This is a genomic window from Virgibacillus senegalensis, assembly GCF_000821245.2.
GTDB classification, from domain to species: domain Bacteria; phylum Bacillota; class Bacilli; order Bacillales; family Amphibacillaceae; genus Sediminibacillus; species Sediminibacillus senegalensis.
The window spans coordinates 1-56,289 of sequence record NZ_LN611423.1; the positions used below are offsets into that span (position 1 = coordinate 1).

Below are 56,289 nucleotides of genomic sequence, written 5' to 3' on the forward strand. Positions count from 1 at the left end.
GCCAGCGTTCGTCCTGAGCCAAGATCAAACTCTCCATAAAATGTGAGCTTGCTTGCTCGTTCAAAAAACTAGCTTGTATATCTTGCTTGACATACTGGTTGTTTTGTTCAGTTTTCAAAGATCAAATTTGTGTGTTGCCGTTAAAAACAGCGACTCACTTACTATAACATGCCGTTTTTGAAAAGTCAACAACTTTTTTCGGCTTGTTTTGTTGTTTTGCGCCTCTGTCGAAGCGACGTCTAATAATATACCATGCAGGCGAGAGAGCGTCAATACATTTTCTTAAAAAAATGATCGTTTTTTATAAATATGCCGTTTCCACCGCTCTCCCGCCCGTTATATTCCTGGTTATATGGTTCTATGACGCGATTCCTTCTATTAACTGGTTGCGGGTCGATACTTCCGATGATAAATCATTTTTCCTTTAGTTTCTTCCCGGATCGGTTCAATTATACCTTTTTCCGTTAAGTATTCCAGCATAGAACTTAAATCGAGTGCGTACGGTTCGATGGCTGGATGGATTTTCAGTTCCCCGAATGTCCACGCATCCGTTTTGCTGCTCATAATCTCCAATAAATGGGCAGCACATTTCTTCGCCCGTGTACTGATCGCAAATTCCAATGCCAAAAGCATCAGTTCTACTCGCTTTTTGATTTCTTCCGTACTATTGATCATTTCTTCATATAACTTATATACTTCTATGTCGATCCGCTTCACTTGATTCCAAACTACCACTTCCGGGTGATAGCCTTTTTCGATGATTGCAAGCCGTGCCAAATAATGAAGCGACCGGATCACCCTGCTATATGCGTCGAGGTACTGTTCTGTTTGGTAAAGGTCCTTCGACTCGCTGTAGCTGCGTGTCAGTTTAGCGAATTCCATCGCCATCTTCAATTCCCGTTTTTCCTGTGGGAAGCTGCTTAGTTCTTCCTTTAACCTGGCGACATACTCGTTGCGGTCAAAAACGATTCTTCCATTAATCACCCACTCGACAGCTCGTCGGTAGGTGCTCGTGTCGATCCAGTAAGTAAGCAGTTGTTCGTCGACGATATGCATCGCCGCTTTTTTATTGTCAAATTCGTAGTGTTTCACATACCAAGGCTGGTCCGCTTCATTGACAATCACCAGCAGAATAACATCAAAATTATCGGTAACCGGACTGACCGGTTTGTTCTTTTCTATAATCAAAACACCTAGTGTGTTTGCCTGGCTTGCTCGTTCCTGGTAAATCGGCCGTAAAATGTCTTTCATGATATTCCTCCATTAATGAGAATAGAAACTAATTCGATAAATATGTAAAAAACCCTTTTTCGGAAGACAAGTTTTCCATGGAATTTTATGCTATACTACCCTTTGTAGAGTTAAGGAGGGAAAGCGGTGGCTTTAAATTATAGCAACAAAATCAATAAAATCCGTACGTTTGCCTTAAGTCTGATTTTTATCGGATTCGGGGTCATGTACCTCGGCATCCTGACGAAAAAAATCGAATGGCTGATGGCGATCTTTTTCATACTCGGTTTATTATGTATCATATTTAGTACGGTCGTCTACTTCTGGATTGGGATGCTGTCTACAAGAGCACGCCAGATTGTCTGCCCGAGCTGCAACAAGCCGACCAAGATGCTTGGACGGGTGGATGCCTGCATGCATTGCAATCAGCCATTGACCATTGACAAGAATCTGGAAGGGAAAGAATTCGACGAAAAGTACAATTCGAAAGAATACCGCAAACAGTTAAAGAACCAAACAAACCACTCCGAATAAGAGTTACCCGGTCATCTAAAGTATTCTCTTGAAAGAGGGAAGACTCAAGACCGAGAGAAGAATCACTAAAACAAAAATCCAATCATACACATAAAAAAGAGGCTGTCCGGCAGGGCAGCCTCTTTTTCGTTTAGGCACAGGAAAACCCCTACCGGCATGGTAAGGGTGCTGCAGTATTAGTGCTGGGTGGTTTTTTTGCAGTTTTCGCAAGTTCCGTAGAGTTCCATTCGATGATGGCTTACATCAAACCCGGTCACTTTTTGTGCCAGTGACTCGACCTCGTCAAGACGCGGATAGTGGAAATCGACGATTTTGCCGCAGGAATCGCAAATAACATGGTAATGGTCGGATGTATTGCAATCGAACCTGCTGGAGGAATCCCCGTAGGTCAACTCCCGAACCAGTCCGATTTCGCGGAATACACGAAGGTTGTTATATACGGTGGCGACACTCATGTTCGGGAATTTCCCTTCCAGTGCCTTGTATATGTCATCAGCGGTTGGATGAATCTCTGCATTTAATAAATATTCTAATACCGCATGACGCTGTGGTGTAATTCTTACGCCTGAGTTTTTCAGCCGGCCGACAGCTTCTTGAAGTTGTGCTTCAGACACCGTCATGCACCTCACTTTCGCTAAGCTATATTCTTTATGATGGCTTCCGTAAAGTCATTCATTCCTGGTAGTTGTATTACTTGATTGTATGGATAGTTCATTCTATCAATATTATTAGTTTATAATTCTTATAAATAGTGTAACCGGATAAGAAACATTCTGTCAATAAAAGTATATTAGTCAGCGGGCAAAAGTATACTACACGTCCGCCTGCAGCGGCAATTCTTCTCCTCCTGCCTGCTGGTTGGCGAAGCGGGCCGCGACAAACAAAAAGTCGGACAGCCGGTTCAAGTAAGACAGGACAAGCGGACTTTCCAGCTCGTCTTCCAGGGCCACCGCCAGCCTTTCCGCCCTTCTCACCACTGTTCTTGCGGTATGCAGGGCTGCAGCTCCCGGCTTTCCTGATGGAAGAATGAAGTTTTTCAATGGTTCCAGGTGCTGGTCCCAATCGTCGATTTGCCTTTCCAGTTCATCGATATGACTTTCCTTCAACTTCCAGGTAACTTCTTTATCGGGAGGAGTGGCAAGCTCCGCACCGACATGAAATAAAATCGTCTGTATACGATGGAGGACCTGGAGAAAGTTTTCTTTGCCGGACCAGTTTTCTTCCGCAAGATGGCTTGCAGCGAGACCGATCATCGAATTGGCTTCATCACACGTACCGTATGCTTCCACCCTGATATCGTTTTTCGGCACTCGTTTCCCGTAAATCAGCGAGGTTTTTCCTTTATCCCCTGAGCGTGTGTAAATCCGCATCTAATACCCCCTGTCCAAATTGATGGTGTTGACGAGCACTGTTTCACCGCTTTCGTATTTTTCCAGGTTCTCTTCAAATATATCCATTGCCCTCGGCAAATATTCGGGGGAGGCACCGGAAACATGCGGTGTCATGGTCACTTTTTCATGATCCCAAAATGGATGATCCGCTGGCAGCGGCTCCTGTTCGAACACGTCGAGAATCGCATGGGCGATTTTGCCGCGGTCGAGCGCATGGATGATCGTCTCGCTGGCAACGGCATCTCCGCGTCCCATATTCAAAAAGATGGCGGATGGCCGCATTTTGTCAAAATGCTCCTCGCGGAAAAAGCCTCTTGTTTCCTTTGTACTCGGTAAAACCGATACAACGAAATCAGCAGTGGATAATATGGATGTCAGATCCTTCGGCTTGTACATTTCGTCAAAATAGCTTCTTTCGGTTCCACTGTGGGATACGCCGATCGTTTTCATGCGGAACGCCTTGGCCAGACGGGCCACCTCCTGCCCAATCGCCCCGGCGCCGACAATCACCATCGTTTTGTTGGAGATTTCCCGGAGGCCTGCGCGTTCGCCGCGAGCCCATTGATGACTGCGCTGGCTGTCAATGAACAGTTCCGTGTTCCGGCAAACTTGCAACAGCATGCCGATTGCATACTCAGCCATCGGTATTTTATGGATTCCCCGGGAATTGGTTACGATAATCCCCTTTTTCTTGATTGCTTGAAACGGCATTTCATCAATTCCGGCTGAAAGTACCATGATCCATTTCAACGAAGCAGCCTGATCGATCAGTTCATCGGTCAAATCCTCACCATAGGTAAGCAGGATGTCAGCCGATCCGATATATTGCTTCGCTTCCTCCATCTCGTTGCAAAAACGGAACTGATGAGATGGATAGGTGGCCGTAAAGTGATTTTGCATATCCTGGGGAATTTCTGCGGATGATACGATGTTCATAGCGTTCCCTCCTGCACCATTTACCTCTATGATATACCCTTTCCCTTTCCCGAATAAAGGAAAAAGCAGCCGGCAAACGGCAAAAAAATAGCGCAAGGCGGGTCCCTGCGCTTTCAAGGTCTTCTATATTATAGGGGAGGTTTCAGAATATACTACAGGATATGCCGCAACCTTCCCCCCTGTATAGCTTCTTTGCCTACCTTTAGAAAAAAATGCTGGCATCAGGACAGATTTTCAGGATTCAACCCTTTTAATGAATCAAGAACAAACTCGCCATCCTTCCGGATCAGGACATCATCAAAATAAATATTCCCGCCGCCATACTCAGGCCGCTGGATCAATACCATGTCCCAATGAACCGACGATTCATTGCCGTTCGGTGCTTCATCATACGCTTCGCCCGGAGTGAAGTGCAAGCTGCCGGCGATTTTTTCGTCAAACAGAATATCTCCCATCGGCTCGGTGATTTTCGGATTCAGTCCGAGAGCGAATTCGCCGATATAGCGCGCCCCTTCATCCGTATCGAGGATTTTGTTCAGCTCTTCTGTTTTGTCGGCAGTCGCTTCCACAATCTTTCCATCTTTAAAGGTCAGCGATACATGACGAAACGTGACGCCACGGTACGGGCACGGCGTGTTATAGGTGATCGTGCCGTTGACACTGTCCTTTACCGGAGCGGTGTATACTTCACCATCCGGAATATTCCGCTCCCCGTAACACATGACGGACGGAATGCCTTTGATGGAAAACGTCAAGTCGGTTCCTTCTCCGGTAATCCGCACCTTGTCGGTTTTGTCCATCAGTTCTTTCAACGGATATTGCGCCTCTTCCATTTGTTTGTAGTCGACCGTGCAGACGTCCAGCAAATAATCGAAATAGTCATCATACGTTTTGCCGGCTTTTTGCGCGGCACCTGGGGTCGGATAATTCAACAGCACCCATTTTTTGTTGTCGATCAGGTAATCGTTGGCAGGCTTGAGCACGCGTCCTGCCAATTCCCACTTTTCAGAAGGAACCGTGCTGAATTCCGCGTCGTTCTCTTCCCCGACGATTTGGATAAAGGCATCGATATCCTTGAACCGTTCCAAATCCCATTTGTTCTGCAGCGATAATTGTTCCTCGGCTGCCTCTTCGATTTGCAGTCTCCGAATTTCATCGTCCACCAATTCCGGATAGGGGAATGCCTGTAACTGATAAGCCTTTTTGACAAGCTCTTTGATCAATGGCTTGGAATTTGTATTTCCGGTAATCAAGACTTTCTCTCCTGGTTGGAGTGTCAATGAATGCGTGAGCAGTACTTCTGCCAGTTCTGTTAGTCTGGAATCTTTCATATTCTCGCTCCCCTTTTGTTTGGCGTCTTTAATGTTTTATTCGCTGTTCCGTTGGCATTTCCTGTTTTCCTCCCGAAAAACAGCCAGCAGTCTGAAACGCTATCCGTCGCAGGCAGGAGTAAAAACATAGCCTGCCGTAAAAGCTTCGTCCAGAAAAAGCACCCGCCCGCCGGACGAGTGCTCTGTTTCAGTTCAAGTTTTCTTTGATATAATTCAACGCTTCCTCTACATGCCCCTGCACCTTGACTTTGCGGTATTCCTTTTGCAGATTTCCTTTTTTGTCAATGATGAACGTGGAACGTTCGATCCCCATATACTCCTTGCCAAAATTCTTTTTCAGCTTCCATACGCCATAGGTCTCCGCCACTTTATGCTCTTCATCCACGAGCAGCTGGAACGGGAGGTCGTATTTTTCGCGAAACTTCTGATGGCTTGCTTCGGAGTCCGGGCTGACACCGAGAATGACTGCATCCAGCTCGGCAAAGCTTTCATGATTGTCGCGAAAGTCACATGCCTCTGTCGTGCAGCCAGGCGTATTGTCTTTTGGATAAAAATAAAGCACGACGTTTTTCCCTTGAAAATCCGACAGCTTGACAGTTTCCCCTGTATTCGCCTTGAGCGAAAAGTCAGGTGCCAATTTCCCAACTTCTGTAGTCATGTATATCTCCCCTTTTCCACGTTATTACAATCCGGATGCTTCTGGATCCGGCTAAACATGTCCATTTTCAGCATAGCCTAGGAAGGGGGAAGATACAACTAATTATCATCGTCCTTATCATCATTATCGTCTTCATGCTTATTGCTGCCAAACGCCCGCATAAAATAAGCAGTCGGCAGCAAGACGCCAATGGCTGCTTCAATCAGCGAAAGCGGTCTGGCGATACCGAGCGGTACAATATCTCCATAACCAACGGAAAGAATCGTTTCCCCGCTGAAATAAAGATAGGTCCGGAACGAATGCTCCGCCGGCTGGCTGCCGGCAGGATCGGCATATACCAGCACCGGGCCGTTCAAGGAAAGCATGTAATATAATAACGCAAAACCGAACGTAATGCCGGTAAGCACAATAAACAGTTTATAGAACAGCGCCTTGTTAAAATAACTTTTTTTAAACGACTTGTTTGTGAAGAAATAATAGAGATTTCCTGCCAAAAAAATAATAATTAATGCTAGGATGACTTGAGAAAACACTGCATCAACTCCTTCTCCGGGTCCGTAAGGATTCTATACCCCGCCTGAAAGGGAGTTATGCCTGCTAATTAGGAAGTCTTCCGGCAACCTCTACTGAAAAGGATGATGTTTTTTCAATGAGGTGATGTTCTCCTTCTGTTCTTTCTCTTCCAATGACGTCTGCCAGACTTTAAGAAAAAAAGCCGCCGGCAGAATATAGCCGATAAGCGCTTCGGTTAAGGCAAGCACCCGCCCAATACCGACCGGGATGATATCGCCATAGCCGACAGTCATCAAGGTGACGCCGCTGAAATAGAGGGCATGGGCCAACGCTTCCAACGGGGCGACCTTAGACAGGGAATCTCCCTCGATCAGTACGACCCCATTGAACGAGAGAACAAAATACAACAGAGCGAATCCCAGCATGACGGCTAAATACAGGACGATCATTGTATAAAAGATTTCAAACGAAAAGTAGCTGCGCTGGTAGGACTTGTGAGAAATAAATGAATAGAGACTGCCGGCAAGCAGCCAGACTATCAGTCCTGCAATGATCCAGGTCATCCGAACGCCCCCTTCCGTTAGCAGCTTCTGTCCTATTGTTTATTCCGATCACCTGCCGATTATGACAAACAGCCAGACGCAAGGCTTGGGGGTTGTTTTCGTTTATTGCTATAATAGAGAGGATTCTATCAACACATGGAGGTTTCGCGATGAACATTGAAAAGTCGAAACAATTACATACAGAAGCGAAGGAACATATCGTCGGCGGGGTCAATTCCCCTTCCCGTGCGTACAAAGGAGTCGGAGGCGGCACCCCGGTCTACATGGAACGCGGCCAGGGGGCTTACTTCTGGGACGTCGACGGCAACAAATACATCGATTATCTGGCCGCTTACGGTCCGATCATCACCGGTCATGCCCATCCCCACATTACCGAAGCAATTACCAGGGCAGCACAGAATGGTGTTTTATACGGAACACCTACCGCTTTGGAAAATAAATTCGCCAAAATGCTGAAGGAAGCAATCCCTTCATTGGAAAAGGTCCGCTTCGTCAATTCGGGTACCGAAGCAGTCATGACGACGATTCGCGTCGCCAGGGCTTACACGAACCGGAATAAAATCGTCAAGTTTGCAGGCAGTTACCACGGACATTCCGATCCGGTACTTGTACAGGCTGGGTCCGGACCTTCCACTCTTGGCACACCGGATTCAGCAGGAGTTCCAAAGGCGATTGCGCAGGACGTGATCACGGTTCCGTTCAATGACATTGATGCTTATAAAGAAGCAATCCGCCATTGGGGCGACGAAGTCGCAGCGGTCCTTGTCGAACCGATTGTCGGAAACTTCGGGATTGTCGAACCAAAACCAGGCTTCCTGGAAGAAGTCAACGAAGTCACCCATAATGCAGGAGCGCTCGTCATTTACGATGAAGTCATTACGGCGTTCCGGTTCACCTACGGAAGTGCCCAGCAGGTACTGGATGTGGAACCGGATATGACGGCGATGGGTAAAATCATCGGTGGCGGTCTGCCGATCGGCGCTTATGGCGGACGCAAGGATATCATGGAGCAGGTAGCTCCGCTAGGACCTGCTTACCAGGCAGGAACAATGGCGGGTAACCCGGCATCCATGTCGGCCGGAATTGCCTGTCTGGAAGTGCTTAGCCAACCTGGTATCTACCAGCAAATGGACATGCTGGGAGAAAAACTGGAACAGGGAATTCTCACGTATGCCCGTGAGTACAATATCCCGGTAACCATTAACCGGTTGATGGGGGCATTGACTGTCTTCTTTACCGATAAGCAGGTAGAAAATTACGAGGACGCCGAAAATACGGATGGCGACCTGTTTGCCAAGTTCTTTAAGTTGATGCTTGAGCAGGGAATCAACCTGGCACCTTCAAAATACGAAGCCTGGTTCCTGACCACCGAGCATACCGAAGAAGACATCGAGCAAACATTGGATGCGGTGAAGCATGCATTTGACCAGATGAGCACGAAATAGGTTTCAACTAAAAGCTTCCGGATTTCCGGAAGCTTTTTCCTATCTTTCCCTGACTAGGGATAAATTGCATTAAAAATGGACACAATTTATTTTTATGCAATATTTTGAATATTTAGTTGATTGTGGTCTGCCTCTTATGCTAAAATAAAGGTGAAAATTTTTATGATTTTCAATCATTCGTGCTTTTGTCAGTTTGTTTGACTTCCCTTCCAAAGCATGAAAGCCTTGGGTCTCTGCCACTCCGGCAGAGGCTCCTTTTTTCTTTTGCCCAAGACAACTTTCATTTTTCCTATGCCGGAGAATAGAATGGTGGTAGGTGTTCAAAAAACGAACGTAAAGATAACAAAATGCTTGCAGCTGCGCTATACTTTACCTAGACAGAGAAATTTGGGAGGAAGAAATCTATGAAACTCGGAGCACGCATGCTGAAAACCGGCCTGGCGGTCGCCATTTCTTTATATATCGCCACCCTTGTCGGGATCCCAACTCCGATTTTTGCCGGGATTGCAGCGGTCTTCGCGGTACAGCCGTCTATCTATCGCTCATTTCAATCCATCGTCGAACAAATTCAGGCCAATATCATCGGGGCAGTCACAGCGATCATCATCGTCCTGACCTTGGGAAACGATCCGTTCGTGATCGGTTTTACGACCATCCTCGTAATCGGAATGTGTATCAAATTGAACATGAACCAATCAACGATGATGCTTTCCGTTGTCGCTGTCATCGCCATCATGGAATCAACCGAGATGGAATTTATCACCTTCGCCATGATGCGTTTCTCTTCTTTGACGCTCGGGATTTTAGCGGCATTCGTCGTTAATTTGTTTTTCCTGCCGCCGAAGTACGAAACAAAGCTGTTTCAAAAAATCGACAGAACCACCTCCGATATTTTGCAGTGGCTGCGGGTCACGACCCGGCATTTATCAGACGAGCCGGCACTCAAAGGGGAAATCGAACGAATCCAGGATGAAATCCGCTACATCGATCAAACCTATATTTTTTATGCCGAGGAACGGACTTATCTTAAAAAGAATCAATACAGCAAGGCCAGGAAGCTGATTGTTTTCCGTCAGTTGATTGCCTGTACGAAGAAATCATTCGACGTACTGAAAGCCTTCAACCGGCTGGACGAAAAAATCGAAAGCATTCCGAAGAAATTCCAGGATGCGCTCGTACAGGAGCTCGATAAAGTCATTCACTCCCATGAAAAACTGATTTTAAGTTCGATGGGCCGGATACGCAAAGACCACAAAGAAACATTACGGCTGATCAGTGAGCCGGATCTCCTTCGACTTGTCGAAACCCTCATACATGTATACCAGGACGAGGATGGAGCAGACCGGCTGATTTTACTGCCCCTGGCATCCCAGCTGATGGAATACCATCATGAATTGAAGCACCTGCGCAGGCTATTGAAGAGTTATCAGCAATATCATCAGGATGAACAATTAACGATTGCTTCCGAAAACAAAAACAGAGGCAGGGACTAGAATCCCTGCCTCGTTTTTATGTCCCCAAATATTCCGTTGTCGAATCGTCCAGCTGCTGTACCTGATAAAGATTGTAGTAACTGCCTTTCAAATTCATCAGCTCATGGTGGGAGCCTTCTTCCTTGATTTCTCCGTTTTCAATCAAAACGATACGATCGGCGTGGGTTATGGTCGACAGCCGGTGGGCGACGATAAATGTCGTCCGGTTGGCTGCCAATTTTTCAAGCGCCTCCTGTATCAGGTGCTCGCTTTCTAAGTCTAGCGCAGAAGTCGCTTCATCCAATATCAGGATTGGCGGGTTTTTCAAAAATACCCTTGCAATGGCAATCCGCTGCTTCTGCCCACCGGAAAGCTTGACTCCCCGTTCGCCGACCATGGTGTTATATCCATCGGAAAGCCCCATAATGAATTCATGGGCATTTGCTGCCTTGGCTGCACGAATCACCTCTTCATCGCTTGCATAAGGATTTCCCATACGGATGTTCATGGAAATCGACTCACTGAACAAAATATTATCCTGTAATACCATGCCGATTTTGTCCCTAAGCGAGCGGGCTACGACATCACGGATATCGGTCCCGTCGATTTTGATGCTGCCTCCGGTAACATCGTAAAAACGCGGTATCAAACTGATCATCGTCGATTTTCCTCCGCCGCTCATCCCGACAAACGCAACGGTTTCTCCTTTTTTGACATCAAGAGAAACATCGTGCAGGACAAGTTCTTCTTCATCGGTATATCTGAATTGCACATGGTCGAATTCCACATGTCCATGTACTTCCTTCAACTTCTTGGCATCCGGTTTGTCGACAATATCATAATCTTCATCCATGAATTCAAACACCCGGTCCATCGACGCAATCGACTGCACAAGCACGGTTGAAGAGCTGATCAATCTGCGGAGCGGACTATATACCCGATCCATGTAACCAACAAAAGCGGCTATCGTACCGACGCTAAGATTGCCGGTTATCGCAAAATATCCGGCAAATCCGATAACCAGTAGCGGTGCCAAATCAGTGATCGTATTGGTCACCGCAAAAGTTTTCGCGTTCCAGGAAGTATGCTGGAGTGCTTTATCCAGGAAGTTAGCGTTTTGCTGGTCGAACTGTTCCTGTTCGTAATCTTCAAGCGCAAAGCTTCTCGTCACCGGCATACCCTGTACCCGTTCATGCAGATGCCCTTGTACTTGCGCTAGGGCCTGGGAACGGTCCCGGGTCAAGCTGCGAAGTCGGCCGTAAAACAGTTTGACTGCGAAGCCGTAAAAAGGAAACAATGCCACTGCTACAAGCGTGAGCCACACATTCATTGTCAGCATGATGGCAATCGCGATCAAAATCGTGATCATGTCCAGCCAAATATTCATTAATCCTGTCATGACGAAGTTCTTCGTCTGTTCGACATCATGAATAACCCGCGAAATAATTTCCCCTGTTTTCGTCTGCGAGTAAAAGCGCAAACTCAACCGCTGAATGTGGTCAAACAGCTTATCACGTATATCATACAAAATTTTGTTTCCTGTCCACTGGGCCAGATACTGCCGTAAATACTCAATCGGCGGCCGGGCCACCAGAAAGATGACAAATGCTCCACCCATGAGCCATAGCAATTCGGAAAGTTTCTCCGAATTGGTCAAATCGTCGGCACCGATGATGTTGTCGATGACATACTTTACAATCAATGGCATCAAAAGCGGGATTCCGAATTTCACAATCCCGATGAGCACCGTCCATATTATTCTCCATTTATATGGCCAGACAAATGCCATGTACCTTTTTATACTGTCCAAGGTGTTCACCTCTCTCACTGTTGCTCTATCTTGTATATCTTTAACCTGCATCCGCAGAATCAAACGCCTTTTGTCCGAATGGCTCCCGTCACACTCGCCCTTTAAGCTGCTTATACCTTTTAAGCGCGGAAGAGAGGCTGCCAGCATATCCTTATTTCTTATAGAAAACCTGTACTCATGCTGAAAGAATGCTTCATTTTCCCATCCCAAGGTTACGGTCTCGACAGATGCACAAAACGCTTCTTACGGAAACGCAAGAAAAACCTTGCCGCCCGAATCGGTGACAAGGATTTTTAAACTTATTCCTGTTTTTCAAACAAAGCCTATCGGTAGGTTAAATACCGTTCGTACCACTGATCGACGAACTCGGGCGAAAACGGGCCCTGTCTCTGCCTGATCCAATGCATGAGATATTCAACATGGTTCCACAAAATCCGGTCGACAACCTTTGGGTAATTCATTTCCCGTTTATGCTGCTCGTATTCGTCTTCATCCAGCAAGTTAAATGTCATATCCGGAAACACCTTGATATCCAGATCATAATCGATGTACTTCAACGCTTCTTCATCAAAGACGAACGGCGAGCTGATATTGCAGTAATAATAAATACCATCATTGCGCAGCATACCAATTACATTAAACCAATACTTGGAATGAAAATAACAGATTGCAGGCTCTCTGGTTACCCATGTCCGTCCGTCGCTTTCCGTGACCAGAGTTCGATCGTTAGCTCCTATCACTACGTTTTGCGTGCCCTTTAACACTGTACTGCTCTCCCAAACGCGATGGAGCTGGCCATTGTGCTTATAACTTTGTATTTGCATCTTCGTACCAGGTTGCGGGCCAGCCATCCTATCTTCCTTTCTTTTTTTAAAGAGTATTTTGTGGTTACTAATCCAATTATAACGATAATAATTTCTAAATGGAAATGATAGACTACAGGGCAGCGAAGTTTATCCATACAGGTAGGGCGAACTCTATGAAGGTTTCATGGAACGCAGTTAGATACGTATATTTCCGATCAAAAACAAAAGGAGCTCTCAACGGGTGAGAGAGCTCCTTTTGTATCTTTATTCGGGGGTCATACGTTATTTCTTACGAGCTTGAGATTTTTGGTTCTGCTGTCTCACTGTCTGAGCATCGGTTTCAGAAGCGAATTCTGTACCGAATTGACCAGCTTGACCGGCTTGAGCGCCGCGAGCAGATTTTTGATTTTGCTTTCTTACTTGCTGAGCGTCAGTTTCAGAAGCGAATTCTGTACCAAATTGGCCTGCTTGACCAGCTTGAGTAGCTTGGCCGCGAGCAGCTTTTTGGTTTTGCTTTCTTACTTGCTGAGCATCAGTTTCAGAAGCAAACTCTGTCCCAAATTGTTGACCTTGTGCAGACTTTTGATTTTGACGTCTTACTTCTTGAGCGTTAGTTTGGCTTGGGTTATTGTTTTTAGCCATCTCATATCACCTCCGCACCAATTAATTTCTCCAATAGGCGGGATGTTATCCAAGAGAAAGCGGCAAGAAACTTATCCAGTTGGTCCAAAAACTTCCATTCGGGAATAAAAACGTCTTAAACATCTTAAAATAAGCCAACGACCATTATCCGAGATGCTTCAGCATTTTTTGGTGGGAAACCGGAAATGGATACTGCTCCAATTCTGCCGGTTTAACAAACCTGCCGGAACCGTTTGTCAGACTGCCTCCAATAACCGTTGCTTCCATCACCAGAACATTCCAAATAAGATGGGAAAAAACATGCTTGATTTGATCAAGCTGACTTTCAATACTTATTTCAATGCCGTAAACCTGCCGGAACCACTGGGCAGCATGTTCCTCATCGGTTTCTGCAAGCGGAGCCATCGGAAATTGCCACAAATTGGCCAACAAACCGGTTTCCGGACGCTGTTCAATTAAGTAATTACCTTGTTCATCTTTTAATAAAAAAGCAAAGTAACTTACCCGCTTCTGTTTTTTCGCTTTTGTTTTCACCGGCAAATCCTGTTGGATGCCTTCAGTGAAAGCCCGGCAGTGTTCCTGGACAGGACAGAGCATGCATGATGGCGTAGTCGGAGTGCAGACAAGCGCCCCCAGTTCCATGAGACCCTGGTTGAATGCCGACGGATCTTGATGGGAAATAATAGCTTTTACGGCAGATTCAAATATTTTTCTTGTTTTCGGTTTGGCAATATCTTCGTCGATCAAGAGTATCCTTGACAAAACACGCATGACATTGCCGTCGACAGCCGGCTCAGGCTGGTCATAGGCAATGCTGAGAATCGCCCCTTTTGTATAGGGTCCGACACCTTTTAAGGCTCCTAGCTGCTTCGGATCTTCCGGAACCTTGCTCGCGTATGACGATGCGACTTCCCTTACAGCGTTTTGCAGGTTCCGGGCTCGGGAATAGTAACCTAGACCTTCCCACGTTTTCAGTACTTCCTGCTCGTCTGCTTCTGCCAAATGATTAAGCGTCGGGAATTTTTCCATAAAGCGTTGGAAGTAAGGGATGACGGTATCAACCTTGGTTTGCTGAAGCATAATTTCGGATACCCATACTTTGTAAGGGTCTTTATCTTCACGCCAGGGGAGCTGTCGTTGTTCCTGATAAAACCAGTCGATTAAATCTGCTTGAAATCCAGCTGAATCGAAATCCTGGGTGATTTCTGCGACTTGTTCGTTTTTCATTGTTTCTCATCCTTCGTGGTACAATATAATTAGCACGGGCAAGACCGTGAATAAGTAAGATTTAACAAAGAGATTGTTGCGAATAGGTGAAGCTTGCATCGTACAAAAGCAGGACAAGTAATCACTGCCGTCCGCAAACGGGGGCTAACCTGGTGTTATGAACACCCGGGTTTCAAATACTTGCCCTTCGTTACCAGTACAATCGATGGCTAAACACGAAAGCAGGGAACCTGCTTCATTAAGATCATTTCTGCAGCACCTACTAGCTGCTTATACTATGCATAACTAAAGGAGGGCCGTATTGGATGGATACTGGGACCCACATCGTTATGGGGGTTGCTCTCGGCGGCCTGGCCACGCTAGATCCGGCCGTACAACAAGATCCCACTTTATACAGTGCCGTCATGATTGGCACATTAGTCGGGTCACAAGCACCCGATTCCGACACCATACTAAAGCTGCGAAATAACGCTGTTTATATACGTCATCACAGAGGGGCTACTCATTCAATCCCTGCAGTCCTGTTTTGGGGAGTTGCCATTGCAGGCCTGATCCATGTGTTTGTCCCGGAAGTAAGCTTTCTGCATTTATGGATGTGGACCTTTTTGGCCGTCATCCTTCATGTTCTGGTCGATGTCTTTAATGCATACGGCACCCAGGCCTATCGACCGTTCACTCGGAGATGGGTCGCCTATGGATTTATTAATACATTCGATCCGTATATTTTTGTGATGCACATCATCGGCATTGTAGCCTGGATTTTAGGTGCAAACCCCGGTTATACGTGGCTGTTAATCTATTTTGTCATTTTTCTTTATTATATCAAACGGTATATCGACAAACGGGAAATCGTCAAGAAGGTCAAGCGGCATATTCCGGAAGTAGAACAAATTGTCACTTCCCCAACGATGAAACAAAACGTCTGGCGAATTGCCGTGACGGCAAAAGACCGCTACTATGTGGGAAGAGCCGAAAACGGCCATATCCACTTTATCGACGAATTCGAAAAAAAGCCGCTGCCGGAAGAGGAATTGACAGATATGGCACTAAAAGACAAAAATATTTCCGCATTTCTGTCTTTTTCCCCTGTGTACCGCTGGGAAATTAACTATTTTGATGACTTTACCGAAGTGCGGTTCATTGATTTACGTTATCGTTCCAATGGGCATTATTCGTTTGTGGCCGTCGTGCAAATCGACGACAACCATCGGATTATGACCTCTTACACCGGCTGGATTTTCTCGGAGAAAAAATTGCAGAGAAAACTGGTTATCGAGGATTCCCCTTCTCCGTTCAACTGATAAGACAAGAATAGGAAAAACGGAAGGCTGGGAGCCCTGTAACGGGCACCAGCCTTTATTTTTCTTCCTTATTGTTTTTGCGCTCGAACATGCGCTTATACTTTGGATTATTGGACAGAAATTCGTGCAGCCTCGGACCATACTGATCGATCCAGCGCAAGACGATCTGTTCAGTGACGTCTTTTCCCTGGTACTTTTCACCGGCCTTAGCCCGTGTGGTGTCAAAGTCCTCCCAGAGCAGTTCCACCCAAGTTCTTGCTTCGTCACTGCTCAATTGCTGATTTTTTTCGGCAAGTCGTTCCGCTAGCCGCTCAAACCGTTCCTGCATGTTACTCACCCTTTATAAAAGAGAATCGCGAACGTTGCACATCAACGATGCTTACGTATCGGTAATTATTGTACCACATAACCTGCTTGGTAACGTAGAAACTAGGAATGTGCAGTCTTTAGACAGCGCGAAATGGATTGTCGGGAGGGTAGGAAAATGCGGAATAAAAAATATGGTTTTCCTGATATGCGCATGGACAGCAAACCTCGTGCCAAGGGTCGTTACAGCCCTAAACGGGCGGATGGCTCGACCAACACCGAACCACAGGAACGCATGAAAAATTCTGCTAACCGCTAGGAGGAGACAGCTATGGCAAGGAAGCCGTTTGCCGAAAATCTCTACCAGGATCCTTTTCAATCTCCACGAGCAAATCCGAAACGGGCAAGCCAGCAAGTGAATGGCGAAACCCGCAAAAGCCAAAAAGATATCATCATGGACGTCCTCAAGAAAAAAGGCTGACATAGAACAGTCCCTGCCTATCCGGCAGGGACTGCCCCTTTCTAGGTTTAATCCAGTTTTTTTCCTAACATCGAAATCGGAATCGCTTCCTGTTTTTCCACCATTTCACCTAACAGGTTAATCCGGTTACCCCAGGCAAACCTGCCGTTGATATAGCTTATTTTGAATGTATGGCCCGGATCCTGTTGCAGTTCATACGTTTCCCCTGCAACATAATCCTCCGGGTTCATCATATATGCCATCGCCATTTGGATTTTCCGTTCATGAATGGCGAATTCACTCACATTTCCCAGTTGTTCTGCTTTTTGCGCCTTTTCCTTCAGTGTAGCCACTTCCTGTCGAAGTTCTTCCACGGTGTATTCGCTGTATCGCTTCTCCACTTTTGATAACCTCCCGGACAAAGTTGCCTTTTGGTAATTCTTGTTTCCATTTTACCGCAATGTCCGTTGATCACAAAATTTTAATTTTGTACCTCGCAACAAAGCTTTAGCAATCGTGCAGCCAGGTTTTTATTCTGCTTCTTCCACGTACTCTTCTATAAAACGGTCTATCTCTTCGAATCCAAAGCCCTTCCGGTATAGTGCAGCCTTCAGTTTTTGCTTCAGTTGCAGCCCTTCGTCTTTTTTGGCATACTTACGCAAAAGCTTCTCACCCTGGTAGACAACTGCCTGCCATTCGGCATCGTTATCCTCGTCAGTCTCTACTTCCGCGAGCACATCTTTGATGACATCGCCGGTAAATCCTTTTTGCATCAAGGTCTTCTGCACATTTTGCAGCTGCTCCCGAAACGACTTCCTGCCATCGTTTTTCATTTTCTTTTCCATCCATTTCAAGGCTTTTCCAAACTGATCCTCATACGTATAAAGCTTTATAGCTTCTTCCGTAATCGCGGCTGACACGCCTTTATCCAAAAGCTCTTTTTTGACAAGCAACGGCCCTTTGCTCGTCGTGTTCTTCCGGGTCCTGACAAGTGAAGCAGCAAACTCCCGGTCATCTAAAAAACCTTCTCTAACGAGGCGGTCAATGACTACCGGTATTTGTTCAGGCTCCACTTCTTTTTTGACTAAATAATCATGGATTTCCTTCTTCGACCGCATTCGATAGCTTAAAAAGTTTAAAGCAAGGGTAAAAGACTTATGGATGTTATCCTTTTCGATCAGTGCCGCAATTGTCGGCTCGTCCAACTCCATGCCTTTACGAAGGTGGAAGGAAATCAAGATATCTTCATCGACGCTGAAGGCGTATGCTTCTTTGTTATTTTGGGTAAGAAAAATATTATAACGGTGTTTGTTTTTCTTTTGTGTCGTTATCCGGGATATGGTTGCCAATGAGGCTCACCTCCTCCCTCCATTTTAGCACGTAAGAAAGTCACACACATCTTCAAACATTGTATAATAGAGGAAGCTGAACGATACAAAAAAAGGAGGCAATAATATGAACGTGGCAATTACGGGAGGAACCGGTTTTGTCGGTCGTTATGTTACCAAACAGCTCGTCAAGAAAGGACATCGCGTCTATGTATTAACCCGAAACCCGGAGAACTATCGCAATACCGATTCGATTACATATGTCGGCTGGCTGCATGAAGACTACCATCCAGAATCGGAACTTCCTGCACTGGAGGCGGTTGTCAATTTGGCCGGTGACTCGATATTCGGATACTGGACGGAGGAGAAAAAGCAAACGATCATGAACAGCCGACTTCACGCTACCGAAGAGGTGATCCGTATCCTTCGGAAAATGCCTAATAAGCCGCGCGTACTGGTCAATGGTTCTGCAATGGGATACTACGGCACGTCCACGGAACAAGCGTTTACCGAAAAAACGCAAGAACCCGGCGATGATTTTCTGGCGAAAGTGGCAGCGAATTGGGAAGCTGCTGCTGCAGAAGCCGAAACACTTGGTGTCCGCACGGTTTATGCACGGTTCGGTTTGATCCTCGGCCGTCAGGGGGCTTTGCCATTGATGGCTCTTCCTTTCAAACTGATGATGGGAGGAAAGGTCGGCAGCGGCGAGCAATGGGTATCCTGGATTCACATTGACGATGTCGTCGAACTTATTTTGTTCGCCATCAACACAGCAGAAATAAGTGGTCCGCTTAACGTTACCTCGCCAAAACCGCAACGTAACAAGGATTTTAGTAAAACCGTTGCAAAGGTGCTCCACAAACCCTATTGGCTGCCCGTACCGGAAAAATTGATGAAGCCCGTACTAGGTGATATGACCGAGCTGGTGCTCAAAGGGCAATGTGTCCTTCCCTCTGTAGCCCAGGGACATGGCTATGTTTTTCACTATCCTCGTCTCGAGCCAGCACTACGCGACATTTTCGCAACATAACAGCTCCAACTGTGTGAAAACCGGGAGAAACCGTGTCGGAATTTGGTCAAAAATAGTTGTTCCCTTTTTCATGATTTTTGTGTACGATATTCTTGTAAAAACTGCTCTGAAAGGGATTTCCCCCATTCGTGCAATAGGTAAGAAGATAAAATTTAAAATGGGAAGGCAAATGGTGCGCCACCAGCTTGACTGGTTCTAGTGGGTTCGATTCCCACCCCGAATTTTTGTTGGTTGTTGATAAAAATTCGAGGGTGAGGCAAGTCACTAGTGATTCCCTAGTGTAACTTTCATCCTCTCCAAAAACAGGAGGGATTTTTTTATGCTGAAAAAACGTGATTTACATGAAGTTCCACAACTATTCGAGCTAATGAACCATCCGGAGGTATTCCCTTATGTCCGTCATAAAGCCCATTCAACAGACGAATTATACTTTTTGACAAAACAAACGATGGAACAGGAGGAAGCAGGCGCACTGCTTTCCCGGACAATCCTGGATGAGTACCAGCAGCCAATTGGCACGATTAATTTGTTTGATATAAATGAAAACAAAGGCTTCCTTGCTACATGGATCGGCCATCCTTTTTTCGGCAAAGGCTACAACCGGATGGCCAAGGAGCAGTTTTTAGAGGAAGTGTTCACCGTGCATGCGATGGAAGCAGTGTTTATCAAAATTCGCAAGACTAACGAACGATCGATGCGCGCAGCATTGAAGTTGCCTTACCTTCAATCTGGACAATCCGACTACCCGGATGTCTTTCAAGCCATAAACGCAAACAGCGAGGAGCCTGTATATGATTTATTTGCCATCACCCCGGCAAACTACTTCCTGCATCGCAAGCCTGTCGGAATAACTGAAGGGGAAGCAGTCGTATAAAGGAAGCTATTTGGGAAATGCTAGATGAAAAGCTTGTATGTACCGAACTGCAGGTGATTCAGAAAGTGAGGGATTCTATGAGCACGAAGAAAGGCGTCAACGATCCAAAGAGCACTCTTTCCAAAACACAGCAAGTTCTTTATCAAAAAGAATTCAAAACAGCAGATCGCATGTATTCTCAATCGAAAAAGCGAGTTTAAGATCGCCATAGGTCGGGAATGTTTGTAGTGTAGCCCAATAAGTTGTGGGCAAAAGTTATCCACAAGGTTGTGCACACTGTTAATAAGTATATTAAAAACTTGCTGTACCTGCATTTCCAATGTTGATGAAAATCTTATTAACTTTTCGACCGTTTTTGTGGATTATGTGGAAAATATCCACAAACCGTGTGTATAACCGCTTTTGTTTGTGGATAAGATTGTTAGTAAGTGATTGTCCTACTCCAAACGTTTTCCCGATTCCTCCCCTTTTTCGGTTACGAGTTCGACAATCAGAAAAAAGAAGGCTTTCGCTGTTGAGCGAAAGCCTTCTTTTTATGTAAAGGATAAATCTGCATGAATCCGTCTGGATAACAACTCGTGCGCAATTTGAGATGCTTCCCAAGCTGTTTCGCCAAAGCCGTACCCAGCTGCGATACCTGCGCATTCAAGTTCCAACGCTGCCTGCCAGACAACTGTCTTCGTCTTAACCGGAAGCATGACTGTCAGCGCCCCTTCCTGTTCCTGCTTCACCGTCAATTCAGCGCTGTCCATTCGCATTCCGTTTACCAGCCACTCTGCCATATCGGTACCTTGTTCGGGATATAAAGCAAGACAGCCAATCATCCTTTACTTCCTCCCTTTGTTCTATTTGGTAACATTTTACTACATGTTCATCAACAGAACAATAGTTTTCGCACTTTTTCTCGTAATAATGATACGATAACGATTAACAAATACAAGTTGCGAGTGATTGATAGATGAACCATGAACAACTAGCATACAATTTAAAATTTTATCGCGAACAATCGGGCTGGACTCAAAAACAGCTGTCAGAAAAAATGAATGTCTCCCGCTCTGTGGTAACCAAATGGGAAAATGGCGCTGTCCTTCCTGATTTAAAATCGCTTATCAAACTTAGCCATTTTTTTGATGTATCCATCGATTTGATCGTAGGTATCAATAAACCACGCGAGGATGTACTCAAGGAGTTCAACCGTCTTTATAATTCTGGCGGGGATTCCATAGACGAAGAAACCTTGGAAATCTTCGATTACTTAATGAAACACCCTCAGTTCAAAGAACAGGTGAAACAGATGAAGGATCTTCCCCTAAAGAGGCAAAAGGCCATCCACCGGATGATTGCCAATATAGTGGAGGAGTTCGGCCGGGTATAACCACATACTTTATCTTTTTCACACATAAAAAAACCCGGTTGCCCGGGATTATTTTTGGTTAGCCTGTTTTTTATCGAATTTCTCGAATACCTTCTTGGCAACATTGTCTTTTTCTCTTTTCTCTGCCTCTTCCAGTTCAAACAGAACCCTGTCATTGTCAGGCAGTTTAAAGTACTCTTCTTTCCGAGACTTTTCATTCTTCAATGCCATTTGCATTTTGCCCCTCTCCTAAAATTCACCCTCCGGGACTACGGCTTATACACGTTAAAACTGCTGGTTGATATCCGGATCAAAATAACTCTTCCGTTTAATCCAGACAAAGCCGTCTCCTTTGGTAATCACAGCCACGTCAATAGGCGGTCCGACAGATTCTGTCGCTCTCGTCAGCCTCTTCTTAAAGGAAGTAAGATTGACGAGTGCTTCAGCCATTTCTGCCAGTTCCTCTTTCGGCAGTGATCTTACAATGCCAAGCAAGGGTCTGACATATTGATCCTGTTGATATTCTTCCACTGAATCCTTGATTGATTCATATAGTTCATTACCCATTTTCTTCATCGTTCTAACCTGTTCTGCCGAAAACTTGATATTTAATTGTTTTTGAATGTGTTCATGATAATCGCCAAGGACCCTGTCGATGATGCCGAACATCGCCTCTTCCATGTTCGGTTCAATTCCGCCCATAAAAGAATCGACCATTTCCCGCTGGGCAAACGCAGTGATGGAAGCAGTACCGGCCTGTTTATCATTGGTATAGCTGATTTTTCGTTCCCGGAGCTTTTTGTATTTGAGCTTGCCGAACACGAATCCCTCCAATCGGTATTCGATCAAATGAGGAAAAATTTCTTTATCACCATAGCCTGCGATGACCAGTCCAGTGCTTCCGAGACTGAAGAAATCCTTTTTAACTGCCTCAAAGGCAAGCCGGATAAGCTTTTCTTCCAGCGAGTCGGGAACAGAATAAACAATCAGTTCTTGTTTGATTTCCATTATTACGTCTTTAAACTTTTCCTTGAACGGCGCATAGTCGATGTCCAGGAATTCTTTCTCCATGCTGGCATATTCTGCCGTTCGCTCTTCGATTTCCTTGGTTAGGCATTCGGTGACTTTATCATCGTTGACGATTTCACCGTCGCTTTTACAGTTGTCTACCTCTTCTTCCACATCACGGACAATCCTTTTCAGGAGATCTGAAAAGGTCCTATGTATGATGATCTCTTCAATCTCCTCGGCCTTGAACCGCTCTTCCCTGTTCAAAAATGAAATAAAATCATCCACATAATCGCTGACATCATCAAAAGTGCGATCCTGTAATTCTGCTCGGTAAGATTTGATAATAACTTCCCAGGGAACTTCCATGAAAGAAGCCGCGCCATATACCATAAACCCGATGGAGTGATGCTTGGATAAGGAAAACAGCTTGTTGGCAGAATTGTACACCTTCTGTACGCCTTCTCTTCCGCTCGTTACGGCACTGTCCGCAGCCAAAGACATGCCGAGTTTATTCATGATAGTCACTTCTGCAGTCATCTGCTTCACGCCTTTCCCGATTAGCTATTCTCTATGTTGTATAACCAAATCAACACCGAACAAAACGTTGACCACAGCGAGACTTATACATGCATAAACGGCTTCTCTGTTACAAAACATGTAGATAAACCTAAGCTTCCTAATCACGAAACTGGACGATTGACCTAACTCATTTTCCTTTCCTGCTTCTAAAGTAACAATTATTTCAAGAAAAAGCGGTTTTCCTTACAAAAAAAGGGGGAAATGATATAATTGACATCGGGATAGAAAAATATCGTTCTGTCCTTAGCTAAAAGGAATGACAACAATGGATAAGAAATCAATTGAAGCAGAAATTGCCAGCTACACCGGCAAACTATTCAGAGACAATTTCGGCAAAGGACCATCTTCTATTTATGTTTCATTTGTCCAACCGTATATAACCATCCATCTTCGTAATTTTCTTGCACCGATGGAAAAAGTGCTCGTCAAACAGAACAACAACCTTAAAGTCCAGGAAACCCGTGACTTGCTGATGCAGGAATTATTGCCTGATATCAAGGCAACCATCCGAACCACAGCAAAGGTAGACATCCGAAGCGTATACTATGACTGGTCATTGGAAAACAGGACCGGCATCATCATAGCGGAAATGACCGACAACGATGAGGAAATTGATACTGACTATTTGAGCTATCCGAGTCGAGATCAGGTTCATGAGGAGATAATCCGATTTAGTGAAAAGGCCCAAAAGGCTCCACGAAGCCTGCATTCGATGATGCTGAACCCGCGGACACTGGTGATTGTCCGTAAAGGGATCCTGGTACGAATCGAAAAAGAACTTATTGCTGCCGGATTTGAAGAACAGTTAAAGCTATCCAAGCGCCGGCTGGAAAAAAGTTTACTAAACACGGATCTGCTGGAATCTTTGCTTGGGGTCCAAATTGAGGATGTTTTTGCCGATTGGGACTTCTCCATTGATAAAGGCTATCTGATAATCATCATGAAACCAGATAAATAACAGGTGGAAATGAGCTGGAACAATAAAGCCAGCCGTAAGCCGAAAAGGAATTGCTCCTTTTCGGCTTTTTAGTTAGCAAAAATTTCCACTGTCCAGCTGGCTAACTGAAAATTCATGTGTACAACAGGGGGAGAAGATAACATGTTTAAAGTAACCGGATTAGCAAAGGGTGGCATTCGTATAGAATTTTATCAAGACAATGAACAACTGGTATTTGAATCATACGAAGAGGCAACTGCCTTCATCGAAAAAGCAAAAAAGGAGAATACGTTGCCTGATAACTACCAGTTGATTATCGAGGAAGTCGCAAAGTGAATCACCTGATAAATATTGAAACTTATTACTGACATCCTTCGTATATGTAGGAAACCGGACAAAGGGACGTGTTTAGATGTATACGAAGGATTTACAACAAAAAACGGCAGCAAACTTACACATTTTTGATGAACTGAAAGCTAAGCTGAAATGGAAGGTTTCTGACCAGCAGGTACTGATGATGGCTGCTTCCATTTATGTCGTAAATGGCAAAACTTTCGATTATAAGCGGTTTATCCAGCTGGCTGACTATATAAAGCAGGAATCTGGAATATTTTCTTCATTGAAATCCCAATCCAGATTCACTGTTGCCGCGATGCTTGATGTCCGTTATACCGATTCCCGGGAAAAATTCCAGGAAATGCGCAGGGTTTATAAGCAGTTGGTCGAGGCAGGATTTCGCCGTGGCATATTCACCTATATTTCCGCCATGGTCCTGTTGTCCCATGGCAAGGAAAGCGGTGATTTCAGCGAAGAGATACTAAAGGCGGATGCTATTTTTCAAAAGATGAAAGACGAACACAGCTTCCTCACTTCCAGCAGTGACTATCCTCTGGCTGCGCTGTTGGCACAAAAGGAAGGAATCGTCACTGAATTGATCGACCGGACAGAGACCTATTATCAACGGCTGAACCAGCAAGGATTCCGTAAAGGCAATGACCTGCAGTTTATGAGTCACATACTGACACTGGATGATAATGAAGAAGCGGAAGCGGATTTATTGGTTGAGCGGGCAGCCTGGGTTCATCAGGCTTTTGGCCAGGCAGGTATGAAACAAAAAACAAAATTTTATCCGGAGATGGGCATGCTGGCACTGCTGCCAGAAGAACTCGTTGATTTGGGTGTGATCAAACAAATCATCGATGAACTGAGCGAGCACCGGTCGTTCCGATGGCAAAAGGATATCACGACTATCCTTGCCGTCAATTTGTTCATGAGCGACAAGCTAGCAGATGCTTCCCTATTGGAAACAAGTCTTTACACCACAATGGAAACCGTGATACAGGCACAGCAGGCTGCAATGCTTGCAGCCATTGCAGGAGCATCTGTCGCGACCTCTTCAAGCAGCAGTTAAAATTTCACTTGATCACGAATTACGTAAACGCCTTGGTTATCCCCCGATAAAGAAAACTTTCCTATTGGCGAGCCTTCTGGCGATGCTATCAACGCTCGTTGTTGATTCCGCGAATCGCTCGTCGGTGGATACTTGCCGCGGGCACGGCCTCAGCTAACTTGGTCAAGAAGATCACTTGACCAAGTGGATCTTCGGCTCGCGCTGTTCCCGCAGGCGTCACCACCGCTCGCTCATCGCGGAATTACCAAGGGCCAATCTAAAAAGAGTTGATTTTCTTTGATTTAAAAAAGAAAACCAACTCTTTTTTCTTGTACTGTCATAAACCTGGTGCCAAAACCAAGAGTTATTCGTTCCGAAGAACATATCGATCAACTCACCTTTCAAAACAGTGATACCTTAAAGAAAGGGCGAAGGAACGATATAATATTGAATAGCGAATCGAAGCATAGACACGGATATGAGGTCGCCTCATCTTCGGGTCTCGAAGGCATGCGCATTCAAGGTGCGATGACGATTTTTCACGGCAAACGTAAAACGAATCGTTAAACTAATGAAGGAATAGAGGGCACAAACCTCTATAAATTAGACGAAAAGCGGTCCGTGCGGAAATTGATTTCCGCACGGACCGCTTTTTTAAAATTCTACCTCTCATAAAACTTCAGTTTTTCAGTGGCCTCCTATTTGGAGGCTTCTTCTACTAGCTGCTGAAAATAGTCTTTTAAATATGCTTTCAAATCTGTATCCTCTAAATCAGCCATTTCGGAAACGGAAAAAGAGATAGTTTTCTCTCCTTTTTTATCATAGACATAAAAGGTCGGATCTATATTTTGGATACTCTTTGTTTCCATACTGTTCATCTTGACCATCATATATCTGCTCTCAGATGTCGTTTGATCTTCCATAACCTCAGCCCCCTTTTGCCTCATTATAATATAGTATAACATTTACTGGTATCCTTTTTATTTTCCGTTTCGATTAGAATTAATCTTCTAGCTTGGAAGTGAGTCCTCCTACTTCGGAATTCTTGTTCACAGAGCTGCTCTTGTTTGGATCCCCTCTCCTCCTTATCCTCTCAGAAAGCAGGATCACCACTTTTCAACCGCTTTCATGATAGAATGATAGAAATAGAACTATCCCAAACAATGAGGTGACAGAATGAGCAAACGCAAGCTGATTATCGCACAAAATATCGAAAAACATTTGCAAGAACAAGTAGAAAGCATTGTACCTGATTGGGAAGTGATTGTCGGCAAGGATAAACAAACTTGGCAGGAGCACGTCCAGACAGCGGAAATTATTGCTGGCTGGAAAAAAGACATGACAGATACCGTCCTGGGAGCGGAATCCAATCTCCGTTGGGTGCAAAGCTGGAGTGCAGGCGTGGACAGCCATCCACTTGATCAGTTTGCCGAGCGTAACATTGCTTTGACGAGCGCCAACGGCGTTCATGCTTATCCAATTTCCGAGACGATTTTCGCGTTGATGCTCGGACTGACGCGTAAGCTTCACGTATATGTACGAAATCAGGGAACGAAAAAATGGGCACACGAACAGTTAAAATTGGAAATACACGAAAAGACAGTCGGAATCATTGGAATGGGAGCAATAGGCAAAGAAACAGCGAAGATTGCCAAAGCCTTCAGCATGAAGGTAATCGGGGTGAGACATTCTCAAAAACAGGAACCGTTTGTTGATGAAATGGTGACAACCGATCGGCTAAACGAAATATTGCCGATATGTGATTATCTGATTGTGACTGTGCCACTTACTAGTGAAACACGCCATTTATTCGGAAAAGAACAATTCCAACAGATGAAGCCATCCAGCTTCTTCGTCAATATCGGACGAGGAGAAGTAATCGACGAGCAAGCGTTGGTCGAAGCGCTGCAATCCGGGCAAATTGCCGGAGCAGGACTGGATGTGTTTGAAACAGAACCACTGCCGGAAAACAGTCCGCTTTGGGAGTTGGATAATGTAATTCTGACGCCGCATTCTGCCGGTTCCACCGAGTACTATGACAAACGGGTGATGGAAGACATTTTCATTCCTAATTTGAAAGCCTATACCAGAGGAGAAACCCCTCCGGTCAACCTGGTCGATTACGAAAAAGGATACTGATTACCGCTTTTTTTGTTGCAGAGACAACCGAAAAATCCGATAAAAAAGGCGCGCCCACCATTGAGGTTTGCGCGCCTTTTCATTTAGCCAGCTTTACCTTTTTTACGGAACGCCCTTCTTTCCGCATATGGTACGCATTTATAACAAACAAGTACCTTTTCGCCTCTATCATCTATATATTCAGTCGGCCTTACCGTTTTCTGACCGCAAATTGCGCACTTTTTCTTTTTAAAAAGACGGAACATAAAAACATTCCTCTCTTTCGTTTTTATATTCCTATTTTACTAGCGAAAGCCGAAACAGTTCAAGTCAACGGCCCGGAAGTTCTCCAGAAATACGCTGGATCAGCCATTCCTGGAGTACAACAGCATGGTTGTTGACGGTATCCTTCGCTCCGTAGACGAGGGTGATACGCTCTTTTTCTTCGAGCAACGATTCCAGCAGCCTGATTTGCTCCTTCTTAGTGTCATCCTGCTCCAGTTCTTCGAGATATTTTTGTTTAAAAATCGGAAATTTTTTCGGATCATGCTGAAACCATTTGCGCAGCTCGGTAGATGGAGCAGGATCTTTCAGCCAGTAATCCACCGCTGCTTTTTGTTTGGAAAGGCCACGCGGCCATATTCTGTCGACCAACACGCGGACCCCGTCATCCAATTCCGGGCGTTCGTACACTCTTTTTATGTACACCTTCATTTCTAACACACCTCTGCTGAAACGTTTTTAATGCAGCTTCTGTTTTCCTTCTTCCCTGTATGTCCGGTACTTTTTGAATACATGATAGAGCAATCCACCTGATACAGCCAGCCAAGCAGTCATGGCGACAAAAACCGTATATCTTGGAATGGCCAATAAAAAATCGATATCCAAAGCCATAGCTAAATAAAACGTACTAATCGTGTACATCGCTAGCGGAAACACCATCCCCCACTGCTGCGGTTCATAGGTTAATGGATAACGGTGGTACACATGCCGCCATACAAACAAAATCACCAGTAGCGGAATCCACCAGGTACCAAACACCCAAAAGAATAACGTGAAACCTGTAAGGAACGGTCTTATCGTTTCGATTAACTGCCAGCTGCCGCCATGCAGCAGCAGGGTACAACCAGCCATCGTACTGATTGCCACCGCTCCCATGTTAATCCAATAAGGCGGAGTCAGTTCTCCATGCTCCAGCCGCAGGAAAACGAACCGGTAAAAGATCAGGGTAATCAGGATAATGTACAGCATACATCCGAGCAAGTACATGCTTAAAGTGAAAAATAACAACGGCTGTTTTCCCGTTATCAGGGTTTCCGACAACAACGTGCCCAATATCGATAGCGACTGGGTTGCCACCACCGCCAACAGCCAGGAGCCGTTTATCCCAAAAGCGAGCGTAGGTGTTGCTTGTCGAACCGTTACAATCGTAAAAAAGCTATACATGATGACCAGCCACAAAACAATCCCGACAGCCCATAGCCAGATGGCCAAATAAGGTTTTTCCGTTAGGATGATCCATTGACCGCCAAGCATACATGTGCCGGCTACCAACGTAAAAAAGCCCGGTCCCTTTTTGTGATTGCCGAAATCATCTAGTAATAATCGCCGATAGCCGGTCAGCCGAATAATCGTCAACAGCCAAAGTAACAAATAAGCGAATAGGTTGATCGTTAATAAACCTTTCGCCATCCATTCCATGTTGAGTACTTCCGCAGCAATGGACAGTGCTCCTGTCGCCATTACCATGGCAAAATAACCGGGAAATAATCCAGCAGCGTTCCGTTTGATAAATTCCTTCATCCTGTTCACCTACTATATTGTCTCTGCTGTCTTGCCGTTCACAAAACAAGCACTCCTCTTATTGTAAATCGTTCCACTTGTCTCCGCAAAGTCGGAAAACCGGGCAAGCGAGTTCTTTGCTTTGGTTTACAGCCAACGCTCCCGGGGAATCCGATAAAATAAAAACCGCATGGAGATGGAGGAAACCAAGTGTCAGCAGGCAGTATCATAATCGGGATTGTCTACTTGATAGTCCAGTTGTTTTCTAATAAAATCATCGCCTCTTCCCGTCTCGGACCCGAAAGATGGCTTTCTTTTTCTGGGGGGATTGCTGTTTCCTATGTATTTGTCTATGTGCTCCCCTCTCTGCATAAACAACAGGAGGATTATGGCGACAAGGCTGGCGGATTGACGATGGAGACGGAGCTCTACTTTATCGGCCTGATCGGTGTCATTGTCTTTTTTGCCATCCATAAGGCGGCCGGTAAAGCGGAAAGAGAACATCCCAACGGCGAAGGCAGCTTCTTTTGGATTCAAATCGCTTTTTTCAGCGTCTATAACATGTTGATTGCTTTTATCGTGTTTGGAACAGATATAGAAGGTGTGGAGGCGGCATTTTACGGGGTAGCGGTAGGATTTCATTACATGGCCGTGTCTCACGATTTGTGGCGCGAAGACTCCTACCAGTATGAAAAATTCGGACGCTATATATTGGCGGTCGGTATTTTCATTGGCTGGATCGGTGGAATAGTGATTCCATTTTCGCCGTTCGTGCTTGCACTTGTCTACGCATTCATTTCCGGTGCAATGATTTTAAATGTCCTCAAAAAAGAACTTCCTTCCGAGGAAAACGCTCATTTGCCCGCGTTTTTGATTGGAGCACTGAGCCATACGGCCATCACTTTAACATTGAAATACATCTTTGAATGGTAATAAATCCTGGCGTTCACCAAAAAAAACCTTAGTATCAATTTCTTAAACCCTAAAGATTCGGGAGTGTCATAAGAAGAAAGAGCCTCATCGGAGGAAAATTGACCTCCCCGCTTTTAATGGAATTATGCTAAGCTTTCATTATCAATAAGGTTGTAGAAGTTGTTTTCCAGAAAGGGTGATAAGGTGAGAGAAAATCTACGATTTGCCTGGATTGCTTCCTGGTTTGCGCTTGTCGGCCAGCTCGTGTTTTTCATCGTTATAGCTTACTTCACCGGGGAATGGCGATATGTAATATGGAGTTTTATGGTGAGTATGTTAGCCGGCGTTCCCAGTATGATCACGACCTGGCAGGCGCAGAAAAAACGGAACACTCCCAGAAGTCAATGAAAAGGAGATGGGGACTTTTTACACAAAAGTCCCTCTTCTTCACTACAGAACCGGCTCACCTTTTTGCTCAAATGCGCCCGGCAAACTAGTCTCCTATCCTGCATGTTCTAAAGGCACTTGTTGCATTGCCATGAAAGCACCTGTGAGAAGTTACCTCCCATTCAATATAAAATCACCTGAATCCGTCCTGACCTTCAGTATGTGGACAGGATTCTCCCCGATGAAACCGCGGATACGATGCTCGGATTTCTCCTCAAACAGCATGTCTTCGGCATGGACTGCTGCGTCGCCCGAGCTGCTTTGGAAGTCTGCTTCGAACTGCTCCAACGGCATCTCATATTCAGTGGAAACATCACCGCTTGTAGTCTGGATATTCACTTCTTCTACTTCATCGGAATGGGAAAGTACAACATCACCAGAGGTTGCTTCGTACTCGAACCGCGATCCTTCAGCCTGCTGATTAGTGATGGTACCACTGGTTGTTTTGATGGAAGCGGAATCGATGGTATTTTTCTCTGCTTGTATATCTCCGCTTGTCGCCTCTATCATCAGGCTGTCTGTTATCTTGTTGCCGGTCAAATCTACATCACCTGAAGTAGATGCGATTTGCACGCTGACCGTTTCTACATGATCTAGGACAATATCGCCTGAAGTTGTTTCAATCGAAACTTTGTCATACGATTTTTCCGGAACGCTTACCGTTACCTGCAAATTTTTTACCGTGTCCCATGGTAAAAAACCTAAGGTTTTCTCTTTTTGGGTGATCAGGATCATGTCATCTGTTTTCTCTATTTGAAAAAGTTGCTCATCCTGGTCTTTTTCCAAGACGTCACCTTTCACCGTTGCCTCTATTTGATCGGATGACTGGCTCTTCACCGTCACATTCATCGAAGTTGCCGCAACTTGAATACGCGTTATTTCACCTGCCTGAAAGCTCTCCTCCGCTATGACAGATGCACGGGAAATACCCGTTGTAAGGTAAATAGTTATTATCCCTGCCATTCCGACAATCAGTATAGTCAACAAGGTCACGATCCATTTTTTCACTTGGAACCTTCTCCCTTCATTAATAAAAAGTTGAACCTCATACACCGGATCAGCAAACGATACAGCCATTTTCCTGCTTGCCACAAACCGATACTACAAAGCACTCCGAAACTACCCAACGTAATCGATACAAAAAAGTCAAATAACAGATTGGAGGAGTGCAGGAATACAACCTTGAAGAGAAAAATCAATGGAGAAAGCGACAAAGCTGCAGCAGCCCCATACAAACCGAAATACAAGGCTAAAAGACCAAGGACAGGGCCAAGCACGATGAGGAGATTGATCAAGCTTACACCGAGGATGGACATGACAGCCCTTCCAATATTCGGGATGGAACGTTCCTGTTCTGCTATCTTCAGACTCGCTTCTGCAGTTAACTCTCTTGCAATTGCGGCCGGGTTTCCCAGTCCTTCCACGATTTCCCGTTCATCTCTTCCTTCCAATAATGCAGCATCTATGTGCTCTTCGAAATCGAACAATATCTCTTCTTTTTCCTTATTGGAGAGACCTTTAAGCCGTTTGTCGATTTCTTTCAAAAACATGTCTTTTGTCACGCTTCTCCCCTCCTGATATCCTGAACCAATCCATTGACAGAAACCGTAAATTGATTCCATTCTTCTATGAGTGTTTCCATCCTTTCTTCTCCCTTCTCGGAAAGTTTATAGTACTTTCTGGCCGGACCCTCCCTTGAAGGCGACATATAGGTTTCCAAATATTGTTCCTTCGTCAGCCTTCTCAATAATGGATAAAGGGTCCCTTGAGCAATGGAAATGTACTTTGCTACATTTTGTGCCAGTTCATAACCATACTGATCTTTTTTGCAGATTAAAACGAGAACGCATAGTTCCAATGCTCCTTTTTTGAACTGAACATTCACTGGGCTCTCCTCCTGTGCTTGGTGTCTTTATTCTTGGTTAGTCATCTATGATCCACTATAGAATATCATTCAGTAGTGAACATTGCAAGGTAGTAAAATGAAAATGAAAATGTTCACGTACTTACTAAAATCCGGATTCTTTCTTAAAATGTTACCTTTATGACCTTTCCATTACTTTTATTATCTATCCATACAGCAGGCATTTACATAAAATAGAGGTAAGAACGAGTCTCTGGGAGGAATGATGATGGCAAGTCTTAAAGAAAAGCCATACATAGATGCAGAATGGTTGGAACTCTTTCAGGAAGCACGGGAACTAGGTATGACGTCACAAGAAATCCGCGATTTTCTGCAGCAATTTGTGAATGAATGTTCAGCAAAGAGTTCCACGTTCGAAGATATCGGGAAAAGATAATGATTTACCGGTTTTTTAGCATGGCCAAGGCTTCTCTGCGGCTACGGACGTTCAGTTTTTTATACAACTGGCTAAGGTAATTCTTGACCGTTCCCACAGATAAATAGAGTTCCTTTGCTATTTCTTTGTTCTTTTTTCCATCAAGCAGCAAATGCAACATTTCTTCCTCTGTCCTTGTCAGTGCATTCCTCACGGCGTCCGGCAAGGGTGACTGTGGAACGCTTTCATGGGATGTTCCCAGATGATCTGCCAGCATTGTATGAAACGAAGCAGGCAAAAGCAACTGGCCAGCATAACAATCCCGTATGCCACGGATAATCTGGTCTGCATCTGCATCCTTCAACAAGTATCCGGAAGCCCCGATTTTCATGGATTCTGCAATATATTCGTCATCGGAAAAAGTGGTCAACATCAGAATTTTCATCACCGGAAACTTCCCTTTGATCATTCTTGTCGCTGAAAGTCCGCCCACTCCAGGCATGCGAAGATCCATGAGGACGATATCGGGCCGGTGCTTTTCGGCAAACTCGATTGCTTCCGAGCCGTTTGCCGCACAAGCAACCACTTTGATATCCTGCTCAAGGTCCAACAACGCAGCCAGTCCCTCGCAAAAAATCGTCTGGTCGTCAGCGATCAATACGTTTATTGGATTCATCAGCCTGCACCTGCCTTGATTCTTTCTTTTCCCTCTGTCAGAGGAAAGGAAAAAGTGATAGTAGCCCCATCCCCTGGTGCCGAATCGATTTGAAACGCACCATTCAGCTGACGGACACGCGCTTCCATACCCATCAGTCCAAATCCCGGAGCGGTCCGGTCCACTGTAAACCCTCTCCCATTGTCGACAAGATGAAAGAAGACGCTGTCGGCGTGCTGCTCCAGGGTGAATTGGAACTGCGTACTATTTCCATGACGCAATCCATTGGCAAGTCCTTCCTGCAAGGCACGGACCACCGTTATTGCCTGATCACCGTTGAGCTTGTCATCCAGGTTATCTATCTCATATGCAATCCCCACTCCTGTCCGGTCAATTGTATCTTCCATCAAATCGGCGAGATGCTTCGTGAAATCGGCCGGCGCATACGGTTCGCTCAGTGTCCGTACTGATTTCCGTACCTCGTTCAGCCCTATTTGCAATTGCTGTTTTATATCGACAAGCATTTTTTCCGCTTTCTTTTCGTCTTGTTTCAACAGGCGTTTGCCCGCCTCTATGCCCATGATTGCGGTGGTAAGCGAATGACCGATTGTATCGTGGATTTCCCTGGAAATCCTTGTCCGCTCTTTCAGCATGGTAGTTTCCTCCAGTTGAATGGAAGCTTGCTTCATCCGCTCGTGCGCATTGGAAAGCTGTTGTTTTTGAGCAGCTATGTACTTGGCCAAGTAACTGATAGCGAAAAAACAAATAAATTCCAAGCTTTTCGGAATAACGATTTCCCATATTTGTTCAGCAGGAAAATCAAAAACAGCAAACCTACCGACAACAAAAGACAGGTAGGCTGCTACCGTATAAACACAGCTGTGAAGCATAGTGCGATGGAAAGCCGCTTCCCCAATGAGAAACAGTAAAAAAATTTGCGAAATAAAAGACTGGTCAACCAATGTCATAACGGCAGCAAGCGAAAGTTGTCCCCATAACACCAAACTTCCTACCCTCGTACGTAAGTCTATATAAACGACGAAATTCCGTAGGATGAAAGAAAAGATTAGCAGGGCGGCAAGTGAATACAGTGTAACAGGATGTTCCTGCGGATCCATGGCAAACAGCGGGGTAATGAGACAAAGCATAACTACTACACCAATATCGATCTTCCGTTCCAGCTTTCGGCCCATCTTCTTCCTCCCTAACTAGTTATATATCCCTATTCATTTTAACAAAAAATTCCGTCAAATGGTCAGGTACCTCGTTGAATTTTACTTGGAATCATCCTAATCAGAACCGTCCTATTTTTCAAAACGAGATGGCCTCTATGCTGAAAGAGAAACAATACAGTTTACGATTCAATGTTATTCAGGGAAACTTTATAATGCTAAAATACCACCTCTACAGAAACAACTTCCGTGGCATTCCGCTTCAAGTGGAGGCCGGTGGAAGGATTTTCGAACTTCAGGATTCTATTATGTTTTCTCGATTTTTTAACTAAATCTACAAATTCGCTGGCTTTAGAAGCATCTGGCAATTCTATGACGTTTCCATCTGAAAACTTCATGATCACTTTCATAAGCCCCCTCCTCGTATATTACCAATTCGACAAGCTTTGTCTGTTTCCTCTTTAGGTAAAACCTATTTTTGGAAGGTTTTTGGACAAAAGGATGGATGAGCATCTATCTAAAACGCGCGGCGTATGTCTCCAGCGGGAAGGACGCGCGCAGAAACCCTGCCCGTGGAAAGCAAAGTACCTTGCCGGAGTGGAGCGTTGCTCTTTATAAAAATGAAGGTGAGAACGGCTTCTTTTTTTATATTGGTTACGAAGAGTTTTGTCCCAGGCTCCATATCATGCTTTAACGCAGCTGATTGATCTGCTTGGTAAGCTCGAGGAACTTTGCGTCAAGCTTTGCATACTCCTTATCACTTGGCGTCATAAAACTGAGTTTCCCCAGTATTTCCTGTCGTTCTGTTTCCAGTTTCAGTCGTAATTCTTCCTGCTCATCCGCTTTGGAGGATGCTATATTGCCTTGCTTTTGAATTCGATGATCGGCGATGACGAGTTTGTCACTTGTCGTTTTTTCCAGGAAGTAACGGTCATGTGATACGACAACCAGCGTCCCGTTATAGTTGGCCAACGTCTCTTCCAACTGTTCGCGCGAAGGCAAATCCAAATGATTGGTGGGTTCATCGAGAAGGAGCACATTTTTTTCTTCTAAAATGTAAGCCATTAGCTTGCACTTCACCCGCTCCCCCATACTCATGTCGGCAATCGGCTCTTTCCACTGTGCAGCAGAGAAGCCTAAGTGCTTCATTAAATTCTGAACCTTCCCTCTCTCCGCAAACGTTTCTTGGTAAAATAACTGTTCTGGCGTTTTATCAAGCGGCAGATCAAACACTTCCTGGGTTAAATAGCCAATATCGGCAGCAGGGGAAATCCATACCTCGCCTTCTGCAGGCTCTTTCCCCATAATGATGTTCAACAAGGTTGTTTTCCCGCTGCCATTTGGACCGGTGATAGCAAGCTTTTCGCCGTGTTGAATGATAAAATTGGCATCCCGGAACAACGTGTTACCAGCAAAGGACTTGTTCAAATACTTTACCTCCAAGAAACGTTTACCTACTTTACTGTTGGCTTGCATCGTAAAATCGACCATGTATTCAGGTTCTACCTGTTCCACTTTGTTTTTCTCCAGCTCTTTTTCCAGCCGTTTCTGTTTCGATTTCACCTGGGCATCCATTCGTTTCGCTTTCAATCGGTAATATTCCTTGTACCCTTCCTTTTTCGTCGATTCCGCATGAGCCTTTTTCGACCAGGAAGTGAGTTCATTCATTTGTCCTTCGATGCGCTGCATCATTTTTTGTTGCTTATCATACTCCCGCTGTTGTGTGAGCCTCCGTTGCTTGCGGATTTCCATATAATCGGAGTAATTTCCAGCGTACTCGATCAGCTTTTTTCCTTCCAACGACCAGATTTTCGTAACCGCCTCATCCAAAAAATAACGATCGTGCGACACGAGAATAATGGTACCTCGGTAGCTATTCATCTGCTCTAGTAAAAGTTCCGTACTTTTTTGATCGAGATGGTTGGTCGGTTCATCCAATAGCAATAGCTGCACACTTTTAGAAAAACTTGCAGCTAGCCGGGCTTTCAGTTTTTCTCCACCACTATAATGGGAGTAATCATGGTCAGGCACTTGCCACTTCTTCCGCAGCTTTCCTTCATCCGCTGACCTATTTTCCGATTCGTGCGTTTCTGTTTCCTGCTCGACCATTTCGATGGTTATATGTTGCTGCATCCATTGGATATGCCCCTCTGTTGGAGTCAATTCCCCCTCAATCAACTTCAGCAGAGTCGATTTCCCGGCACCGTTTTTGCCGATAATGCCGACGACCTCTCCTTGCTGCACACTGGCATTCACCTTATCAAACAGGTTAACATCCATGACTTCATAGCCAAGATTGTTCAGTTTCAATAATTCCTTCATCCTATCAATCCCTTTCCGTAAGGGAGGACTTTTCGCATGGCCAGCGTACTGTTTTTTTAAAAAAAACGAAGCGGCCAATAAAAAATCCTCCCAAGCGAGTTGGAAGGATTAGCCATACCGGTGCCATATCAAATAAGCTGTATGCTGAAACAGCTATTCAATTATTCAAATAATGGGCAGACTAATCCTATTTCGTGTGTTTTGAAATATGCTATTTCAAACAGTTGAGAATAAGATTAGTTCTTCATTGTCCACCCATCATTCCTTTCGTCTGTAGTACGTTCAGTATAGCATAGCTTGAAGTTGCCGCAAAGCGATTTCGGATTAAAAATATGGCTAGCTGATTTTTTGGCAACAGTGGTTGTTATTTTTTTCGGTCGTCATTCTTTATAAAGAGTGTGCGATTCTAACAAACGTTTTTTACTGCTTCTTTTTAAAAAAATTTGTTATGGAAGAAATTTTATAGCATGATGGGTAGGAGATAATAAGTAAACTACCAATTGAAAGGAATAGGTGAAAATGGATAAAACGTTAATCTTCGGACATAAAAACCCCGATACGGACGCGATATGCTCTGCCCTCGCATATGCTGATTTAAAAAACAAATTGGGATTTCAGACGAAACCCGTCCGGCTCGGCGAGATTTCAAATGAAACGCAATTTGCTCTTGATACATTTTCAATCCAGCCTCCCGAATTGGCTGCAGAAAAATTGGCAGAAAATCAAGACGTCATACTGGTAGATCATAATGAGCCTTCGCAAAGTATCGACAATTTAGAAGAAGGGAATATTGTTGAGGTGATTGATCATCACCGCATTTCCAACTTCTCTTCCGATCAGCCTGTCTATTTTCGGACTGAACCATTAGGATGCACAGCAACCATCCTATATAAAATCTATAAAGAACATGGGTTAGAGCCGGATGCAGCCATTGCCGGACTGATGCTCTCAGCAATCATTTCGGATACTTTATTATTTAAATCTCCAACTTCGACCGAAGTTGATCAAAAAACAGCTTCAGAACTTAGTAAACTGGCGGACGTGGATATTGAAGCATACGGCATGGAGCTGTTAAAAGCCGGAGCCGGGACAGAGAACCTCGATCCGAAAGAAATAATTTCAATTGACGCTAAATTATTCGAAATGGGAAGCGCAAACGTAGAAATCGCTCAAGTAAATGTGGTGGATACAAGCAATGTCCAATCCCGCAGTGAAGAGATAAAAAATGCTATTTCCGAAAAAATTGAAAACAACGATTTAGATTTGTTCGTATTATTGGTCACTGATATTTTGACCAGCGAATCGCTTGTAATGGTTTTAGGAGAAAAACAACACAAATTTGAACAAGCTTTTTCAACTACTTTAAAAGAGGAAATGGCTTTCCTCAGCGGGGTTGTTTCTCGTAAAAAACAGGTTGTGCCTCCACTTACTCATGCTTTTGCGGATTGAATAAGCTATGAAAGCGGCAAACGGGTATAAAGAAAGGCTAATCAATAAGCACGAGGATTTATTACGATTAATGTCTATAGGAATTTGCTTGTATTCCTTTTCAACTAAATGTAAGAAGAAGGCATCCACCAAGATGAAATGGATGCCTTCTTGTAGATTTTAAATATATATATATGCGAATTACATAAAAAAACCGTTCACACTCATGTCTGCAAAAGGAAAAAAAGTCCTCCAAAGCGAGTTGGAAGGAATAGCCTACCGTGCCATATTAAATAAGCGGCATGTTATAAAGAATACTTTTGTGAAAAAAATGCCAACTTTTATTTTACAGTGGTTGTTATATTCTTTGTACGTTATTCTTTATATAGAGTGTGTTATCCGCTAGCAATCAGATGTTCCTTTTCCCTTTAAAAAAAGTATGATTTTCCTTAATTCAAGTCAATCAATATGAAGCACTGATCATCTTTCTGGTCGTAGCTGTTCTGTTTTTCTTTTAATTCCCGTACCATTTCTTCTTTCAACTCGGGCAATGTGTTTCTTTGAGCCTTTCTTATCCGTTCCTCCATATAATTGTACCCGATAAGTTCTGATACTCCGTCCGTATAAAGCAACAATCTGGATCCCTTCGTATATCTGAGGGTTGTGGAAATGTACTCTATTCCCTCAAATGTACCAAGTGGAGGGTTCGTTGCCCCCAAGCTTTCCTGCTGCCCATGTATATTTTGGTAAATTGCTGGTGGATGACCTGAATTGATGTATTCAATGGTTTGCTGTTCCGTATCGATAAGAAGATAGATAGCAGTACAGTAATGCCAAGCATCTTCGTCATGATGAAATAAGTAATGTAAATGGCTATCCAATTCTTTCATTACAGCAGCCGGTGCCATTCCCTTTGGAATTACCTTTTGATATAAGGACTGTAAAGACATTGTTACCAGGGCGGATGATATTCCATGGCCCATGACGTCCAATAGAATCACACCATATTGGTTGGGATTGATTTGATAGAAACCATAGATATCCCCTGACAATTCCTTCGATGCCTTATAATAGGACTCAATCTGAATCCTGTCATTAGTAAAAGCATCTGGTAACGACGTTTCTTGAATTTTTTTCGCCAACTGTAACTCATTTTGATTTTGCTTATTAATTTTTAGTAGCTCGTCCTGTTTTGCTTCTAGAGCTTCCAAAGCTACTTGTTTTTTATTTAGAGCATCTTTTGCAACCTTGTTGGCGAACAACAGCTGATCTTCATAATCATTTCTTTTCTTCATTGAAATGAAGGCACAATCGATAGATGTAAGGCCACCGTTCTTATTCATTGAAGCGTTCAGCAGAATCGGTATCTCTTCTGAATGGTTCTTAGTCACCATCGAAAGATACATTTCCTCGACAAATCCCTTTTGTGTCACCAATGGGATGAAATATAATTGAAAGAACACCCTAGCTGAATTTGTTAAAGTGGCATTTATATGCTGACCGACCAATTCATCCCGTCGATACCCAAGTAGTTGCAGTAACATCTCATTAACCGAGACGATTAGCCCTTCAGCCGACAAGGTAAGAAATCCGCATGGTGCCTGGTTTATCTGTTCTTCCATTAAGTAAGACCACCTATTTTCTCTGATTGAAGCTCTTCTAGATAGTTAAAAATTAATTCAATGGTCTCGGCAGGATGGCTCATGTGTGGACAATGCCCCCTGGCTTTCATATATCGTATAGTGCTTTCAGGTAATTGCTGGTTCATATAATCACCTACTACGGTTGGTGCAATCACATCATCTGCACATTGTAATATCAAGGTTGGCAGGGTCACTTTCGGCAACTCCTTCCGGTTATCTGCAAAAAAACAGGTTTCCGCAAATTTGCGCGCTATGACAGGGTCTGTCGAACAAAAGCGATCTTCCAGTTCTTCTGCAACTTCCTGATGCTCCGCATCATTGGTAATAGTAGCCGCAAAGGTGTTCGCCCAACCGATGTAATTTTTGTCCATCATGTCTATTAACCCCAACAATTCTTCTTTTTCAAAGCCGCCAAAGTAATCAGGTGGATAGTTGAGATAGCACGGAGATGGTCCTATCATGATCAGGGAAGAAAAGTATTCAGGCTGTCGCAGGGAAGCCAACGCACCGATCATACTTCCTACCGAATGTCCGACAAAAATGACATCTTTCAAGGACAATGCAGCACAAACATCGAGTACGTCCTGTGCATAACCATTAAGCGAACTGTATTTATCTTGGTCAAATGCCTTTATATCTGATTTCCCCATACCAACATAATCGAATAGAATGACACGATAATCTTCTTCAAATGATTTTGAAACCTTGCTCCACACCGATTGATCACAGCCAAAGCCAGGCGCAAACAGGATAGTCTGACTCCCTTTCCCTTTTATCGTAACGTTATTTCGGACAATGATATTTTGATCCATAGCGGATATCCCCCTTCACCCGAAAACTTCACTGCATGGATTATCTCATAGATGGTCTAGCAATTCCTAATTATAAGGATTATGGAGAAGAATGTAATGGAAGAAAGACTGACTTTGGAGAGGTACAATTTGGCAATTTAAGAAGTTCGAAGAGGGATTCAAGTTTTTTGGATATTCTATAACATTCCATAAACTGGTATAATTAGTGTAGAAGGGAGGGAAATATTTGGAGAATATAAGAAACATAGTCCTTATCATCACCGGAACCATAGTAAGCCTAATCGAAAAACTTGTTATGATTCCGTAAAATAAAGACTAAATCTTGAGGGGGCCCGCCTCCATATAATATCCTCCAAAAAATTATGCAAAATAGAACATCTTCAACTGACTGGTTATTTTTTGTTTTGATGGCTGTTTTTTTGTTGGAAATCGACTTTAACGACATGGATGTACTTAGTTGGACAGGGAGTATCGTAGCCACTGTGTGGTTTGTATTGTTCATTGTGAAATTGTTGTTGCCCCCAAAAGAAAGAAGCATAAAACATGAGCAATGAACAAACGGATTAAGCGAAACGTTGGAAGATATAGAAAAGTTGCACCAGCTTCCTAACAAACGTGAAGAAATTCTTAATAAAACATAGATAGTAATAAAACCCCTTTTCACTTTCTCTGCGAAAAGGGGTCATTTCTATATTGTCATTTGGTCATTGCAGAACGCGCCAGGCATTCAAGAACAAAAAGCCCTGATGAAGTTTATAGTTCCATTTCGAATAGAGAAAAACGGAAGGCAAACCAATTTAGCTAATATGCACTTTTAGAGCTAACCGTCAACAATTCGTCCCCAAAAGAATAAGTACCACCATTAACTAAATGCGTACACATAGCAAAACCCCTTGATAGACAAGGGGGTGAGTGATGGAGCATAGCGGGCTCGAACCGCTGACCTCTACACTGCCAGTGTAGCGCTCTCCCAGCTGAGCTAATGCCCCGTATTTAATTAATAATTTCGTCTGACTCAGACAAGAAATATTATATAACATAAAAGCGTTGTTTTGCAAGTGGGTCACCAAAAAATGTTTTGCTATAGAACCTTGCAAACTTTATGCTCTTATATGTGACCAATCTCACGTTCTCCCTCCAAGGAAACCAGTATAATGGAGTCAAGTAATTCCCAATAAAGGAGTCTTCGTGATGAAAAAACTACTTCCAAAACAACACGGTGCCTGGGCGATGCTGATTATCCCTTTCTTTCTTGAAGCGATTGCCGGGCATTTTACCTTTTGGCATCTCCCATTGTTTTTAGGATGGTTATCTCTATATCTGACAACCCATCCTTTTATCATGGTGTTCAAAAAGAAACGGAACAATTCCCTTTATAAAAGAGGAGCGACCATATTCGGTGGAGCTGCCCTGCTGTTTTTGATTCCGGTACTTTGGATAGAATGGCGTCTGATTTTCTTCGGGCTTTCCATGCTGCCATTGTTTTTGATTAATATTTACTTTGCCAAACGGAAAAAGGAAAGAGCATTCTTCAATGATGTAGCAGCCGTGATTACCTTTTGCATCGGCGGACTTGCCAGCTATTTTCTCGGTACAGGAATAATCGATCAGACAGCGCTTGTGTTGGCTTCCTATAACTTTCTGTTCTTTTTTGGCAGTATCTTTTATGTGAAAACAATGATCAGAGAAAAGAAAAACCGGCAATTCTACTACTTATCCTGGATTTATCATCTGCTGTTGACAGCTGGCAGCTTTTTCATCGGGGGTTTCTGGCTTGCAATAGCTTATGTTCCGAGTCTTCTTAGAGCTTGGTTTATGCCTGGCAAATTGTTTTCCATCAAACAAATCGGCATCCTGGAAATCCTCAACTCGATTTTCTTTTTTACTGTTATGCTGGTAATTGTTCTTTCTTAGTAAGAAACTGCACTAACCCGGAGAGAACGGTGCCTGAAAGAAGAGCAACTAATACGTTAAGTAGAGCAACTTTCAATAAAAGAAGAGCAACTCGACTCCCAAGAAGATCAACTTCCCCCGAAAGAAGATCAAATACTGGGCAAAGTGGAGCAAATTCCCCCGAAAGAAGATCAAATTGGTTTCTTGCCACTCTACAAAGACTAAAAAAGAAGCTGCCAAAAATGGCGGCTTCTTTTTTTAGCTATTTGATCGGTAGACTGGAAGGCTGCAGCATCGGAAAGATCCTCCTGATTTAATGATTTCGGAGAATTCCACTTCGATCACCTGAAAACCAGCGTGTCTCATTTTTTCGTTAACGTCCTGGTTCTGCGGCATGCTGATCACTTTTCTGTCGCCTATGGAAAGTACGTTGGTTCCCATAGAAAATTGCTCTGCAGCCGTTACCTCGATCAGCTGATAGTATTCTTCAAGTTTTTGATAATCTTCGGGTGTAAATGCATCTGGATATACCAATGCCCAATCCGGACTAAGTATGTTAAAAGCGCAATCAAGGTGGAGAATGCCTTCATCGATTGGGAGTGGTGTCACTTGGTAATCATTCCCCAGCTTCGATTTCAGCGTCTCTACAGCCTCCATGGTCGTCCTTTTACTAATGCCGACCCAGACTTTGTCTCTGTCCACCATGACATCTCCGCCCTCGATCGATTGTAAAAAGGGATGCTGATAAGAGATGTCCTCCTTTTGCAAGGTCTGTTTTAAAGCATCGACTTCGGCTCCCCGAATTTGGGTGTTCATTTCTGATAAAAACAAATCCTCACCGATGCAAAAACCAATATCGCGTGTAAAAACTTGTTCATTGAGCTGATGCTGCGGCTCAAGACGTACTACTTCTGCTCCATGCTCTTCCAATGTGCGTGCAAATACCTCATGCTGTTCCATCGCCAAATCAACATCGATATTGCTGTTGACATAATGGCGTTGGGTTTCGTTAATAATTTCGGTTATCTCCATATATGTCGGTTTACAAACGAATAACGTTTCCAGCTTTTGATATTCCGTTGTACAACGAATCGTCTTTTCTTTTGATTTTATCGCCAAATCGGGTTACCTCCATATTCATTTTGAATAAAATTATTATCCTTTATAAGGAGATATTCCCTCTTCCTTATCCGCAAAAACTAATCGCTCGCGCCCTCACTTGTTTAAATTTTCGAACATTTTAGTGTATTTCAGTAAACTCAGTTTTTCTGTTTAATCGTTCTTTGGTAAATCGAAAGAATGATAGGATTTACAAAAAATGTATGTTTTTTAATTCGAAAGTATCCTTCTCAAAGAAGAAAAGTTTAAAAGAAGTTGTACGTGGAATTCGTAGTAGTGAAAACAAATTAAAGGAGGTAAGATAAAGATGGCAAACAATAACAAGCGTAGAAACAATAAGATGTCTCTAGAGGAAGCAGGTCAAAAAGGCGGTAACGCTGTAAGCAACAAATATGACAAAGAACACTTCCAAGAGATTGGTCAAAAGGGCGGTAACACTGTAAGCGACAAGTATGATAAAGACCACTTCCAGGAAATTGGCCAAAAAGGCGGTAACACTGTAAGCGACAAATATGACAAAGAACACTTCCAAGAGATTGGTCAAAAAGGCGGTAACACTGTAAGTGACAAGTATGACAAAGAACACTTCCAAGAGATTGGCCAAAAAGGCGGTAACACTGTAAGTGATAAATATGGTCAAGACCATTTTCAAGAGATCGGTCAAAAAGGCGGTAAGACCGTAAGTGATAAATATGGTCAAGACCATTTCCAAGAGATTGGCCAAAAAGGCGGTAACACTGTAAGCGACAAATATGACAAAGATCACTTCCAGGAAATTGGCCAAAAAGGTGGTAAAACCACTAGCGACAAATATGATCGTGAATTCTATGAAGAAATTGGCCAAAAAGGCGGTAACAGTCGCTCTAGAAACAATAATAACAACAAATAATGTTTTCAGCAACCGATATGATTAAGGCTGGTTCCATTGGGGACCAGCCTTTTTTATGGGATAAAAGGTTAAGGTTTAATCAGCACACGATCCTTTCCGGAAATATCGACCTGATATGTTTTTCCATCCGTCCGGATGACAATATCCCCTGTCTTGGCGGTCGAATATATTGTGGCTCCTACCAGTTGCAGGTAATCGATGACCCGGTCGACAGGGTGGCCAAAAGCGTTATCTTTGCTATACGATAAAATCGCAGTTTCCGGACGTACCTCCCGGATGAAATCAAACGATGTGCTGGTTCCGCTCCCATGGTGTGCAACCTTCAATATTTCCGCTTCGAGCTGTTTTGCATCAAGGATTTTTTGTTCCTGGTTGGTTTCTACATCTGCCATCAGCAAAAAATCAATTTGACCATATTTTAATGACAGTGCAATCGATGACTGATTATTTGTTTTGAAGGCATTTTGGGTATTCAAGACACGGACTGTGAGCTTTGGGTCGATGACAATATTCTCTTCTCCTGCTGCAATCGTCACCGGGATTTTTTGTTTCTGGATTTGATGGAGATAATGAAAATAAGTGGTGGTCGTATAAAGCTTGCCACTATCGATCAAGTGCTTGACGTTAAATTCACGCAGCACCTGAACAAGCCCGCCTATATGATCGATATCCGGATGGGTAGCCACCACCAGGTCAAGGGATTCAATGCCCTTTTCTCTCAAATATGCAGTCACTTTTTCTGCTGCAGACGGCGGTCCCCCGTCCACAAGCATTTTCCTTCCATTTGGCGCTTCCACCAGGATGCTGTCCCCCTGACCAACGTCAATAAAATGCACTTTCAACTCCTGTATGGAATCATGGCGGCTGGCTGCATTTAATGCCGCAGGGAGGAGTAACGGAAAAATACATAGTGCAAAAATAGCAGCAATCAGCCTAACCATATCCAAGCCTCCCTCATCATCATGGGTTATTCTTAGAATTAGAAATAACGGCTTGTTTTATGCGAGTAACAAGGCTCGGGGTTAAGTAAAACTAACACAAAATCGCAGAAGAAAAAAGGTTTTTTGTTTCCGAATATGTAAAATGGCCGGCCCCTAGCGTGGGACCAGCCAATATCTATTTAAGCTTAAACTTTTGTGACATTAATTTCATTATCGACAAACTCAACCTTGATTTCTTTCACATCTTCTTCATCCAACACGAGGTCGGTGATGCCATCCTCGACTTTTTCCTGGATAACCCGACGTAGCGGTCTTGCACCAAAGCGTGGATCATATCCTTTGTCGGCAAGGTGTTTTTTCGCCTCGTCTGTCACAGTAACCGTCAAGCCTTCCTCTTGCAAGGTTTCCGCTAGTTCATCGATCATCAAGTCGACGATTTGAACCAGATCAGCTTCTTGCAATTCGTTGAACGGAATGATTGCATCGAATCGGTTCAAGAATTCCGGCTTAAAGTACGTACCGAGTTTTTCCAGCGTCGAGACAGCTTCGTTTGCTGTGTTGGTAAATCCGACAGAGATTTGCTTGTCACCAGTACCGGCATTACTTGTCATGATAATGACGGTTTCTTTAAAGCTTACCCTGCGCCCATGGCTATCGGTCAGATGACCGTCTTCCATGATTTGCAGGAACATGTTCTGCACGTCTGGATGGGCTTTTTCAATTTCATCCAGCAAGATCAGGCTGTACGGATTACGGCGTACCCGTTCCGTCAGTTGCCCTGCCTCCTCATGGCCGACGTAGCCTGGAGGCGAACCGATGATTTTGGACACGGAGTGTTTCTCCATGTACTCACTCATATCAAGACGGATCAGCGATTCTTTTGTGCCGAACAATTCTTCGGCTAACGCCTTGGTCAGTTCTGTTTTCCCAACCCCTGTCGGGCCAACAAACAAAAAGGAACCGATCGGACGATGTTTTGATTTCAAACCGGCGCGGCTGCGACGCACGGCTTTGGCCACTTTTTCAACGGCAACCTCTTGTCCAATGACTTTTTCTGAAAGATTTTTCGCAAGATATTTCATTTTCTTCTGTTCATCCGATTGAATTTTACGAACCGGAATACCGGTTTTTTCTTCGACAAGCAGTTGAATGTCCTCCACTGTAACCTCTGCAGCAGGTGCATCCGTTGCTTCTTCCAGTTGTTTTTCCAGCTTGATTTCCTGATGTCTTAAGTTGGCAGCACGTTCATAGTCTTCTTTTTCCGCTGCCTCCATTTTTTCTTCATGAAGTTCATCCAAGCGTTTTTGGATGGCATCCTTATCGGATTGGGAATTGGCAAGATTTAATCGAGCTCCTGCTTCATCCATCAAGTCGATCGCTTTGTCCGGCAGGAAGCGATCCTGAAGGTAACGCTGTGACAAGGTTACCGCGCCACGGATGGCTTCGTCTGAATAACTTACTTGATGGTAGCTTTCATATCTCTCCTGTAGTCCTTGCAGGATTTGCACTGCTTCATCGACGCTCGGCTCTTTTACAATGATTGGCTGGAAACGGCGTTCCAGTGCTGCGTCTTTTTCGATTTTGCGGTACTCCTTCAATGTCGTTGCACCGACCAGCTGCAGTTCTCCTCTAGCCAATGCCGGCTTCAGGATGTTACCTGCATCCATCTGGGAGCTTTCCGCCGTACCTGCACCGACTAGCTGATGCACTTCATCGACGAACAAGATAACATTTTTTCGATTTTGCAGTTCAGATACAAGCTGTTTCATCCGTTCTTCGAATTGGCCTCTGATACCTGTATTGGCTACCAGAGAAGCAACGTCCAGCAGATAAATTTCTTTGTTCATCAATTTAGCTGGAACATCGCCTTCAGCGATTTTCAAGGCAAGCCCTTCCGCAATCGCCGTTTTACCTACACCAGGTTCCCCGATAAGAACCGGATTGTTCTTGTTCCTTCTATTTAATGTCTCAATTACACGTTTCACTTCGTTTTGACGTCCTATGACCGGATCGATCAATCCTGCTTTCGCAGCATGTGTGAGGTTTCTTCCAAGCTCGTCGAGCAAACCGCCGCCTTTTCCGCCGTTAGCTTGCTGTTGTTGGGCCTGTCCGCCTCCTTGCTGGAACCCTTCAAACGGAGAAGCTCCCCCGCCAAAGAATTGATTGAAGTCCATACCGCCTTGATTGAAAAAGCCGGATGGATTTTTTGCACTATTTTTTATTTCTTGAAAGCAAGTTTCGCATAAATTCATTTGTTGTGTTTGATTATTAAAACGAAGGTTTACATTAATGGTTGCTTCACGAACACCGCAATTTTGGCATTGCATATTCGCTTTCCCTCCTTCAAATAGATAAGGTAAGTAGTTCGGTCTTTGACTTTGACTATCTTTGACCTTAACTTTATTATAGTTTGACTTTCTTTGACTTTCAACCCCTAAATTAGAATTTTTTTAAATAAGCTATGATTTTCTTGATTTAGCTGTTCCAGGGTTGAGGGACATAAATCCTGTCACCATCTACTTTACCCGTAATTTTATTCCTTTAATCAAAAATGGTCAAATTTGTTGCTTTATTCTCAATTAATACTGTTTGGAAATATTGATAGGGTGTGCGTGTATCATGTTTTTTAATGGTAAAAGTCTGAAATAGAGGCCGATTCAAGAGTGGAGGCTATTTTAGGCTATATGGTTTGAGGGCTTTTTTTTCATAGACCGGCTGATCTGTTCTGGATGCTTGCAATAACAAAAAGCGGATCATGCTGGATGCGGCCAGGATTTTTAATCCGTTTACCAGCCATAAGAAAAAGCCATTCCGTAAATGGAATGGCTCTGATCATGTAATAAACAGCAACTATAATTGCGAATAGAGTAAACAAACGGGACATTGTCTCCCAAGAACAGCTATTCCTGGATAGAGTCATGGACAGAATTATCGATGGACGAGTGTTCCTCCGCTTCCGTGTTCGGGATTTCCTGCTGAAGAGGGCCAATCACCTTGAACGGGACCATAATCAAAATTGAAGCCAGCAGCACAACCCAGCCAAGTTCTCGTAAGATCTTCAATCTGTTCTCCTCCTATTAGAATAGCTCTTCGTTTGTACCTAGCATAACATATCCTGCTAGATTCGCAAATAACCCTTTACCACGCTAAAACATTGGGGGACAGTCCCCATTTTTATCCGGGGACTGTCCCTGATGGTAAGGAGGGACTGTCCCCTCCTGGTTATTTGTTGGCTGCTTTTTCTTTTTGGCGCAGCTCGATTCTTCTTATTTTACCTGATGAGGTTTTTGGAAGTTCTTCGATGAATTCTATTTTTCTCGGATACTTGTAAGGGGCTGTCCATTTTTTCGCGAAGTCCTGCAGTTCCTTCACAAGCCCTTCCGAATCTTTATCAACATTCGGCTGCAGCACGACAAATGCTTTGACGACGTTCCCTCTGTCTGGATCGGGACTGCCTACAACAGCACATTCTTTCACCGCTTTATGCTTGATCAACGCATCCTCCACCTCAAACGGTCCAATCGTATAACCAGAGCTAATGATGATGTCATCACTGCGTCCCTCGAACCAGTAATAGCCGTCTTCATCCTTCGATGCCTGGTCACCGGTGACATAGTAATTGCCGCGCAACGATTTTTTCGTTCGTTCCGGATCTTTATAGTACTCCTTGAACAAGGCAGGTGTATCAAGCGGAATGGCTATATCTCCAACTTGTCCAGGTTTTACTGGGTTTCCGTCTTCGTCAATCAGTTCGACTTCATTTCCTGGTGTCGGCTTGCCCATTGATCCTGGTTTCACTTCCATCCCTTTAAGGAATCCTAATAACAGCGTGTTTTCTGTCTGTCCGTAACCATCCCGCACGGTGATGTCGAAATAGTTTCTGAACGTATCGATTACTTCACGGTTCAAAGGTTCTCCCGCCGAAACTGCACTGTGCAGATTGGTCAGCGAATAACTGTCCAGGTTATCGAGCTTTGCCATCAATCGGTATTCCGTAGGTGTACAGCAAAGGACGTTTACTTGATGCTTTTCTAATAAGGATAAATACTTTTGTGCATCGAATTTTCCGTTATAGACTAGTCCGGTTGCGCCGGAACCCAGTACGGACAATAGTGGACTCCACACCCATTTTTGCCAGCCCGGAGCTGCCGTAGCCCAAACAACATCCCCATCTTCGATTGCCAGCCAGTTTTCTGCCGCCGTCTTCAAATGGGCGAATCCCCAGCCATGTGTATGAACTACCCCTTTTGGATTCCCGGTCGTTCCTGAAGTATATGGTAGGAAAGCGATATCGTCCCTGCTTGTTTCCGCCATTTCCAGTTGATCCGAAGCTTGTTCTTTCAACTGGTCCAGATGATGCCACCCTTCCACCTTATTGCCGACGGAAAACTTGGTCAATTGTTCATATTCGGCAATGCCTTTAAATTGTTCGACAAACGGATAATAACTGATAATTCCAGCCACTTCTCCATGAGTCACTCGATACTGTAAATCTTTTGTCCGCAGCATTTCTGAACTAGGAATGATAATAACGCCGGTTTTTAAAGCTGCCATATATACCTGGTATGACTCGATCAACCGGGGCATCATCACCAATACCTTGTCCCCTTTTTTCAGTCCGTTGCTCAAAAAGACATTCCCGATCCTGTTAACATTGGCGAGCAGCTCTTGGTAGGTGATTTCTACCTGGTTTCCTTCATTGTCTTCGTAAATCAATGCTTTCCGTTCCGGTCCGCTGGCATATTTCTCTATCTCCATCGCAATGTTGTAATCTTCCGGAGCAATTAGTTCTTTCTTATCCATGCGTTCATCCCTCATTCCATTTTAGTATCAGGTATTAATTTCTAGTCATTATATCAATTACTATAGTCTATGAAAAGTAAGATAACTTATAAAAACTTTATGGAATCGCTGTCAAAAATATGATAAAATATGGTGCCAGTCAGCATTAAGGGGGAATGAACAGGAAAAAAAGGTAGGTATAAATCCCGTTTTGACAGGTCGTTACGTAGGCATTTGGTAAGAATTATTTTTTTTGATGGTTAACAAGTTTTAACAGGGAAAAATCGGTGAATTATTGTAGCAAAATCAAGTTTTCGGTGAGACGGAAAATCCCTTTCGGACCGGCCAGACTGTTGAACTTGATTCCAAAATTTTTAAGATAGGTGCGTGATGATCATGAAGTTTCGCCTGCTTCTTCTCTTACTACTTTCCGTCGCTTTGACCGCCTGTTCTACCATACAGTCACAAGAAAAGTCACCGGGAACTCAAGGGATACACAACAAGGCATACCCTGATGTAGAACAAATACTGAAAAAAGATGCGGATGCCGACATCTTTCAGTGGAAAAAACGGATTTATAAAACCAACTTGAAGTCACTCGAGTCTTTGAATGTAACCAAAGAAAAACAAATTGGTACAATTGAAGCTACCTTTGAAGATGGCGACGAATTCATCGATAACATGGCGACAAAACTCCCTGCAGGCACCGCGATTTATTCAACCGATAAAGAAAATATACTCATTGCCGAACATAACGGAGAAAACAAACGTTACCTGGCTATGATTGAAGATTGATAATTTCAAGGGACAGCCCCCATTTTGAGCGGGGCTGTCCCTTTTTGCTATTTGGCCAGGATCGAGAAGCAGACGGGTCAGGAATCAAGGGGGTCAATCAAGGGGGTCAGTCCCCTATTCATGTTAGGGACAGACCCTCCTATGCTTTGGGGTCAGTCCCTCCTGTCGGTTTGGGGTCTGTCCCCAATCATAGTAAAGCCTGTTCCGACGCGGGTTTGGGATTGTTTCCTTTCAAGGGGGACAGTCCCCTAACAGGGTCGGGGACTGTCCCTAAGCCCATTTAGGGACTGACCCCGATGCCTTCCGGGGACTGTCCCCGAAATGTAACCGGAATTTGTTCAAATGGTTTTCTTGATTGGTGAGGTGGGTAATGCTTGTTTATTTATGGTATGCTAGGTACAAATATGAAGGAGGGATTGCCATGAATAGGGAAACTGTTACCTTGATGGTGAATAAGAAGACAATTGACTTGAAGCCCCAGCAAATGGTGTTATACCGTTCTTGCAAGATTATCGAAGCGGTCGATGAATCCGAAACATATTATTACTTATATATGTATAAAGACAAACCGCTCAACGGCGTACGGGCAACACAAATCAAGCTCGGATCGTTTCTCCACCGCGCACTCGCCAATGGAATCAGCTTCTCCGGGACACACCCGCTAACCAAGCTTGTACTGTCTGACCATCCTTCATTCCGCTCGATCAGCTTTAACCAACTTTACAAAAAAACAGCCGCCAGCCACTCGCCTTTGGATACCGCCTATATCCTCACCCTATTTGACAGCTTCACTGCAAACGAAGCCATCCATAAACTGCTCAAAAATACGTACTACAACTACCGCCGTAACGGCCAAATGCTGTTAGCCTATAAAACACTCAATGTTTTTGCTGATTTCGCACCTATGGACACTTTTACACGTGACATGCAAGGACAATTGGACTTTCAAAAATATCAGCAACGCTACGCCGACATGAAAAAAATAGCCGTTTCAGACCCGCAGCACTTCGAGAGAGTCAGCTTCGACCGATTGACCGAACCAGATATCAGCCGTTTGTTAATAAACAATCTGCACGAGCATGGCCGATTTATCGATGAAATTGCCGTCCGTCTACATCTGCTCACAATCGGAGCTTCAGTTGAAGATTCCACCTTCTTTGAATTAATCGAACAACACTTCGGCCAGGAACAACAATTGCAATTTTACCGGGAACTCTCTTACTCTGCCGACCTGCCTGAATCCTTGTCCAACCAGCTTCTCAAAAGGCTTTTAAAGCACCAGCAAACAGACGCTGTAGTCCAGCTTCTGGCGTTAAACAACATCCAACCACCAGCCAATCAAAAACAAGCCGTCGTCGATTGTTTTGCAAAAGCCAATCTATCGACATTCCCGCCCCTGTTCAGCCGCCTGAACCATACTCTGCTCCATTTGTTTTCCGAACAGCCGCAGTTACTCGAACCAATTGTCATTCGCTGCATTTCAGCATTCTTTCAGGATTACACACTCGATTCCCTTAAACAGTGGCTCTCGCCATTCCAACAAAAAGGCATTCATCTGCCAATTGAACAAAAACTGAACAAAATGCAGAAGCTGGAAGAGGATCCCGAACAACAAGGGACACTTGGCGAGCTGTACTTATACTTTCATCAGCCGGAAAAATCAATTGATTGCTTTAAATGGGAAATGGAATTAAAACCCGAAGATCCGAAACCGGTACAATTGCTATCGAAAGTATATCTAAGCTTAGGCAACAAAGATGAAGCAGCTGTTTACCAGCAGCTATACCTGCAAATGCAGCGCTGAACCCATGCTTTTCAGCTTTCGATGCTTCGCCAAAGGGTCAAAGAAGCATAGCTTTGAAAAGGTGTCCATCCGTCACAAAGGTTTGTAATTTCCGGTATCGTCGGCTTTCTGTCCATATCAAAATAAAACTTAAGGGCATTTTGTATTCCTATATCGGCCTTGGGCAGCAAATCATCGCGTCCGAGGCCGAACAACAGCCAGTTCTCTGCTGTCCAGGGACCGATCCCTCTGATCTTCACCAAGGTATCTATGATCTCTTTGTCCGGCTTGTCGGCAAGTGACACCAAGTCGATTTCTCCTTCAACGATTTTTCTCGACGTATCAATCACATATTCCGCTTTCCGCTGGCTGAACTGCATCTTTCGCAAATCATCATACGAGAGCCTGGCGATATCCTCCGGTTCCGGGTAAAACCAGACGCCATCCATAAAAAATCCATACGCTTCGACGAACCTGGTGCTAAGCGTATAAGCAAATTTCATATTCAACTGCTGATGGATAATCCCTTTCATGAGGGAAAAATACAAATCAAAATCCCGGACAATCGGTGTACCCGGATGGGCATAAAAAAGCTGTTGTAAATTTGTTCCGATGAAATGCTCGCTGACCACAGTCAGATCCTTTTCCCACTGAAATAAATCAGACATCTTTTTTAATAATTCTTTCCGATAGTCAACGCTGTCAGCCGCTATTTCGAACACCGGATGCGGGGTACTTCCCTTCGCTTCTACAGTTACCTTATGCCGTTCACCGTCTCCAGACTTTATGGGAATGGCTACACGGCGCTGGTCGCGGTCGACATTAATCAGTGGATCCATTTCTAAACGTTTCAACGTATAATCGAAATCATAAATCGTATCCAGTTTGACGGTTTCTTTCCACATTTCGTTCCCTCCTTTTTCCGGTTATTCTGATGCTGCAAGCTCTACCTTTATCCGATCCGGGTCCTCGAAAAACACGGCATAATGGTTCTCCCCGCCGGCAAATGGATGCCTGTCCAGGTAAAGAATCGGCACGTGACGCTGTTTCAGCTTTTCTGTCATGTGATCGACTTGCTCCCGTGAGGCGGCATGAAAGGCTAAATGGTTCAAACCTACCCTGCTGCGATGATAGCCCACATCCAGGAAACGTTCCTGCGTCTGCACGAACACTAGATAGGCTTCGTTTTTCCTGTAACTAAAACCCTTTTCCCACTCCTGATAAAGGCTATATTCCAATTCCTCCAACAGCCAGCCCCAAAACTCATGGCTCGCTTTCAAGTCTGATACGTTTATTTCGATGTGATGAAGCACGCATGTCACCCGCCTATCCTTTGTTTTCTCTTTTATTATAATAAAAAAGCGACCGGACATCAGGTTTTTCTGGTTCACTGTCAAATGTGGTGGTGTGATTTTTCTTCCATCCTCTCTTTATCGAAAGGCTCATTCTAAAAACAGCTATTTTACTCAGACCGCAGAGGAAACAAACTCGCTTTCCGCGGACGAACGCCCGAGCCTCCTCGCAAAGTCCGCTGTGGGGTCTCGGCCGCCCGTTTTTCCGCAGGAGTCTCTTATCTCCTCTGCTACGCTATTGCGCTCTACAGAGCCTTTTTAACCGCTTGCTGCCATGAAGTTTCATGCTTAAATGTTCAAAGTCTTTGATTCTAAAGGAATCTCGTTTTAAAACCTTTATCGTATTGTTTATTCCCTCGATATACCATTATGAAATGGATACATGAATGACTGTAAAATCTCTTGTTTCCAACGCATGAACGTTTTTCTTACACGGCGAAATGCCTCTATGTTTGAAGCACGCATCCGTTTAAACATTCTTCCAGCCCTTTTCCGGCTGTCTTCTCATCACTTGTCTTAAACCATTGTTTTCTCTTTACAGAACGGGCACTTTTGTTGCCTTTGTCTTGTGTAAAGCTCTACTCTTAAGGCGCTTCCTTCTTCCTCTATATTCCATACATCTACTTGTTTATCTTTAATCCCCAGTAATTCCATAATATAACGTTGCACTCATATCCCTCTCTTTTTCCTTTGGTGTCAGCAACTTTAGGGTAACAAAGAGAGAGGGAATGAGTGTATTTTTTTTGCACACTGCAGGTACACCCATCACAACAGGGGACACCACCACATTCAGTATAGAGCCGTTTTTCTTTCCATCATCCAGCCAAAAGAAAAACCGCCCTCCAAAGGGAGAGGCGGAAAAATTTTTTACAATTGATAGAACGGACGTGGAAGCATATCTTTCATGACTAAATCATCCAGACTTTTGAAGGTGTAGCCTTGCTTGCGCATGTCATCAATCATATACTCCAACGCTTCTGCATTATCTTCTGAAACCGTATGAAGCAGGATAACGGCACCAGGATGGACTTGATTAATCACCTGCTGGTAAGCTGATCGCCAGCCCTTCTGACTGTTCGTATTCCAATCAACGAATGCGAGGGACCAAAACATATGGATATATCCAAGTTCATTTGCCCATTTAATCGACTGTTCCGTAAATGTACCCTTTGGCGGGCGGACATACTGCATCTTTTTTTGGTCGCTGATTTTCGCGACAGCTGATTCGAGTCTGTCCAGTTCCTCTTTCATCTTCTGCTTCGATAGCTTGGTGAAATCGGGATGATGGTAGGAATGGTTTCCGACAATATGGCCTTCGTTCACCATCCGTTTTACCAGCTCCGGACTGCTGTCTACATAATGCCCTGTCACAAAAAAAGTAGCAGGAACATNAGAATCGGCACGTGACGCTGTTTCAGCTTTTCTGTCATGTGATCGACTTGCTCCCGTGAGGCGGCATGAAAGGCTAAATGGTTCAAACCTACCCTGCTGCGATGATAGCCCACATCCAGGAAACGTTCCTGCGTCTGCACGAACACTAGATAGGCTTCGTTTTTCCTGTAACTAAAACCCTTTTCCCACTCCTGATAAAGGCTATATTCCAATTCCTCCAACAGCCAGCCCCAAAACTCATGGCTCGCTTTCAAGTCTGATACGTTTATTTCGATGTGATGAAGCACGCATGTCACCCGCCTATCCTTTGTTTTCTCTTTTATTATAATAAAAAAGCGACCGGACATCAGGTTTTTCTGGTTCACTGTCAAATGTGGTGGTGTGATTTTTCTTCCATCCTCTCTTTATCGAAAGGCTCATTCTAAAAACAGCTATTTTACTCAGACCGCAGAGGAAACAAACTCGCTTTCCGCGGACGAACGCCCGAGCCTCCTCGCAAAGTCCGCTGTGGGGTCTCGGCCGCCCGTTTTTCCGCAGGAGTCTCTTATCTCCTCTGCTACGCTATTGCGCTCTACAGAGCCTTTTTAACCGCTTGCTGCCATGAAGTTTCATGCTTAAATGTTCAAAGTCTTTGATTCTAAAGGA

General features: G+C 44.2%; 62 protein-coding genes, 1 tRNA gene and 3 pseudogenes. 24 read left to right on the plus strand and 42 right to left on the minus strand.

Features of this window, described 5'->3' with window-relative positions; translation table 11 throughout:
- Window positions 1-378: 378 nt before the first annotated feature.
- A complete protein-coding gene (locus BN1067_RS01330; RefSeq protein ID WP_053217139.1) occupies window positions 379-1,251 on the minus strand; it encodes a nucleotidyltransferase-like protein in 873 nt (290 codons plus the stop codon).
- Window positions 1,252-1,377: 126 nt separating this feature from the next.
- Here BN1067_RS01330 and BN1067_RS01335 point away from each other — a divergent pair, with 126 nt between their 5' ends.
- On the plus strand, window positions 1,378-1,764 hold the full coding sequence (locus BN1067_RS01335; protein WP_053217140.1) for a YgzB family protein: 387 nt from the start codon (window positions 1,378-1,380) through the stop codon (window positions 1,762-1,764).
- A 176-nt stretch (window positions 1,765-1,940) separates the two neighbouring features.
- Here the strand turns inward: BN1067_RS01335 and perR are convergent, their stop codons facing one another.
- The 7 genes from perR to BN1067_RS01370 form a co-directional block, all read right to left on the minus strand.
- Window positions 1,941-2,384, minus strand: coding sequence for a peroxide-responsive transcriptional repressor PerR (perR, locus tag BN1067_RS01340; RefSeq protein ID WP_053217141.1), 444 nt, complete (start codon window positions 2,382-2,384; stop codon window positions 1,941-1,943).
- Window positions 2,385-2,576: 192 nt separating this feature from the next.
- On the minus strand, window positions 2,577-3,134 hold the full coding sequence (locus BN1067_RS01345; RefSeq protein WP_053217142.1) for a cob(I)yrinic acid a,c-diamide adenosyltransferase: 558 nt from the start codon (window positions 3,132-3,134) through the stop codon (window positions 2,577-2,579).
- Window positions 3,135-4,091, minus strand: a complete 957-nt coding sequence (locus tag BN1067_RS01350; protein WP_053217143.1) for a D-2-hydroxyacid dehydrogenase — start codon at window positions 4,089-4,091, stop codon at window positions 3,135-3,137.
- 221 nt (window positions 4,092-4,312) lie between these two features.
- Window positions 4,313-5,422, minus strand: a complete 1,110-nt coding sequence (locus BN1067_RS01355; RefSeq protein ID WP_053217144.1) for an aminopeptidase — start codon at window positions 5,420-5,422, stop codon at window positions 4,313-4,315.
- Window positions 5,423-5,609: 187 nt separating this feature from the next.
- Window positions 5,610-6,080, minus strand: a complete 471-nt coding sequence (gene bcp / locus BN1067_RS01360) for a thioredoxin-dependent thiol peroxidase (RefSeq protein WP_053217145.1) — start codon at window positions 6,078-6,080, stop codon at window positions 5,610-5,612.
- A gap of 98 nt (window positions 6,081-6,178) precedes the next feature.
- Complete coding sequence (locus BN1067_RS01365; RefSeq protein ID WP_053217146.1) at window positions 6,179-6,613, minus strand: ion channel; 435 nt, start codon at window positions 6,611-6,613, stop codon at window positions 6,179-6,181.
- A gap of 90 nt (window positions 6,614-6,703) precedes the next feature.
- A complete protein-coding gene (locus tag BN1067_RS01370; RefSeq protein ID WP_110943248.1) occupies window positions 6,704-7,156 on the minus strand; it encodes a potassium channel family protein in 453 nt (150 codons plus the stop codon).
- Window positions 7,157-7,305: 149 nt separating this feature from the next.
- Between BN1067_RS01370 and BN1067_RS01375 the strand changes: the two genes are divergently transcribed.
- Both BN1067_RS01375 and BN1067_RS01380 read left to right on the plus strand, forming a co-directional pair.
- Window positions 7,306-8,601 carry a glutamate-1-semialdehyde 2,1-aminomutase gene (locus BN1067_RS01375; protein WP_053217147.1) on the plus strand — a complete coding sequence of 432 codons (1,296 nt, stop codon included), beginning with the start codon at window positions 7,306-7,308 and terminating at the stop codon, window positions 8,599-8,601.
- A gap of 404 nt (window positions 8,602-9,005) precedes the next feature.
- A complete protein-coding gene (locus tag BN1067_RS01380; RefSeq protein ID WP_053217148.1) occupies window positions 9,006-10,094 on the plus strand; it encodes an FUSC family protein in 1,089 nt (362 codons plus the stop codon).
- 16 nt (window positions 10,095-10,110) lie between these two features.
- On the opposite strand, the gene BN1067_RS01385 is transcribed toward BN1067_RS01380, so the two are convergent.
- From BN1067_RS01385 to mutY, 4 genes are all read right to left on the minus strand, one after another.
- On the minus strand, window positions 10,111-11,883 hold the full coding sequence (locus BN1067_RS01385; RefSeq protein WP_053217191.1) for an ABC transporter ATP-binding protein: 1,773 nt from the start codon (window positions 11,881-11,883) through the stop codon (window positions 10,111-10,113).
- Between the two features lie 323 nt (window positions 11,884-12,206).
- The gene (gene ntdP / locus BN1067_RS01390; protein WP_053217149.1) at window positions 12,207-12,734 is read right to left on the minus strand and encodes a nucleoside tri-diphosphate phosphatase; all 528 of its coding nucleotides are present in this window, start codon (window positions 12,732-12,734) and stop codon (window positions 12,207-12,209) included.
- A gap of 237 nt (window positions 12,735-12,971) precedes the next feature.
- Window positions 12,972-13,331: a gamma-type small acid-soluble spore protein gene (locus tag BN1067_RS01395; protein ID WP_053217150.1), complete on the minus strand. Its 360-nt coding sequence runs from the start codon at window positions 13,329-13,331 to the stop codon at window positions 12,972-12,974.
- Between the two features lie 144 nt (window positions 13,332-13,475).
- Window positions 13,476-14,558, minus strand: a complete 1,083-nt coding sequence (gene mutY, locus BN1067_RS01400; protein WP_053217151.1) for an A/G-specific adenine glycosylase — start codon at window positions 14,556-14,558, stop codon at window positions 13,476-13,478.
- 305 nt (window positions 14,559-14,863) lie between these two features.
- On the opposite strand from mutY, the gene BN1067_RS01405 reads away from it, so the two are divergent.
- Window positions 14,864-15,859, plus strand: a complete 996-nt coding sequence (locus BN1067_RS01405; protein ID WP_053217152.1) for a metal-dependent hydrolase — start codon at window positions 14,864-14,866, stop codon at window positions 15,857-15,859.
- 55 nt (window positions 15,860-15,914) lie between these two features.
- Here the strand turns inward: BN1067_RS01405 and BN1067_RS01410 are convergent, their stop codons facing one another.
- A complete protein-coding gene (locus tag BN1067_RS01410; protein ID WP_053217153.1) occupies window positions 15,915-16,187 on the minus strand; it encodes a YfhJ family protein in 273 nt (90 codons plus the stop codon).
- Window positions 16,188-16,343: 156 nt separating this feature from the next.
- Between BN1067_RS01410 and sspK the strand changes: the two genes are divergently transcribed.
- Together sspK and BN1067_RS01420 are read left to right on the plus strand one after the other, a co-directional pair.
- The gene (sspK, locus tag BN1067_RS01415; protein WP_053217154.1) at window positions 16,344-16,484 is read left to right on the plus strand and encodes a small acid-soluble spore protein K; all 141 of its coding nucleotides are present in this window, start codon (window positions 16,344-16,346) and stop codon (window positions 16,482-16,484) included.
- A 12-nt stretch (window positions 16,485-16,496) separates the two neighbouring features.
- On the plus strand, window positions 16,497-16,646 hold the full coding sequence (locus tag BN1067_RS01420; protein WP_074600353.1) for a YpzG family protein: 150 nt from the start codon (window positions 16,497-16,499) through the stop codon (window positions 16,644-16,646).
- A 47-nt stretch (window positions 16,647-16,693) separates the two neighbouring features.
- Here BN1067_RS01420 and BN1067_RS01425 read toward each other — a convergent pair whose 3' ends face one another.
- Both BN1067_RS01425 and recX read right to left on the minus strand, forming a co-directional pair.
- On the minus strand, window positions 16,694-17,026 hold the full coding sequence (locus tag BN1067_RS01425; RefSeq protein WP_053217155.1) for a YfhH family protein: 333 nt from the start codon (window positions 17,024-17,026) through the stop codon (window positions 16,694-16,696).
- Window positions 17,027-17,155: 129 nt separating this feature from the next.
- On the minus strand, window positions 17,156-17,974 hold the full coding sequence (gene recX / locus BN1067_RS01430; RefSeq protein WP_053217156.1) for a recombination regulator RecX: 819 nt from the start codon (window positions 17,972-17,974) through the stop codon (window positions 17,156-17,158).
- A 106-nt stretch (window positions 17,975-18,080) separates the two neighbouring features.
- Between recX and BN1067_RS01435 the strand changes: the two genes are divergently transcribed.
- From BN1067_RS01435 to BN1067_RS01445, 3 genes are all read left to right on the plus strand, one after another.
- Complete coding sequence (locus tag BN1067_RS01435) at window positions 18,081-18,983, plus strand: TIGR01777 family oxidoreductase (protein WP_053217157.1); 903 nt, start codon at window positions 18,081-18,083, stop codon at window positions 18,981-18,983.
- 319 nt (window positions 18,984-19,302) lie between these two features.
- Window positions 19,303-19,857, plus strand: coding sequence for a GNAT family N-acetyltransferase (locus BN1067_RS01440; RefSeq protein ID WP_053217158.1), 555 nt, complete (start codon window positions 19,303-19,305; stop codon window positions 19,855-19,857).
- A gap of 17 nt (window positions 19,858-19,874) precedes the next feature.
- On the plus strand, window positions 19,875-20,057 hold the full coding sequence (locus BN1067_RS01445) for a YfhE family protein (RefSeq protein WP_053217159.1): 183 nt from the start codon (window positions 19,875-19,877) through the stop codon (window positions 20,055-20,057).
- A gap of 333 nt (window positions 20,058-20,390) precedes the next feature.
- On the opposite strand, the gene BN1067_RS01450 is transcribed toward BN1067_RS01445, so the two are convergent.
- The gene (locus tag BN1067_RS01450; RefSeq protein WP_053217160.1) at window positions 20,391-20,681 is read right to left on the minus strand and encodes a hypothetical protein; all 291 of its coding nucleotides are present in this window, start codon (window positions 20,679-20,681) and stop codon (window positions 20,391-20,393) included.
- A 134-nt stretch (window positions 20,682-20,815) separates the two neighbouring features.
- On the opposite strand from BN1067_RS01450, the gene BN1067_RS01455 reads away from it, so the two are divergent.
- Window positions 20,816-21,232 (plus strand): helix-turn-helix domain-containing protein, encoded by a 417-nt coding sequence (locus BN1067_RS01455; protein WP_053217161.1) that lies wholly within the window; start codon window positions 20,816-20,818, stop codon window positions 21,230-21,232.
- A gap of 48 nt (window positions 21,233-21,280) precedes the next feature.
- Here the strand turns inward: BN1067_RS01455 and BN1067_RS19690 are convergent, their stop codons facing one another.
- Together BN1067_RS19690 and BN1067_RS01460 are read right to left on the minus strand one after the other, a co-directional pair.
- A complete protein-coding gene (locus tag BN1067_RS19690) occupies window positions 21,281-21,448 on the minus strand; it encodes a hypothetical protein (protein ID WP_199868443.1) in 168 nt (55 codons plus the stop codon).
- Between the two features lie 48 nt (window positions 21,449-21,496).
- On the minus strand, window positions 21,497-22,759 hold the full coding sequence (locus BN1067_RS01460; RefSeq protein WP_053217162.1) for a hypothetical protein: 1,263 nt from the start codon (window positions 22,757-22,759) through the stop codon (window positions 21,497-21,499).
- Between the two features lie 307 nt (window positions 22,760-23,066).
- Here BN1067_RS01460 and BN1067_RS01465 point away from each other — a divergent pair, with 307 nt between their 5' ends.
- The 4 genes and pseudogenes from BN1067_RS01465 to BN1067_RS20050 all read left to right on the plus strand — a co-directional run.
- Entirely contained in the window at window positions 23,067-23,759 is a 693-nt protein-coding gene (locus BN1067_RS01465; RefSeq protein ID WP_053217163.1) for a DUF2294 domain-containing protein, read from the plus strand.
- A 141-nt stretch (window positions 23,760-23,900) separates the two neighbouring features.
- Window positions 23,901-24,074 carry a hypothetical protein gene (locus BN1067_RS19695; RefSeq protein ID WP_199868444.1) on the plus strand — a complete coding sequence of 58 codons (174 nt, stop codon included), beginning with the start codon at window positions 23,901-23,903 and terminating at the stop codon, window positions 24,072-24,074.
- 76 nt (window positions 24,075-24,150) lie between these two features.
- Window positions 24,151-25,149: a DUF4003 family protein gene (locus tag BN1067_RS01470; RefSeq protein WP_053217164.1), complete on the plus strand. Its 999-nt coding sequence runs from the start codon at window positions 24,151-24,153 to the stop codon at window positions 25,147-25,149.
- 272 nt (window positions 25,150-25,421) lie between these two features.
- Window positions 25,422-25,711 (plus strand): annotated as a pseudogene (locus BN1067_RS20050) (IS5/IS1182 family transposase); the annotation flags it as partial.
- A 115-nt stretch (window positions 25,712-25,826) separates the two neighbouring features.
- Here BN1067_RS20050 and BN1067_RS01475 read toward each other — a convergent pair.
- Complete coding sequence (locus BN1067_RS01475; protein ID WP_053217165.1) at window positions 25,827-26,051, minus strand: hypothetical protein; 225 nt, start codon at window positions 26,049-26,051, stop codon at window positions 25,827-25,829.
- 253 nt (window positions 26,052-26,304) lie between these two features.
- On the opposite strand from BN1067_RS01475, the gene BN1067_RS01480 reads away from it, so the two are divergent.
- Window positions 26,305-27,267, plus strand: a complete 963-nt coding sequence (locus tag BN1067_RS01480) for a D-2-hydroxyacid dehydrogenase (RefSeq protein ID WP_053217166.1) — start codon at window positions 26,305-26,307, stop codon at window positions 27,265-27,267.
- A gap of 309 nt (window positions 27,268-27,576) precedes the next feature.
- Here BN1067_RS01480 and BN1067_RS01485 read toward each other — a convergent pair whose 3' ends face one another.
- Both BN1067_RS01485 and BN1067_RS01490 read right to left on the minus strand, forming a co-directional pair.
- Window positions 27,577-27,960 (minus strand): DUF488 domain-containing protein, encoded by a 384-nt coding sequence (locus BN1067_RS01485; protein WP_053217167.1) that lies wholly within the window; start codon window positions 27,958-27,960, stop codon window positions 27,577-27,579.
- A gap of 27 nt (window positions 27,961-27,987) precedes the next feature.
- Complete coding sequence (locus BN1067_RS01490) at window positions 27,988-29,049, minus strand: tellurite resistance/C4-dicarboxylate transporter family protein (protein WP_053217168.1); 1,062 nt, start codon at window positions 29,047-29,049, stop codon at window positions 27,988-27,990.
- A gap of 189 nt (window positions 29,050-29,238) precedes the next feature.
- Here BN1067_RS01490 and BN1067_RS01495 point away from each other — a divergent pair, with 189 nt between their 5' ends.
- Window positions 29,239-29,961 (plus strand): hypothetical protein, encoded by a 723-nt coding sequence (locus BN1067_RS01495; RefSeq protein ID WP_053217169.1) that lies wholly within the window; start codon window positions 29,239-29,241, stop codon window positions 29,959-29,961.
- Between the two features lie 183 nt (window positions 29,962-30,144).
- On the plus strand, window positions 30,145-30,348 hold the full coding sequence (locus BN1067_RS01500; RefSeq protein ID WP_053217192.1) for a hypothetical protein: 204 nt from the start codon (window positions 30,145-30,147) through the stop codon (window positions 30,346-30,348).
- A 150-nt stretch (window positions 30,349-30,498) separates the two neighbouring features.
- Here BN1067_RS01500 and BN1067_RS01505 read toward each other — a convergent pair whose 3' ends face one another.
- The 3 genes from BN1067_RS01505 to BN1067_RS01515 are packed head-to-tail and all read right to left on the minus strand — an operon-like array spanning window position 30,499 to window position 32,272.
- Window positions 30,499-31,395 carry a DUF4097 family beta strand repeat-containing protein gene (locus BN1067_RS01505; protein ID WP_053217170.1) on the minus strand — a complete coding sequence of 299 codons (897 nt, stop codon included), beginning with the start codon at window positions 31,393-31,395 and terminating at the stop codon, window positions 30,499-30,501.
- Complete coding sequence (locus BN1067_RS01510; RefSeq protein ID WP_053217171.1) at window positions 31,392-31,949, minus strand: HAAS signaling domain-containing protein; 558 nt, start codon at window positions 31,947-31,949, stop codon at window positions 31,392-31,394. The genes BN1067_RS01505 and BN1067_RS01510 overlap by 4 nt, the downstream gene beginning before the upstream one ends.
- The gene (locus BN1067_RS01515; RefSeq protein WP_053217172.1) at window positions 31,946-32,272 is read right to left on the minus strand and encodes a PadR family transcriptional regulator; all 327 of its coding nucleotides are present in this window, start codon (window positions 32,270-32,272) and stop codon (window positions 31,946-31,948) included. Before BN1067_RS01515 ends, BN1067_RS01510 begins: the two co-directional genes overlap by 4 nt.
- A 247-nt stretch (window positions 32,273-32,519) precedes the next feature.
- Between BN1067_RS01515 and BN1067_RS01520 the strand changes: the two genes are divergently transcribed.
- The gene (locus BN1067_RS01520) at window positions 32,520-32,687 is read left to right on the plus strand and encodes an anti-repressor SinI family protein (protein ID WP_199868445.1); all 168 of its coding nucleotides are present in this window, start codon (window positions 32,520-32,522) and stop codon (window positions 32,685-32,687) included.
- A 4-nt stretch (window positions 32,688-32,691) separates the two neighbouring features.
- Here BN1067_RS01520 and BN1067_RS01525 read toward each other — a convergent pair whose 3' ends face one another.
- From BN1067_RS01525 to BN1067_RS01535, 3 genes are all read right to left on the minus strand, one after another.
- Window positions 32,692-33,342 (minus strand): response regulator transcription factor, encoded by a 651-nt coding sequence (locus BN1067_RS01525; RefSeq protein ID WP_053217173.1) that lies wholly within the window; start codon window positions 33,340-33,342, stop codon window positions 32,692-32,694.
- Entirely contained in the window at window positions 33,342-34,514 is a 1,173-nt protein-coding gene (locus tag BN1067_RS01530; protein WP_053217174.1) for a sensor histidine kinase, read from the minus strand. The genes BN1067_RS01525 and BN1067_RS01530 overlap by 1 nt, the downstream gene beginning before the upstream one ends.
- A gap of 197 nt (window positions 34,515-34,711) precedes the next feature.
- Window positions 34,712-34,903 carry a hypothetical protein gene (locus BN1067_RS01535; RefSeq protein ID WP_053217175.1) on the minus strand — a complete coding sequence of 64 codons (192 nt, stop codon included), beginning with the start codon at window positions 34,901-34,903 and terminating at the stop codon, window positions 34,712-34,714.
- Between the two features lie 95 nt (window positions 34,904-34,998).
- On the opposite strand from BN1067_RS01535, the gene BN1067_RS01540 reads away from it, so the two are divergent.
- On the plus strand, window positions 34,999-35,187 hold the full coding sequence (locus BN1067_RS01540; RefSeq protein ID WP_199868446.1) for a hypothetical protein: 189 nt from the start codon (window positions 34,999-35,001) through the stop codon (window positions 35,185-35,187).
- Here BN1067_RS01540 and abc-f read toward each other — a convergent pair.
- Window positions 35,184-36,815, minus strand: a complete 1,632-nt coding sequence (abc-f, locus tag BN1067_RS01545; protein WP_053217193.1) for a ribosomal protection-like ABC-F family protein — start codon at window positions 36,813-36,815, stop codon at window positions 35,184-35,186. The genes BN1067_RS01540 and abc-f overlap by 4 nt on opposite strands.
- A 519-nt stretch (window positions 36,816-37,334) precedes the next feature.
- Between abc-f and BN1067_RS01550 the strand changes: the two genes are divergently transcribed.
- Window positions 37,335-38,264, plus strand: coding sequence for a manganese-dependent inorganic pyrophosphatase (locus BN1067_RS01550; protein ID WP_053217177.1), 930 nt, complete (start codon window positions 37,335-37,337; stop codon window positions 38,262-38,264).
- Between the two features lie 428 nt (window positions 38,265-38,692).
- Here BN1067_RS01550 and BN1067_RS01555 read toward each other — a convergent pair whose 3' ends face one another.
- The 3 genes from BN1067_RS01555 to BN1067_RS01570 form a co-directional block, all read right to left on the minus strand.
- Complete coding sequence (locus tag BN1067_RS01555) at window positions 38,693-39,865, minus strand: SpoIIE family protein phosphatase (RefSeq protein ID WP_053217178.1); 1,173 nt, start codon at window positions 39,863-39,865, stop codon at window positions 38,693-38,695.
- Window positions 39,865-40,698 (minus strand): alpha/beta fold hydrolase, encoded by an 834-nt coding sequence (locus tag BN1067_RS01560; RefSeq protein ID WP_053217179.1) that lies wholly within the window; start codon window positions 40,696-40,698, stop codon window positions 39,865-39,867. Before BN1067_RS01560 ends, BN1067_RS01555 begins: the two co-directional genes overlap by 1 nt.
- Window positions 40,699-41,614: 916 nt before the next feature.
- A tRNA-Ala gene (locus BN1067_RS01570) sits at window positions 41,615-41,687 on the minus strand.
- A gap of 202 nt (window positions 41,688-41,889) precedes the next feature.
- On the opposite strand from BN1067_RS01570, the gene BN1067_RS01575 reads away from it, so the two are divergent.
- Window positions 41,890-42,612: a YwiC-like family protein gene (locus tag BN1067_RS01575; protein ID WP_053217181.1), complete on the plus strand. Its 723-nt coding sequence runs from the start codon at window positions 41,890-41,892 to the stop codon at window positions 42,610-42,612.
- Window positions 42,613-42,849: 237 nt separating this feature from the next.
- Here BN1067_RS01575 and BN1067_RS01580 read toward each other — a convergent pair whose 3' ends face one another.
- Window positions 42,850-43,710 carry a dimethylarginine dimethylaminohydrolase family protein gene (locus BN1067_RS01580; protein WP_110943252.1) on the minus strand — a complete coding sequence of 287 codons (861 nt, stop codon included), beginning with the start codon at window positions 43,708-43,710 and terminating at the stop codon, window positions 42,850-42,852.
- Window positions 43,711-44,017: 307 nt separating this feature from the next.
- Here BN1067_RS01580 and BN1067_RS01585 point away from each other — a divergent pair, with 307 nt between their 5' ends.
- A complete protein-coding gene (locus BN1067_RS01585; protein WP_110943253.1) occupies window positions 44,018-44,599 on the plus strand; it encodes a general stress protein in 582 nt (193 codons plus the stop codon).
- Between the two features lie 68 nt (window positions 44,600-44,667).
- On the opposite strand, the gene BN1067_RS01590 is transcribed toward BN1067_RS01585, so the two are convergent.
- From BN1067_RS01590 to mbcS, 4 genes are all read right to left on the minus strand, one after another.
- Window positions 44,668-45,540, minus strand: coding sequence for a ComEC/Rec2 family competence protein (locus tag BN1067_RS01590; protein ID WP_053217182.1), 873 nt, complete (start codon window positions 45,538-45,540; stop codon window positions 44,668-44,670).
- Window positions 45,541-45,725: 185 nt separating this feature from the next.
- Window positions 45,726-47,867, minus strand: coding sequence for an ATP-dependent Clp protease ATP-binding subunit (locus BN1067_RS01595; RefSeq protein WP_053217183.1), 2,142 nt, complete (start codon window positions 47,865-47,867; stop codon window positions 45,726-45,728).
- 573 nt (window positions 47,868-48,440) lie between these two features.
- Window positions 48,441-48,602, minus strand: a complete 162-nt coding sequence (locus BN1067_RS19700; RefSeq protein ID WP_199868447.1) for a hypothetical protein — start codon at window positions 48,600-48,602, stop codon at window positions 48,441-48,443.
- 160 nt (window positions 48,603-48,762) lie between these two features.
- Window positions 48,763-50,343, minus strand: coding sequence for an acyl-CoA synthetase MbcS (gene mbcS, locus BN1067_RS01605; protein ID WP_053217185.1), 1,581 nt, complete (start codon window positions 50,341-50,343; stop codon window positions 48,763-48,765).
- A 375-nt stretch (window positions 50,344-50,718) separates the two neighbouring features.
- On the opposite strand from mbcS, the gene BN1067_RS01610 reads away from it, so the two are divergent.
- Window positions 50,719-51,117 (plus strand): hypothetical protein, encoded by a 399-nt coding sequence (locus tag BN1067_RS01610; RefSeq protein ID WP_053217186.1) that lies wholly within the window; start codon window positions 50,719-50,721, stop codon window positions 51,115-51,117.
- Between the two features lie 421 nt (window positions 51,118-51,538).
- Window positions 51,539-52,921, plus strand: coding sequence for a tetratricopeptide repeat protein (locus BN1067_RS01615; protein WP_053217187.1), 1,383 nt, complete (start codon window positions 51,539-51,541; stop codon window positions 52,919-52,921).
- A gap of 11 nt (window positions 52,922-52,932) precedes the next feature.
- Here BN1067_RS01615 and BN1067_RS01620 read toward each other — a convergent pair whose 3' ends face one another.
- From BN1067_RS01620 to BN1067_RS01640, 6 genes and pseudogenes are all read right to left on the minus strand, one after another.
- Window positions 52,933-53,805 carry a DNA-3-methyladenine glycosylase family protein gene (locus tag BN1067_RS01620; protein WP_053217188.1) on the minus strand — a complete coding sequence of 291 codons (873 nt, stop codon included), beginning with the start codon at window positions 53,803-53,805 and terminating at the stop codon, window positions 52,933-52,935.
- Window positions 53,806-53,826: 21 nt separating this feature from the next.
- Window positions 53,827-54,273, minus strand: coding sequence for a VOC family protein (locus BN1067_RS01625; protein ID WP_053217196.1), 447 nt, complete (start codon window positions 54,271-54,273; stop codon window positions 53,827-53,829).
- Between the two features lie 327 nt (window positions 54,274-54,600).
- Complete coding sequence (locus BN1067_RS20555) at window positions 54,601-54,729, minus strand: transposase (protein WP_110943254.1); 129 nt, start codon at window positions 54,727-54,729, stop codon at window positions 54,601-54,603.
- 39 nt (window positions 54,730-54,768) lie between these two features.
- Window positions 54,769-54,921 (minus strand): hypothetical protein, encoded by a 153-nt coding sequence (locus BN1067_RS19705; RefSeq protein ID WP_199868448.1) that lies wholly within the window; start codon window positions 54,919-54,921, stop codon window positions 54,769-54,771.
- Between the two features lie 198 nt (window positions 54,922-55,119).
- Window positions 55,120-55,650, minus strand: a pseudogene (locus tag BN1067_RS01635) (polysaccharide deacetylase family protein); the annotation flags it as partial.
- Window positions 55,647-55,991 (minus strand): annotated as a pseudogene (locus BN1067_RS01640) (hypothetical protein); the annotation flags it as partial. The pseudogenes BN1067_RS01635 and BN1067_RS01640, both read right to left, overlap by 4 nt.
- Window positions 55,992-56,289: the final 298 nt, after the last annotated feature.

Coding starts and splice junctions, on each gene's coding strand:
- BN1067_RS01330 (WP_053217139.1), bottom strand. CDS start 1,251: ATGAAAGACATTTTACGGCCGATTTACCAGGAACGAGCAAGCCAGGCA.
- perR (WP_053217141.1), bottom strand. CDS start 2,384: ATGACGGTGTCTGAAGCACAACTTCAAGAAGCTGTCGGCCGGCTGAAA.
- BN1067_RS01345 (WP_053217142.1), bottom strand. CDS start 3,134: ATGCGGATTTACACACGCTCAGGGGATAAAGGAAAAACCTCGCTGATT.
- BN1067_RS01350 (WP_053217143.1), bottom strand. CDS start 4,091: ATGAACATCGTATCATCCGCAGAAATTCCCCAGGATATGCAAAATCAC.
- BN1067_RS01355 (WP_053217144.1), bottom strand. CDS start 5,422: ATGAAAGATTCCAGACTAACAGAACTGGCAGAAGTACTGCTCACGCAT.
- bcp (WP_053217145.1), bottom strand. CDS start 6,080: ATGACTACAGAAGTTGGGAAATTGGCACCTGACTTTTCGCTCAAGGCG.
- BN1067_RS01370 (WP_110943248.1), bottom strand. CDS start 7,156: ATGACCTGGATCATTGCAGGACTGATAGTCTGGCTGCTTGCCGGCAGT.
- BN1067_RS01375 (WP_053217147.1), top strand. CDS start 7,306: ATGAACATTGAAAAGTCGAAACAATTACATACAGAAGCGAAGGAACAT.
- BN1067_RS01380 (WP_053217148.1), top strand. CDS start 9,006: ATGAAACTCGGAGCACGCATGCTGAAAACCGGCCTGGCGGTCGCCATT.
- ntdP (WP_053217149.1), bottom strand. CDS start 12,734: ATGGCTGGCCCGCAACCTGGTACGAAGATGCAAATACAAAGTTATAAG.
- BN1067_RS01395 (WP_053217150.1), bottom strand. CDS start 13,331: ATGGCTAAAAACAATAACCCAAGCCAAACTAACGCTCAAGAAGTAAGA.
- mutY (WP_053217151.1), bottom strand. CDS start 14,558: ATGAAAAACGAACAAGTCGCAGAAATCACCCAGGATTTCGATTCAGCT.
- BN1067_RS01405 (WP_053217152.1), top strand. CDS start 14,864: ATGGATACTGGGACCCACATCGTTATGGGGGTTGCTCTCGGCGGCCTG.
- BN1067_RS01410 (WP_053217153.1), bottom strand. CDS start 16,187: ATGCAGGAACGGTTTGAGCGGCTAGCGGAACGACTTGCCGAAAAAAAT.
- sspK (WP_053217154.1), top strand. CDS start 16,344: ATGCGGAATAAAAAATATGGTTTTCCTGATATGCGCATGGACAGCAAA.
- BN1067_RS01420 (WP_074600353.1), top strand. CDS start 16,497: ATGGCAAGGAAGCCGTTTGCCGAAAATCTCTACCAGGATCCTTTTCAA.
- BN1067_RS01435 (WP_053217157.1), top strand. CDS start 18,081: ATGAACGTGGCAATTACGGGAGGAACCGGTTTTGTCGGTCGTTATGTT.
- BN1067_RS01440 (WP_053217158.1), top strand. CDS start 19,303: ATGCTGAAAAAACGTGATTTACATGAAGTTCCACAACTATTCGAGCTA.
- BN1067_RS01445 (WP_053217159.1), top strand. CDS start 19,875: ATGCTAGATGAAAAGCTTGTATGTACCGAACTGCAGGTGATTCAGAAA.
- BN1067_RS01450 (WP_053217160.1), bottom strand. CDS start 20,681: ATGATTGGCTGTCTTGCTTTATATCCCGAACAAGGTACCGATATGGCA.
- BN1067_RS01455 (WP_053217161.1), top strand. CDS start 20,816: ATGAACCATGAACAACTAGCATACAATTTAAAATTTTATCGCGAACAA.
- BN1067_RS19690 (WP_199868443.1), bottom strand. CDS start 21,448: ATGCAAATGGCATTGAAGAATGAAAAGTCTCGGAAAGAAGAGTACTTT.
- BN1067_RS01460 (WP_053217162.1), bottom strand. CDS start 22,759: ATGACTGCAGAAGTGACTATCATGAATAAACTCGGCATGTCTTTGGCT.
- BN1067_RS01465 (WP_053217163.1), top strand. CDS start 23,067: ATGGATAAGAAATCAATTGAAGCAGAAATTGCCAGCTACACCGGCAAA.
- BN1067_RS19695 (WP_199868444.1), top strand. CDS start 23,901: ATGTTTAAAGTAACCGGATTAGCAAAGGGTGGCATTCGTATAGAATTT.
- BN1067_RS01470 (WP_053217164.1), top strand. CDS start 24,151: ATGTATACGAAGGATTTACAACAAAAAACGGCAGCAAACTTACACATT.
- BN1067_RS01475 (WP_053217165.1), bottom strand. CDS start 26,051: ATGGAAGATCAAACGACATCTGAGAGCAGATATATGATGGTCAAGATG.
- BN1067_RS01480 (WP_053217166.1), top strand. CDS start 26,305: ATGAGCAAACGCAAGCTGATTATCGCACAAAATATCGAAAAACATTTG.
- BN1067_RS01485 (WP_053217167.1), bottom strand. CDS start 27,960: ATGAAGGTGTACATAAAAAGAGTGTACGAACGCCCGGAATTGGATGAC.
- BN1067_RS01490 (WP_053217168.1), bottom strand. CDS start 29,049: ATGAAGGAATTTATCAAACGGAACGCTGCTGGATTATTTCCCGGTTAT.
- BN1067_RS01520 (WP_199868445.1), top strand. CDS start 32,520: ATGGCAAGTCTTAAAGAAAAGCCATACATAGATGCAGAATGGTTGGAA.
- BN1067_RS01525 (WP_053217173.1), bottom strand. CDS start 33,342: ATGAATCCAATAAACGTATTGATCGCTGACGACCAGACGATTTTTTGC.
- BN1067_RS01530 (WP_053217174.1), bottom strand. CDS start 34,514: ATGGGCCGAAAGCTGGAACGGAAGATCGATATTGGTGTAGTAGTTATG.
- BN1067_RS01535 (WP_053217175.1), bottom strand. CDS start 34,903: ATGAAAGTGATCATGAAGTTTTCAGATGGAAACGTCATAGAATTGCCA.
- BN1067_RS01540 (WP_199868446.1), top strand. CDS start 34,999: ATGAGCATCTATCTAAAACGCGCGGCGTATGTCTCCAGCGGGAAGGAC.
- abc-f (WP_053217193.1), bottom strand. CDS start 36,815: ATGAAGGAATTATTGAAACTGAACAATCTTGGCTATGAAGTCATGGAT.
- BN1067_RS01550 (WP_053217177.1), top strand. CDS start 37,335: ATGGATAAAACGTTAATCTTCGGACATAAAAACCCCGATACGGACGCG.
- BN1067_RS01555 (WP_053217178.1), bottom strand. CDS start 39,865: ATGGAAGAACAGATAAACCAGGCACCATGCGGATTTCTTACCTTGTCG.
- BN1067_RS01560 (WP_053217179.1), bottom strand. CDS start 40,698: ATGGATCAAAATATCATTGTCCGAAATAACGTTACGATAAAAGGGAAA.
- BN1067_RS01575 (WP_053217181.1), top strand. CDS start 41,890: ATGAAAAAACTACTTCCAAAACAACACGGTGCCTGGGCGATGCTGATT.
- BN1067_RS01585 (WP_110943253.1), top strand. CDS start 44,018: ATGGCAAACAATAACAAGCGTAGAAACAATAAGATGTCTCTAGAGGAA.
- BN1067_RS01590 (WP_053217182.1), bottom strand. CDS start 45,540: ATGGTTAGGCTGATTGCTGCTATTTTTGCACTATGTATTTTTCCGTTA.
- BN1067_RS01595 (WP_053217183.1), bottom strand. CDS start 47,867: ATGCAATGCCAAAATTGCGGTGTTCGTGAAGCAACCATTAATGTAAAC.
- mbcS (WP_053217185.1), bottom strand. CDS start 50,343: ATGGATAAGAAAGAACTAATTGCTCCGGAAGATTACAACATTGCGATG.
- BN1067_RS01610 (WP_053217186.1), top strand. CDS start 50,719: ATGAAGTTTCGCCTGCTTCTTCTCTTACTACTTTCCGTCGCTTTGACC.
- BN1067_RS01615 (WP_053217187.1), top strand. CDS start 51,539: ATGAATAGGGAAACTGTTACCTTGATGGTGAATAAGAAGACAATTGAC.
- BN1067_RS01620 (WP_053217188.1), bottom strand. CDS start 53,805: ATGTGGAAAGAAACCGTCAAACTGGATACGATTTATGATTTCGATTAT.
- BN1067_RS01625 (WP_053217196.1), bottom strand. CDS start 54,273: ATGTCCGGTCGCTTTTTTATTATAATAAAAGAGAAAACAAAGGATAGG.
- BN1067_RS20555 (WP_110943254.1), bottom strand. CDS start 54,729: ATGTTTAAACGGATGCGTGCTTCAAACATAGAGGCATTTCGCCGTGTA.